Raw genomic sequence first — 40,792 nt, forward strand, 5'->3', positions numbered from 1 at the left:
ATCGTGCGCCGGGTCAAGCCCTCGCGGCGGGATGCGAAGAAGCTGACGGCCTTCGAGAAGCGCACCGGCTGGCGCTACCAGATCATCGCCACCAATATCCCCGCCCATCATGGGCTTTCCAGAGTGCCCGGCTCCGGGCAGGTGTGGTTCGTCGACGCCCTCTACCGTGATCACGCCGAGGTCGAGGACCGCGTGAAAGCGATCAAGCGGATCGGTCTCGGGCTGCTGCCGTCGAAGTCCTGGCAGCTGAATGCCGCCTGGGTGCTGGCCGCCACGATCGCCGCCGACCTCGACGCATGGACCCGGCTCCTCCTCCTGCACGACGAGCCGGAACTCGCCGCCGCGGAGCCGGAGACGATCCGGATGAAGCTGTACCACCTGCCCGCCCGGCTCACCGCCCACGCCCGCAAACGCACCCTGCACCTCGACCGCACCTGGCCCTGGGCGGCAGCGTTCACCACGGCCTGGCAGCGGGCCACCCAGCTTCCGACGCGCACCTGACAGTCGGCCACCACACCGACGACACCGGAGAGGAGAGCACCGCACCACCATCGGCCCGTGGAAGCCGACGCCCCCGCAGCGCATGCGATGACCTGTCCCCACACGGCGAGGGACATATCGGGCACCCAGCCGTTCACGGCGACGACGTCAGACCACAGACGAATCGAGGCCAACACCTCTTCGGCGCCACCGACAGCGGCCGCACGTACCCCATCGCCCGCAACGAACTGAACATCGGCACCGAGGACGAGCCGGAGTACAGCGAATTCACCGGCGTCACCTTCTCGCCCGACGGCAGGACCCTGTACGCCAACATCCAGGAGCCCGGCATCATGCTGGCCATCACGGGGCCCTGGAAGCGGCAGAAGCGCGACTGAACGCCGCACACTCCCGGCGGCAATTAATTCGTTCGCCCGGCCCGCGGTACGCCTCCTAGAGTGATGCACGTCCAGGTGCGAAGGCAGGACCTACTTCCACTGATAATGGGGCGGCCGCGGGTTCGAGTCCCGCCACCGGTACCGCGAGCCGGTGTAGCTCAGGGGTTAGAGCACCTTGTCGGTTCCGCCGACCTCGATCTCTGGACACCACAACTTCACGCACCTCCCGGTGCGCGGGCTGCGGCTACTTCTTCTCTGCAAAGAATCCGATGCCGCCGCCGACTTGATCTCGGGAGGCGCAGCACATGGTGGGTGCCCGGTGCGCAGGCAGCGGATACTTCAGGGACCTGGTCAAGGAATTGGTGCGGGTTCGAATCCCGTCATCGGCTCCGGGCCGATGTGGCGGAACTGGAAGACGCGCCAGGTGATAGTCCCGTCGCCGATCCCTGATCTCGGACACCCTCCTTTCGCTGCGCCTCCCTCCGAACGGAAAAGAATTCGGGGGAATTCACCATGGCGCGATTCAACACCAGAACCGCCCGCGCGCAGCCCACCTCGCGCGTCACCTCCACCGGCCGCGTGCTCCGCACGTACGAGGGCGGCCGTGGCCGAGAGCGCGACGTGCGCTCCGAACTCTTTCTGCTCGCGATCTCGAACTTCGCCTCGCAGCAGACCTTCTACGAGTCCGGCGCCGACCGCGACGACCGGTTCGCGAAGCTCGTGCGCGAACTCGCCGTCGCCGACTCGTCCTGGACGGCCGGCCTGCTCGGCTGGCTGCGCGGCGAGGGCAACCTGCGGACGGCCTCGATCGTGGGCGCCGCCGAGTACGTGAAGGCGCGGCTCGACGCGGGAGCCACCGACGGCCCGTCGAACCGCCAGGTCGTGAACTCCGTCCTCCAGCGCCCCGACGAGCCCGGCGAGCTGCTCGCCTACTGGACCGCCATGTACGGCCGCGCCGTCCCCAAGCCGGTCAAGCGCGGCATCGCCGACGCCGTGCGACGCCTCTACACGGGCAAGGCGCTGCTGAAGTACGACACCACCTCGAAGGGCTACCGCTTCGGCGACATCCTCAACCTGGTGCACGCCGCGCCGGACCCCGGCAAGCGGTGGCAGGGCGACCTGTTCCAGTACGCGCTGGACCGCCGGCACAACCCGGATGCCGCCGTGCCGCCCGTCTCGATCCCCGTGCTCGGCGCGCGCCGTGCGCTGATGGCGCTGCCGGTCGCCGAGCGCCGGGCGGTCGTCACGGCTCCCGGCGGCGTCGAGCGGCTCTCCGCCGCAGGCATCACCTGGGAGGCGCTGGCGGGCTGGCTGCAGGGCCCGATGGACAAGGCGGCCTGGGAGGCCGTGATCCCGTCGATGGGCCAGATGGCGCTGGTGAGGAACCTGAGGAACTTCGACGAGGCCGGTGTGTCCGACGAGGTGGCGGCCCAGGTCGCCGCGCGCCTCAGCGACCCGGCGGAGGTCAAGCGCTCGCGGCAGTTCCCCCTCCGATACCTCGCCGCCTACCAGCACGCGCCGTCGCTGCGCTGGTCGTACCCGCTGGAGCAGGCGCTCGGCCACTCGCTGGCCAACGTGCCCGCGCTGCCCGGCCGCACGCTGGTGCTCGTGGACCGATCGATTTCGATGTTCTACTCCCGGCTGTCGGACCGCTCCGAGCTGAACCGAGCCGACGCGGCGGCGATCTTCGGTACGGCGCTCGCGCTGCGGGCGGCGGAGGCGGACCTCGTCGAGTTCGGCACGACCAGCAAGCGGCTGACCTTCCGCGAGGGCGAGTCGGTGCTGAAGATCCTCGGCCGCTTCGGCGACCTGGGGGGTACCGACACCACGAGCGCGATCCGCGCGCATTACCGGGGGCAGGACCGGGTGCTGATCGTCACCGACGAGCAGTACGGCCACAACCGGCACGGCGACCCGACCCAGCAGGTCCCGGCGCACATCCCGGTCTACACCTGGAACCTGGCCGGATACCGGGTGGGTCACGGCCCGTCCGGGACGGGCGACAGGCACACCTTCGGCGGCCTGTCGGACGCGGCCTTCCGGATGGTGCCGCTGCTGGAAGCCGCCCGGAACGCCGACTGGCCGTGGGTAGCGGTCTGACCGCCGCTCGATGAGCATGGTCGCTCGATGAGCATGGCCCGCACCTTCACGAGGGTGCGGGCCACACCCTTGTTCCTCCCACCGTTGATATCTAACATTTCAATCCGTGGAGGCCCTTCGACCCGTGCCCCGCACGTTGCTGCGGGAGCGTGCCTATGAATCCATCCGGGACGCCATCGTGGCCGGGGACATCGAACCCGGTGCGGTGGTGCGCGACACCGAGCTCGCCGAGCGGCTCGGGCTGTCGCGGGCGCCCGTGCGGGAGGCTTTCTCGCGGCTCGTGGACGAGGGGCTGCTGGAGAGCAAGCCGCAGAGTTACACGCGGGTGACCCCGGTCGTCGCCGACGACGTACGGGACGCGGCGGCCGTCGTGGGCGCCATGCACGAGCTGGCCACGCGGGTCGCCGTGCCCCGGTTGCGGGCAGCGGACGTGGCGGAGATGCGCGCGGCCAACGAGCGGTTCGCGGGTGCCGTACACGCCCGAGACGTGGACGCCGCCCTGCGCGCCGACGACGAGCTGCACGACGTGCTGGTCCGGGTCTGCGGCAATCGAGCGGCCGCCGCCACCATCGCCCGCTACATGCCGCTCATCCGGCGCCTGGAGCGTCGGCGCTTCGGCGAGGGTGGCACCTGCCGCTCCGCCGGGCTGCACGAGCGGCTCATCGAGGTCTGTGCGGACGGTGACGTGGGCGGGGCGGTTCGCGTCACCGCGGAGATCTGGCGCACTCTCGCAGACCTGGCCGACGAACCCGACCGAACCGACGAAGAGGCCCGCTGAACCCGGGAGGTCCCATGTCCCTGTCCACGTACGAGCGTTGTCCCCTGCTCTTCGGGCCCTCCCCGATCCACCCGCTTCAGCGGCTCACCGCCCGCCTCGGCGGTGCCTCCCTGTGGGCCAAGCGGGAGGACTGCAACTCCGGCATCGCGTACGGCGGGAACAAGACCCGAAAGCTGGAGTACCTCGTCGCCGACGCGCTCGCACAGGGCTGCGACACGCTGGTCTCGATCGGCGGGGTGCAGTCCAACCACACCCGGCAGGTCGCCGCGGTCGCCGCCCGCGTCGGACTCAAGTGCGTGCTGGTCCAGGAGAGTTGGGTGGACTGGCCCGACTCCGTGTACGACAAGGTCGGCAACATCCTCGTCAGCCGGCTCGCCGGTGCCGACGTACGGCTGGTCAGGGCCGGGTTCGGGATCGGCTTCAAGGAGAGCTGGGAGCAGGCGCTGCGGGAGGTCGAGGAGGCGGGCGGCAAGCCGTACGCCATCCCGGCCGGTGCCTCCGACCACCCGCTCGGCGGCCTCGGCTTCGCGAACTGGGCGTACGAGGTCGCCGAGCAGGAGCGGGAGTCGGACCTCTTCTTCGACACCGTGATCGTGTGTTCCGTGACCGGCTCCACCCAGGCCGGCATGATCGCCGGGTTCCGCGCGCTGGAGGAAGCGGGTGGGCGTCCGCGCCGTGTGATCGGCATCGACGCGTCCGCGGAGCCCACCCGCACACGGGAGCAGATCACCCGGATCGCCCGCGCCACCGGACAGCTCATCGGTGTGGAGACGGAGTTGACGGAGGCGGACGTCGAGCTGGACGAGCGGTACCACGCGGGCACCTACGGCATCCCGGACGAAAGGACGCTGGAGGCGATGCGGCTCGCCGCACGCACGGAGGGGATGGTCACCGATCCCGTCTACGAGGGGAAGTCGATGGCCGGGCTCGTCGACCTCGTCTCGCGCCGGGAGATCGGCCGGGACTCCACCGTCCTCTATGCCCACCTGGGCGGACAACCCGCGCTGAACGCGTACAGCGCGCTCTTCTAGCCCGTCATCCAGCCTGATGGCCGCTGAGCATGGCGGCCACGGCAGGCAGTCGGCCCATCGCGTGGGCCACTGCGAGGCCGTCCATGTAGTCGCGCACGTGCACGATCAAGCCGTTCCGGACCCGCATCACCAGCAGGCCCGGGAAGGCGAACGGCTCACCGGTGGTGGCCACGGTCCCGGTCACGATCTGCTCGACGGTGATCACCTCGGGGTCGGTGGACTCGTGCACGGCCACCTCACGGATCTGCTGCGGCTGCGCCGGGCTTGCGCCCCAGGCGGCCCTGTACCCCGCGCGTACCTCTTCGCGTCCCTGATACCGCGCCGGCATGCCCGGGAAGAGGAACGGAAACTCGTGGACGGCATCGACCGAGTACAGGTCGGCCAGGTCGTCCGCCGACTTGTCGACCATGGCTCGTCGGTAGCGGGCGAGAACGTCTCGGGGGCCGAGGGCGGCCGGGGCAGCGGGGGGCATACGGTGGGACTCCGTTCACTGGGCCGAGGCTGAGGTAACCGGGGACTGTCTCCGGTTCAAATGCCGGATAAAATACGGAGAGAGCCCCCGGTTCGCAAGGAGTATCTGGATGGCGCAGGTCAGGCCCATGCGAGCGGACGCACGGCGCAACTACGAGCGGTTGCTGAAGGTGGCGGCCGAGGCTTTCGCCGAGCATGGCGAGAACGCGTCGCTCGACGACATCGCGAAGCGGGCGGGGGTCGGGTCGGGCACGCTGTACCGGCACTTCCCGAACCGTCAGGCGCTGCTGGAGGCCGCGTACGTCGACCGGATCGAGGCGATCGCGACCCGGGCCGACGAGATCGCGAAGGGGCTTCCGCCGGGCGAGGCGCTGGTGGAGTGGTTGCACGAGCTGTGCGTCGGGACGATCCAGGTGCGCGGGATGAAGGCCCTGCTGGGCTCGGCCGTCACGGACGGCAGCTCCGCCGCGGTCACGGCCTGCGGCACCTCGATGAAGGAGGCGGCGTCACGACTGGTGGAGGCGGCGCAGCGGGAGGGGACCCTACGGGCCGACATCGAGCCGATCGAGGTGCTTCGGCTGGCCCACGGCATCGCCATCGCCTCGGAACTGGCGAACGGTCATGGCGCCTACATCCGCCGCTACCTGTCGCTGCTGACGGAGGGGTTGCGGCCGTAGGCCCTCGGCTGCCGCACCCGCGGGCGCCCCGCCGTAGGGCACCCGCGAGTGTGGTGGCTGCCGTACGACCGGCTACAACGCCTCGGCCGCCGGCTTGACCATGTTCCGTACCGTGCGGGCCTTGACGAAGTCGCCCATCGCGGTCATGTCCCACTCGCCGGAGAACTGGCGGACGAGCTTGGCCATCATCACGCCCGTCTGCGGCTCCGCACTCGTGAGGTCGAAACGCACCAGCTCCTGGTCGGTGGCGGCGTCCACGAGGCGGCAGTACGCCTTGGCGACCTGCGTGAACTTCTGGCCGGAGAACGAGTTCACGGTGAAGACCAGGCCCGTGACCTCCTGGGGCAGGCGCCCGAGGTCGACGGCGATGACCTCGTCGTCGCCTCCGCCCTCGCCGGTGAGGTTGTCCCCGGAGTGCTTGATCGCGCCGTTGAGGATGGTCAGCTTGCCGAAGTAGCAGCTGTCGATGTGGTTGCGCTGCGGGCCGTACGCGATGACGGACGCGTCCAGGTCGATGTCCTTGCCGTGGAAGGCGGGCTCCCAGCCGAGGCCCATCCTGACCTGGGAGAGCAGCGGGCGGCCGCCCTTGACGAGAGACACCGTCTGGTTCTTCTGGAGGCTGACGCGGCCCTTGTCGAGGTTGATCTTTCCGGCGCCGGGGACCGGGGTGGGCGGTGCCGGCGGAGCGACGGGCGCCGGGGGAATGGTCTGCGGCGGGGCGACGGGCTGTGGGGGCGCGGCCGGTTCCTCCACCGTGACGCCGAAGTCGGTCGCGATGCCCGCGAGCCCGTTGGCGTAGCCCTGCCCTACGGCACGCGCCTTCCACACGCCGCCCCGCACATAGATCTCCACGACCACCAGCGCGGTCTCGGTGCCGAGCTGCGGCGGCGTGAAGGTCGCCAGGACGCTGTTGTCGTCCGCGTTGCGGAGGGTGGCCGTCGGCTCGATGCCCTGGAAGGTCTGGCCGGCGGCGTCCGGGCTCGCGGTGACGACGATCTTCTCGATGCCCGGGGGGAGGGAGGCGGTGTCGACCATGATCGAGTCGGGATTCGCGCCACCGCCGGAGCGGTAGGTGACACCCGGGCCCATCGGCTGGTTGTAGAAGATGAAGTCGTCGTCGGAGCGCACCTTGCCGTCGGCGGTGAGCAGCAGGGCGGACACGTCGAGCCGCACCGGGGCGGCGACGTCGACGGTCACGCGGGGGACGCCGAGGGCGAGGTTCGAGCCGGGGGTCATAGCTGTCATGCCAGGGGTAACGAGCGAGGTCGCTTTACCGTTCCCTTACCCGATGCACCTCCGCACGGTCCTCGCCCCCGCCGCCCCTACCCGTCCCACCTCCAGGGGCTCCGCCCCTTCAACCCCACCAGGGGCTCCGCCCCTGGGGCCCCGGCGGGGACTGCGTTCCCTGCACCTCGCTGGGGCTCCGCCCCTTCGACCCCGCGGGGACTGCGTCCCCTGCACCCCGCTGGGGCTCCGCCCCTGGGGCCCCGGCGGGGACTGCGTTCCCTGCACCTCGCTGGGGCTCCGCCCCTTCGACCCCGCGGGGATTGCGTCCCCTGCACCCCGCTGGGGCTCCGCCTCTTCAACCCCGCGGGGACTGCGTCCCCTGCACCCCGCGGGGGCTGCGCCCCTGCACCCCTCGCGGGGCTCCGCCCCTGCACACCGCCAGGGGCTTCGCCCCGGATCCCGTTCGGGGGCCGGACCGCGGGCCGCCGCTCCTCAAACGCCGGAGGGGCTGCTGTGTCAGCGCCGGTGAGGATGACTCAGCCCGTCTGGGGGTCCCCCCTGCTCGAAGAGCTTGGGGGAGTTCGAGGACGAGGCCGTAAGGCCGACAGCGGGGGGTCCGGGGGCGCAGCGCCCAGGGACGGGAAGGGTAGGGGCGGCGGGGGCGGGAACCATCCACGCGGCACCACCCCCTACGGCACCACCACGATCTTCCGCCCCACCCCCGCCGCGAACTGCTCCAGCGCCTGCGGATACCGCTCCAGAGGCAGGCGGTCGCTGATGAACACCTCGGGGTTCAGCACCCCGTTCGCGAACAGCTCCGCCGCCCGTTCGAAGCTGTGCAGCACCGCCATCGAACCCGTGATCGTGAGTTCCTGGTTGTAGATCCGGTACGGGTCGATCGTGACCCGCGTCGCATAGTCGGCCACCCCGAACTGCAGGAACGTCCCCGCCTTCGCCACCCGCTCCAGGCCGTCCTGGATCGCCGCCGCGTTGCCCGTGGCGTCCACCACCACGTCCCAGCCCTGCGGTCGGTCCAGTTCGTCCGCGTTCGCCGCCGAGCCCGAGACACCCAGCCGCCGTGCCGTCTCCAGTCGCACCGGGTTGACGTCCACCACGTCCACGCTCGCCGCGCCCGTCCGCTTGGCCAGCTCCAGCATCATCAGGCCCATCGTGCCCGAGCCGTAGATCAGGACGTGGGCGCCGAGACGGGACTGCAGGACGTCGTAGCCGCGCACCGCGCACGACAGCGGCTCCACCAACGCCGCGTCCTGGGTGCGGACATGATCCGGGAGCTTCACGCAGTTCGCCACCGGCGCCACCGCGTACTGCGCGGCCCCGCCTGCGGTGGTCACCCCGATCGCCGCCCACCGTTCGCACAGGTTGTTGTGGCCCGTACGGCAGTGCCGGCACTCGTAGCAGTACAGGGACGGGTCCACGGCGACCCTGTCGCCGACCGCCAGCTCCGTGACCTGCGTACCCACCCCCACGACCTCGCCCGCGAACTCGTGCCCGGGCACGATCGGCAGCTTGGGCGCGAACTCGCCCTGGAGGATGTGCAGGTCGGTGCCGCACAGTCCGCAGGCCGCGACCTCGACGACGACCTCGCGCGGTCCGGGCGTCGGGTCCGGGAGCTCGGAGACGACGGCGCGGCCCACGGACTCGATGACGGCGGCCTTCATTTCACGGCTCCCAACGACAGGCCCTGGACCAGTTTGTCCTGGGCGGCGAACCCCGCGGCGAGCACCGGCAGGGAGATGACGAGCGACGCGGCGCACACCTTCGCCAGGAACAGGCCCTGGCTGGTGATGAAGCCGGTCAGGAAGACGGGGGCCGTCTCGGCCACCACGCCGGTGAGCACCCGGGCGAAGAGCAGCTCGTTCCAGCTGAAGATGAAGCAGATCAGAGCGGTCGCGGCGATGCCGGGCAGCGCGATGGGGGCCACCACGCGCGCGAGGACCGTCGGCAGCCGGGCGCCGTCGATCTGCGCCGCCTCGATCACCGCCACCGGGACCTCGGCCAGGAACGACTGCATCATCCACACCGCGATCGGCAGGTTCATGGACGTGTAGAGGATGACGAGCAGCCAGATGTTGTCGAGCATCCCGGTGTTCTTCGCGAACAGGTAGATCGGCAGCAGGCCCGCCACCACCGGCAGCATCTTGGTGGACAGGAAGAAGAACAGGACGTCCGTCCACTTCTTCACCCGGCGGATCGACAGCGCGTACGCCGCCGGGAGCGCCAGCAGGAGCACGCACAGGGTCGAGACCACCGACGCCATGGTCGAGTTGATCAACGCCGGCCAGGGGCTCGCGCCGCCGCCCGCGCCGAAGAAGTCCCGGTAGCTGTCCAGGGTCAGGGCCGCCCCGAAGGACGGCGGGTTCGTCGCGGCGTCCGCCTCCGAGTGGAACGACGTCAGGGCCATCCAGGCGATGGGCAGGAAGAACAGCAGGCCGACCAGCCAGGCCAGCAGGCCGAGGCCCGCTCCGCGGCGGCGGCTGCCGCTGCGTACGGTCGCGGTGCGTACGGCGGCGGTGCTCATGCGCGGGACACCTCCTCGCGGAACAGGGACGACACGACGCGCAGGGCGAAGGTGGCGATGACGATGGATCCGATGACGACCAGGACGCCGGCGGCGGAGGCCAGGCCGTTCTCGTGGGCCTGGTAGAAACTCTGGTAGACGGTGTAGGGGAGGTTCGCGGTGCCGAGGCCGCCCGAGGTGAGCGTGAAGACCGCGTCGAAGTTCTGGACGATGTAGATCGAGCCCAGCAGGGCTCCCAACTCCAGATACCGACGCAGGTGCGGCAGCGTGAGGTGGCGGAATATCTGCCGGTCGCTCGCGCCGTCGACCCGCGCGGCCTCGATCTGCTCGTGGTCGCGGCTCTGCAGTCCCGCCAGCAGGATCAGCATCATGAACGGCGTCCACTGCCAGATCAGCGAGGCCTCGACCGCCAGCAGCGGGGTGTCGGAGATCCAGTCTGGCTGGGGTCCGCCCACATAGTGCAACAACCCATTGAGCAGGCCGTATTCAGGGTTGTAGAGAACGTGTTTCCAGAGCAGTGCGGCCGCCACCGGCACCACCAGGAACGGGGCGATCAGCATCGTGCGAACCACGCCGCGGCCCCGGAACTTCCGGTTGAGCAGCAACGCCATGCCAAGGCCCAGGACCAGGCTGACCAGAACCACCGTGACCGTCAGCAGGACCGTCGTCCACACCGAGTGGCGCAGGTCCGGGTCGGTGAGGACCTCGCGGTAGTTGTCGACGCCCGTGAAGTGGCGGTCCTTCGGATAGAGCGCGTTCCAGTCGAAGAACGAGATCACCAGCGTGGCCACGAACGGCAGCTGGGTCACCACGATCATGAAGACCAGGGCGGGCAGCAGAGGCGCTCGGGTGGCCCACGCTCGCATACGGTTCGGCGGCCGGGTCGCCGGCCGCGCAGCGGCGGCGGCGACCCGGGCGGAGGTGGTGATGGTCATGATCCCTCGTACCTCTTGGCGACAGCCTCGGCGAGCGCTTGCGACTTCTTCAGCGCGCTGTCCACGGACTCCCGGCCCGCTATGGCGGAGCTGATCTCCTGGGAGACCTTGGTGCCCAGATCGGTGAACTCGGGAATGTCGACGAACTGGATGCCGGGCGCGGGGCGGGGCTGCACACCCGGGTCGTTCGGCTTGGCACTGGCTATGGCGTCGCGGGTGACGTCCGCGAAGGCGGCCGCCTCCTTGCGGTACTCCGGGATGTCATAGGTCGACGAACGCTTGCCGGCCGGCACGTTGGCCCAACCCGCCTTCTCGCCCACGAGCTTCTCGTAGTCCTTGCCGGACGCCCACGAGATGAACTTCCAGGCGTCGCCGGCGTTCTTGGACGCCTTCTGGATGCCCCACGCCCAGGTGTAGAGCCAGCCGGAGCTGTCGGTCTTCTCGACCGGAGCCGGGACGTAGCCGATCTTGCCCTTGACCGGGGAACCGGCGGCCTCCAGCGAACCCGCGCCGGACGTGGCGTCGTACCACATCGCCGTTTTGCCCTGCGTCATGTCGTTCAGGCACTCGGCGAAGCCGGACTGTGCCGCGCCGGACTCGCCGTGCTTGCGGACCAGGTCCACGTAGAACTGCGTGGCCTGCTTGAACTCCGGGGAGTCCAGCTGTGCCTTCCAGTCCTTGTCGAACCAGGTGCCTCCGAAGGTGTTGACGACGGTGGTCAGCGGAGCCATCACCTCGCCCCAGCCGGGCAGCCCGCGCAGACAGATGCCCTTCATGCCGGGCTCGCCGCCGTCCGCCTTGGCGGCCAGGTCGGCGACCTGCTGCCAGGTGGGCTTGGCCGGCATGGTCAGGCCCTTCTTCTGAAAGACGTCCTTGCGGTACATCAGGAAGGAGGATTCGCCGTAGAAGGGCTCGCCGTAAAGCTTGCCGTCCGCGGCGGTGAGGGCCTGCCGCATCGGGGCGAGGATGTCCTGCTGGTCGAAGGTGCTGTCGCTCTTGACGTACGAGTCGAGCGCGTGGAGCCAGCCGTTCTTGGCGTAGATCGGGATCTCGTAGTTGCTGAGCGTGGCGACGTCGTACTGGCCCGCCTGGTTGGCGAAGTCCTGACTGATCTTGTCGCGGACGTCGTTCTCCGGCAGCACGGTGAAGTTCACCTTGATCCCGGTCTTCTTCGTGAAGTTGTCGGCGGTGAGCTTCTGCAACTCCACCATCTGCGGGTTGTTCACCATCAGGACGTTGATGGCGTGGGCGGATCCGCCACCCACGCCGCCTGCCCCGCCGGCGCCTGAGCAGCCGACGAGCAGGGGAGTGATCAGCGTTCCTACGGCGGCCACGGCAAACAGGGCGCGGGGTGTTCTGCGGCTCTGGGTTCGCATGGGGTACTCCTGAACGAATGGGGAGAAAGGGGCGCGCACGGGCGTGAGTGTGCCCTGGGGGACTGTGCTGGTTTTTCAGACGCGGATGACCTGCGGGCCCTGTAGTGAGTAGCGGTGGGCTTCGGAGGCGGGCAGCAGCGTGCTGGTGACGACGGTCTCCAGCTCGCCGATCTCCGCGAACCGGCAGAAGCTGACCGCCCCGAACTTGGTGTGCACCCCCGCGAACACCGTGCGCCGGGAGGCGCGGATCGCCTGTGCCTTGACCTCGCTGACCGCGGGGTCGGGGGTGGTCAGTCCGTGTTCGCGGGAGATGCCGTTGGCGCCGATGTACGCCAGGTCGATGACGAAACCGGCCAGCATCTTCGTCGTCCAGTGGTCGACGGTGGCGAGCGTGCCGTGCCGCACCCGGCCGCCCAGCAGCAGGACGGTGGTGTTCTCGGCCTCCGCGAGCGCGCCCGCGGTGGCCAGGGACGCGGTGACCACGGTCAGCGGCCGGTCCCGGGGCAGCGCCTCGGCGATGAGCTGGGGGGTGAACCCCTCGTCGACGAAGACCGTCTCGGCGTCCCCGAGCAGCTCGGCCGCGGCGGCTGCGATCCGGCGCTTCTCGGGTACGTGGCTGGTGGCGCGGAAGGCGAGGGTCGTCTCGAAACCGGCGCTCTCCACGGGGTAGGCCCCGCCGTGGGTGCGGCGGACCAGGCCGTGGTCCTCCAGGGCGCGCAGATCGCGTCGTACGGTCTCCTTCGCCACGCCCAGCTCCACGGCGAGCGTGGTGACGTCGACCGAGCCCGTGCGGCGGGCGGCTTTGACGATCTCGCGCTGGCGTTCCTCCGCGGTCCTGTCCGTCATCGCCGACACCTGTCTTTCGTGCTCTTGCGCTCGTTCGCCTCCGGGGCACCCGAACCGGTGGTGCCCGTTCGGGCCCGGCAGGGCTCATGGGGGAAGTTCTACAGCGGGTGCGCGGCGGTGACCAGGCCTGTTGCGTGCCCGTGTGTGCCCGACCCTGCCCGCTTGGCTGGATGTGTGCCCGCGTCGGACCTGGGGCGGAACGGGGTGTCGGGTGAGATCGGGCAGCTTCCGTGCCCGAAAAGCGGCGCGGGCGGGCCCGTTCGGTGCCCGCCCGCCCTTGGAGTCGGTCGTCTCAGTACGGCCAGATGGGCGGGTCCGTGACGAAGTGGCCGCCCAGGTGCGCGTGCGCCGGGTTGTCCGGGTCCAGCTCGCCCTGCTCGGCGATGAGCTTCTCGGCGTACGGCTCGGAGTCGTCCTGCGGCTCGTAGCCGAGGCCCCGCGCGGTGGCCAGGTCCCACCACAGGCGGGTGTTGGCCGAGGAGCCGTAGACGACGGTGTGTCCGACGTCCTCGGCGGTCAGGGCCGCGTGGAAGAGGCGGGCGCCGTCCTCGGGGCTCATCCAGACGGAGAGCATGCGGACGCTGGTGGGTTCGGGGAAGCAGGAGCCGATGCGCACCGACACGGTCTCCAGGCCGTGCTTGTCCCAGTAGAACTGGGCCAGGTCCTCGCCGAAGGACTTGGACAGTCCGTAGAAGGTGTCGGGGCGGCGCGGGGTGTCGATCGGGATCAGCACGCTTGATTCGAGAGGTGTGTCGCCCCGGGGGCGCGGGGTGAAGCCGACCGCGTGGTTGGAGGAGGCGAACACGATCCGGCGTACTCCCTCCTCGCGCGCCGCCTCGTACACGTTGTACGTGCCCTCGATGTTCGCCTTCAGGATCTTCTCGAACGTGGATTCCAGAGAGATGCCCGCCAGGTGGATGATCGCGTCGACGCCCCGCACGGCCTCTCGCACGGCGTCCTTGTCCGCGAGATCCGCGGCGATCGCGTCCGGTTCGCCCTCGATCGGCCGCAGGTCGAGGAGGCGCAGCTCGTAGCCGTACTGGGGCAGCAGTCCCCGCATCAGGGTGCCGAGTCCGCCGGCGGCGCCGGTGAGCAGAACGGTGCGGGGAGCGGGCATCCTCGGTCTCCTTGAGATCAACGGCCGCATTCGTGCACAGGATTCACATTCATGGACACGCTAGGGAGCGTCGGCCCGGCCCGTCAAGTGTGGCGCGGAATTGTGGAATCCACCCCTGACTTGCCTGATTGCGCGCTTGACCCGCCCTGAGGTGGCCCCATAGCGTGGATTCGTTCAGAAATATGGACGCGGATCAGAAACGTGCACCTGTCCGGGGTTGTGGTCCACTCGGGAACGCGCGTCGGTCCGCGTAGGAGCGCCTGTTCAAGGGAGAGCCCGTGACGTCAGCCCCTCTCGCCGCTCGACTCAGCATCCCGAGCGGGCCGCTGTTCTTCCCCGTCACCGCGTACGGGCCCGACGGCTCCCTCGCGCTCGACGTCTACAGCGCCCATGTGCGCAAGGGTGTGGAGGCGGGCGCCGCCGCCGTGTTCGCGTGCTGCGGCACGGGTGAGTTCCACGCGCTGACGCCCGAGGAGTTCGAGGCCTGCGTACGGGCGGCCGTCGAGGCCACGGACGGACGGGTTCCTGTCGTGGCCGGCGCCGGTTACGGGACCGCGCTCGCCGTGCGCTACGCGAAGCTCGCGGAGGGCGCCGGGGCGGACGGGCTGCTCGCCATGCCCCCCTACCTGGTGGTCGCGGGCCAGGAGGGGCTGCTGCGGCACTACCGGGACCTGGTCGCCGCGACCTCGCTGCCGACCGTCGTCTACCAGCGCGACAACGCCGTGTTCACGCCCGGGACGGTGGTGGAACTCGCCCGTACGGACGGTGTCATCGGCCTGAAGGACGGGCTCGGCGACCTGGACCTGATGCAGCGCATCGTCAGCGCCGTGCGCAGCGAGGTCACGGGCGACTTCCTCTACTTCAACGGGCTGCCGACCGCCGAGCAGACCCAGCTCGCCTACCGCGGCATCGGCGTCACGCTCTACTCGTCCGCCGTGTTCTGCTTCGCCCCGGAGATCGCCCTCGCCTTCCACCGCGCGCTGACCTCAGGCGACGACACCACCGTGAACCGGCTCCTCGACGGCTTCTACCGCCCGTTCGTCGAACTGCGCTCCCGCGGCCGCGGCTACGCCGTGTCCCTCGTCAAGGCCGGCGTACGGCTGCGCGGCCTCGACGTCGGTGAGGTGCGGCCGCCCCTGCACGAGCCGTCCGAGGACCACGTCAAACAGCTCGCCGCGCTGATCGACCACGGGTACGCGCTGCTCGAGGAGGGCATGTGAAGGCGTCGGCTTTCGTCTACCCCTGGGACGTCAACGGGGACCCCGAGGCCCCGCACCGCATCGCCGCGCTGGGCGTCCGGCAGGCGACCCTCGCCTCCGCGTACCACTCCACACGCGCCCTCACGCCCCGGCACCCGCGCCACCGCATCGTGACCGCCCGCCATGCGGCCGTGCTCTACCCGACGGACGCGCGCTGGGAGGGCCGCACCCCGCGCCCCCACCCGGCCGGCGACTGGGCCCCGGGGGACGCCTTCGGCGAGGCGGCCCGCGCGCTCACCGCGGCCGGGCTCGAGGTGCACAGCTGGGTGGTGCTGGCGCACAACTCCCGCCTGGGCGAGGAGCATCCCGGCACCTCCGTGGTCAACGCCTACGGCGACCGCTACCCCTGGGCGCCGTGCATCGCGCAGCCCGCCACGCGCGCGTACCTCGTCGACCTGGCGGCCGAGGCGGCCGTACGGCCCGGCGCGCGCGGCACCGAGCTCGAGTCGCTCGGCTGGTACGGGCTGGCGCACCTGCACGCCCACGACAAGATCGGCGGCGTGACGCTCGGGGACGCCGGGCAGTACCTCATGTCGCTGTGCTTCTGCCCGAGTTGCGGTGAGGGCTACGGACGGCACGGACTGGATGCGGAGGAACTGGCCGCGGCGGTACGGGCCGCACTGGAGCCGGTGTGGCGCGGCGCGCCCTCCGACGGGGGCTGGGCGGGCGTGGAGAAGCTCCTCGGTGAGGCGAAAGCGGCCGCCACGCGCGCGTGGCGCGACACCACCGCCCGCACACTCCAGGAGGAGGCCGTGGCAGCGGTCCGGGCGGCCGCGCCCGAAGGCTTCCAGGTGCTGCTGCACGCGGACCCGGTCTCGTACCACTGCGGCGCCAACGCGGGCGTCGACCCCGCGCACATCCTGTCCGTGGCGGACGGCGTGGTGGTGCCCTGCACGGGCGGCGCCGGCCTGCTGACCCCGTTCGCGGAACAGAACCGGACGGGTGCCGTCCTCGCAGCCAACCTCACCGTGGTCTCCGGCATGGGCGGCAGCCCGGGGACACTCGCGCGGGACGCCCGGGGCGCCGCAGAGCTGGGCGCGACGGAACTGCGGCTATATCACGCCGGGTTGGCGTCCGACGGCGACCTCGAAGCCGTACGGGACGCTCTCGCGGGGCTCTGAAGCAGCGGCGCCATCGCCACCGGCGCGACCAGACCCAGCACCACCAGCACCGGCCGGTGGCCGACCAGTTCGACGAGCCCCGCCCCGACGGCCAGCCCGACCGCGTTCGGGCCGAACAGCAGCGTGCTCGCCGTGGCGGCCGCACGGCCCAGCAGCGGGCCCGGCGTCTCCCGCTGCACCGCGGTGAACGCCGTGATCAGGACACACGGCAGTCCCGCACCGATGGCCGCGCTGCACACCAGCGCCACCGGGCCGGACGGGATCGCCCTGAGCCCCACACCGGCGGCGAACAGGGCGATGCCGCAGGCCGCGAACGGGCGCTCGCCCAGGCGGCGCAGGGCGGGGCCCGAGACCGTGCCGATCAGCACCGAACCGGTGCCCTGGACGGCGAAGAGCACCCCGGCGTACGCGGGGGAGCGGCCGAGGCCGTCCACGACCGCGTAGACCATCGCGCCGTTGAGCCCGGCGAACAGCATCGTGGTCCCGCCCGCCAGGACCAGCGGCCGCAGCCGCTCGTGCCGCCACAGATGGCGCGCGCCGTCGGCGGTCCGTGTACGCCAGTCCGCGGTGGGCGGGTCGGGGCTGTCCTCGCGGACCCGCAGCAGCGCGTACAGGCCCGTGGCGAGCACGAACGTGACCGCGTCCAGGAACGCCACGCAGGGGCCCCCGTACGCCGCGTAGATCCCCGCGCCGGCCAGCGGGGCGACGAGCTTCATGCCCTCCGTGGCCGTCATCCTCAGTCCGTTGAAGTCGCCGAGCAGCGAGCCGTCGACGGCGGCCGCGACCAGCGCCGACTCGGCCGCGTCGTGGACGATCCCGGCCGCCCCGTAGACGAACAGGACCGCGTACAGCAGCCACAGCCCGTCCCGGGAGTGGACGGTGAAGAGCGTCAGCAGGAGGGCCGCGAGGCCGAGGCTCGTGCCGATGAGCAGCGGTTTGCGGCGAACACGGTCGGCGAGCGTGCCCAGGGCCGGTCCGGTCAGGATCGGCGCCCACATGGCGAGCAGGCACAGTGCGGCCAGGCCGTCCGAGCCGGTGAGGTCCTTGACCCACACCCCGGACGCCAGCCACAGCGCCGACGTGCCGAAGCCGGACACCACCACCCCGGCCAGACAGAGCCCCGCATCGCGGTCGCGCAGCACGCGCGCCGCCGTCCATGTGGTCGTCATGCCCGGTCATCGTGGCTCTAAGGACACGGGGGCGGGATCGGGCAGGTGCCTTAGGAACGCGGGTCCGGGGCCGTCCCGGTCGGAAATCCGTTGGACGTTGTCCCTTGTGCCCCTGGGAGGGATACGCGGCGCGTGACAGCCCGTCACAAGCACGTTGCCGCAACTCCCTTTGTCAGAAGCATTGACGAGACACAGGGGCGCTCTTACCTTCGACGCGTCGTACTTCGTACGTCATATATGAGACGCGATACGCGAGATCAGATACGCGACATCGCATACGCGACATCGCATACGCGACATCCGAGAAGCGCGCATGACCTCTGTGCCCACGCCGATCCCCTCCCGCACGCAGTACGTGCTGGAAGGGATCAAACACCGCATCCTCACCGGGCAGCTGACGCCCGGCCAGGCCCTGGTGGAGACCGAACTCGCCGCACAATTCGGGGTGTCGAAGACACCCGTGCGCGAGGCGCTCAAGACCCTGGCCGGGACCGGGCTCGTCGTGATGAGCCAGTACAAGGGCGTCACGGTGCGCATGGTGGACGCGGACATGGCGCGCGAGGTCTACGACGTCCGGCTGCTCCTGGAGCCGGAGGCACTGCGGCGCTCGGTGCGGCGCGGGGCCTCCCTGGACGCCGCGCGCGACGCGCTGAAGCGGGCCGACGAGGCGAGCGACACCGCCGAACGCTCCCTGGCCAACCGAGAGTTCCACCGCGCCCTGTATCTGCCGTGCGGCAACCCGCTGCTCGGCCGGATGCTCGACGAGGTCCGCGACCAGGCCGCCCTCGTCTCCGCCGTCGCCTGGGCCGCAGACCCCTCCTGGGAGCGGGAGGCCACCGAGCACCAGGAGATCCTGCGGCTCGCCCTCGGAGGCGACGCCGACGGGGCGGCGAGCGCCCTTCACGCCCACATCGCGTCGTTCGTGCGACGGGCCTTCCCCACGACCGAAGCAGCGGAGCCGGGGGCCCGGGGAGAGGACGGTCAGGCATGACAACGACGTTCGAGACCCAGCGGGCGGCCCTGGCCGACGTGGTGGCGATCCCGGTGACCCCGTTCACCGAGGACGGCGGCGTGGACCAGGACGCCCACCGGGCCCTGCTGCGTCGCCTGCTCGACGGCGGGGTGAGGACCCTGACGCCCAATGGAAACACCGGCGAGTTCTACGCCCTCACCCCCGAGGAGCGGCGCCTCGTCAGCGAACTGACCGTCCAGGAGGCGGGGGAGCGGGCCGCGATCCTGGTACGCCCGGAGGTCGCCGCCATAGCCGCCGGGAACGGCGTGCTCTACAACTCCCAGATCACCCAGGCCGACACCGGCTGCGACTTCGAGTTCCTGGCCCGGCCCGGCCAGGTCCCGGACCCGTACGCCGGCTGACCCACCGCACGACCCCCGGGCCTGCTCACGCACCACCGCAGGTCCCGGGGTACCCACCCCGGTACCGCCTGTCGAAGCGCTTCAACCATGTGTACGTAGCAAGCGCTTCCCGTGCCCGCTGTAAACGCCCCATTGCGAACGGAGAACAGTCATGGCCCAAGCCGCGGCCGTGGCGAAACCGCCCGCGCCACCCCGGCGGCGCCGTGCCTCCGCCACGCCGCGCAGGCTCCCGTACCTGCTGATCGCCCCGGCGGCCCTGCTGATGCTGGGCTTCATCGCCTACCCGGTCCTCAGCGTCTTCTACCTGCAGAACTACAACCCCACCAAGCCGTGGCGGAACGGCTACGCGGGCTTCGACAACTTCGTCCAGGCCTTCACCGAGGACCCGCAGTTCTGGCACACGCTGACGTTCAGCGCCAAGTGGGTCTTCGTCGAGGTCGGGCTGCAGCTGCTGTTCGGTCTGGCCCTCGCCCTCATCGTCAACCAGACCTTCGTGGGCCGGGCGCTCGGCCGGGCGCTGGTGTTCTCCCCGTGGGCCGTCTCCGGGGTGCTGACCTCCGCGATCTGGGTGCTGCTCTACAACTCCCAGACCGGCATCACCCGTTACCTCGCCGACATGGGCATCGGCTCCTACGGCACGAGCTGGCTGTCGGACACCTCCACCGTCTTCCCGGCGGCGGTCGTCGCCGACCTGTGGCGCGGCGTCCCCTTCTTCGCGATCCTCATCCTCGCCGACCTCCAGTCCGTCTCGAAGGACCTGTACGAGGCCGCCGAGGTCGACGGGGCGAGCCGCTCCAAGCAGTTCCGGCACATCACGCTGCCGCATCTGAAGGACGCCATCGTGCTGTCCACGCTGCTGCGCGCGGTGTGGGAGTTCAACAACGTCGACCTGCTCTACACCCTCACCGGCGGCGGTCCGGCCGGTGAGACCACCACGCTCCCGCTCTACATCGCCAACACCAACGTGGACGCCCACAACTTCGGCTACGCCTCGGCACTGACCACGGTGGCGTTCGTGATCCTGCTCTTCTTCTCGATGGTCTATCTGCGGCTGAGCAAGTTCGGAGGTGAGGGCAAGTGATCACCGAGATCGCGGCCGCACCCGACAGCGTGGTGTCCGAGCCGGCCCGTCCGAAGGGCGGGCACCGCGCCTGGGACGAGGTCCCGCGCCGGCAGATCTACCTGCCCCTGTCCCTCTACCTGCTCTTCACCCTCGTCCCCTTGTACTGGATCCTGCTCTTCGCCCTGCGCCCGGCCGGCTCCACCTCGCTGCTTACCTGGCCGGTCACCTTCGACCACTTCGAGAAGGTGTGGCGTGCTCGTCGGCGTCGCGACCCTCGTGATGACGACGGTGGTGGCGCTGGCCGGCGGCTACGCGCTCGCCCGGTTCGACTTCCGCGCCAAGCGCGCCTTCATCCTCGCCCTCCTCTGCTCGCAGTTCGTGCCGGGCGCGCTGCTGCTGGTCCCGCTCTTCCAGATCTTCGCCGACCTGCGGATGATCAACTCGCTGGGCAGCGTCATCATCGCCGAGACCGTATTCCAGCTGCCGCTGTCGATGATTCTGATCAGCGGCTTCATCAGGAACGTGCCGCCCTCGCTGGAGGAGGCCGCCTGGGTGGACGGCTGCGACCGCTTCGCCGCCTTCCGGATCGTCGTCCTGCCGCTGCTGCGGCCCGGCCTCATCGCCGTCACCCGGACAGCACGCTGCCGTACTACTACGGCCGGATCTACGAGCAGCACGACGGCGAACTGGACATCGTCAAGGGCGCCGACTACGTGACCGCTCCTGGAACGTCTTCGCCGACCACGACAAGACGATCCTCATCGGCAACAGCGACAGCGCCTCCACCGCCGCCGTCGACCGGGGCCACCTGAAGGTCACCTTCCACCACAACCTGTTCTCGAACCTGGTCGAGCGCGCACCGCGCGTCCGCTTCGGGCAGGTCGACTCCTACAACAACCACTTCGTCGCGGGCGACGGCTACTCCTACAGCTACGGCATCGGCATGGAGTCCCAGCTCGTCGCCGAACACAACGCGTTCACGCTGCCGGACGGGGCCGGCGCCGGGAAGATCCTGAAGAAGTGGAAGGAGGCGCCGGTCACCGCCGCCGACAACTACATCAACGGCACGCTCACCGACCTGATCGCCGTGCACAACGCGGAGATGCCCGGCGAGACGCTGCAGTCGGGTGCCGGCTGGACGCCGACCCTGCGCACCAAGGTCGACCCGGCCCGGGCGGTTCCGGGGATCGTCGACCACCGCGCGGGTGCGGGAAAGGTCTGCTGACCGTGGCGGCCACCGTGGGACGCAGAGCCTTCCTCGCCGCGAGCGCCGGCGCCGCCGTGACGCTCGGCCGCGTGGGCCCCGCCCGGGCGGACTCCGCGTTCGGGCCCTACGGCTCGCCGTCCGCCCGCCTCACCGGGAAGACCCTGCACGTCCACCCGGGCGGCGCCGGGGACTTCACCAGCGTGCAGGCCGCCGTCACGGCGGCGAACGGCGCCGGGTTCACGCTGGCCATCGCGCCGGGGACGTACCGGGAGACGGCCGTCGTGGACGCCACCCGCACCGGCATGACCTGGATCGGCGCCTCCGGGAACGCCCGGGACGCGGTGGTCGTGTACGACAACGCCAACGGGACGCCCAAGCCCGGCGGCGGCACCTACGGCACCACCGGCTCGGCACCACCACCGTGCAGGCCGACGGGTTCACCGCCCGCCACCTCACCTTCGCCAACGACTTCCTGCGCGCCGAGCACCCCGAGATCACCGGCACGCAGGCCGTCGCCATCAAGGTGCAGGGCGACCGCAGCGCCTTCGAGCGGTGCCGGTTCCTCGGCCACCAGGACACGCTGTACGCCGACTCGACGGCGCTCGGCACCTTCGCCCGGCAGTACTACCGGGACTGCTACGTCGAGGGCGACGTCGACTTCGTCTTCGGCCGGGCCACCGCCGTCTTCGAGGCCTGTCACTTCCGCACCCTGAACCGGACGGACCTGGCCGCCGCCCCCTTCGGCTTCGTCTTCACCCCGTCGACCGCGCTCGCCAACCCGCGCGGCTACCTGGTCATGAGGAGCCGGATCAGCAGCGAGGCCCCGGACGCCTACTACAAACTCGCGCGTCCGTGGGTGCCCGGCTCCGACCCCACCGCCCGCCCGATGCTGACCGTACGGGACACCCACCTCGGCGCCGGCATCGACGCGGTAGCGCCGTACGCCAACATGTCCGACTCCTACCCATGGCAGAACCAGCGGTTCGCGGAGTACCGCAACACGGGACCCGGCGCCGCGATCAGCGTCCCCGTCAACCGGCCCCAGCTCACCGACACGGAGGCCCGGTCGGCCACCCGCGAGGCGTACCTCGGCGACTGGACCCCCTGGCGGACGCGTCGACCACGTACAACGCCCGCAAGTCCGACGGCTCCCTGCCCGACACCACGTTCCTGACCACGGCACCACCATCGGCGCGACCATGAACTGACCCGGGAGGGGCACCGTCTTGGGCCCGTTGGCCGGTCGGGAAGATATCGATCGGGCAACGGGCCTCGCGCTCAGGGTGGTGACGCGCGTAGAAAACTTGTCATGCATAAGCCACTTCGTATCGCGGCCCTCGTCGCCGCCTGTGCCGTCGCCGGCGGGGCCCTCTACGGCGCCGGCGCGGCCACCGCCGGTCAGTCGACGGCGAACTCCACCCACGAGCCCTACAACATCGGGCTCCTCGTGAAGGACATCGACACCTACTACGGCACCACGGCCGACGCCGACGGTGTCTACCAGGCGTCCCCGCAGAGCCCGTACGCCAAGGACCTGGCGCGCATCGACGCGGACGCCCGGCGGTACATCGACAAGGCCGCCCGCAAGGCGCACCACCGGGGCGAGAAGCCGGCCGTCGTCTTCGACATCGACGACACGCTGCTGCTCAGCCTCGACTACGAGAAGCGCTACAACTACACGTACAACTCGGCGACCTGGGCCGCGTACGTGAACAAGGCCGACCGTCCCGCGGTCTTCGGCAGCCCCGAACTCGTCCGGTACGCCGCGTCCAAGGGCGTCGAGGTCTTCTACAACTCGGGGCTGAGCGAGGCGCAGCGCTCGGCCGCCGTCGAGAACCTGAAGAAGGTCGGCGCCGATGTGAACCTCGACGCCGACCACATGTTCCTCAAGGACGCGGCCAACCCGCCGTCCTACCTGGGCGGCTGCGCCACCCCGGGTGCCTGGAAGTGCAGCACCGTCCAGTACAAGTCCGGCACCCGCAAGCACATCGAGGACCTGGGGTACGACATCGTCGCCAACTTCGGCGACCAGTACTCCGACCTCGACGGCGGCTACGCCGACCGGACGTACAAGCTGCCCAACCCGACGTACTTCGTCAGCTAGCCCGCACCGGCGGGACCGACCGCAGGGTCGGGACCACCGGAAGGATCGTGCCGTCGGCCGCGAACTCCATGCGGTCGACGGTCGTCTCCCGGTGCATGCCGTCCCCGCCCGGCTTCCCGGGGCCGTTCAGCGCGAACCGGTGGTAGACGATGTACCAGTCGTCGGTGCCGGGCACGTTCACCACGGAGTGGTGCCCGGTGCCGAGGATGCCGTACTCGGGGCGCTTGGACAGGATGGTGCCCCGCTTGGTCCACGGGCCGAGCGGGGACGGGCCGGTGGCGTAGGCGACGTGGTAGTTCTCGCTGCGGGTGTCGTCCTCGGACCACATGAAGTAATACGTGCCGTTGCGCTTGATCACGAAGGACCCCTCACGGAAGTCGTCCGTGGTGATGTCCTTCACCTTGGAGGCGTCGTACGACGTCATGTCCGCGTTTAGCGGGACGACGTACGCGTGGCCGTTGCCCCAGTACAGATACGACTGGCCGTCGTCGCCGGTGAAGACCGCCGGGTCGATCATCTGGCCCTTCAGGCTCCCGCCCTTGGCGACCAGCGGCTTGCCCAGCGCGTCCTTGAACGGGCCCGCGGGCCAGTCGGCCACCGCCACGCCGATCTGCTGCTCGGCGCAGAAGTAGAAGTAGTACTTGTCGTTCTTCTCGGCGATCGCCGGCGCCCAGGCGTACTCGTCCGCCCACGTCACGTCCGGGCCGAGGTCCAGGATGACGCCGTGGTCCTTCCAGTGGACCAGGTCCTTCGACGAGTACGCCTTGAAGCTGGTGCCGCTCCAGCCGTTGTAGCCGTCGGTCGTCGGGTAGATCCAGTACTGGCCGTCCAGGTAGGCGACGTCGGGGTCGGCGTTCAGGCCGGGCAGGACCGGGCTGCGGGTCGGCACCGCCTCCACCGTCCAGGTGCGCTTCGTGCCGTCGGCGGCCGTGACGCTGTACGTCTGCGGGGTGCGGAAGTCAGGCGGGTACCGGAGGGCGGGGTGATGGTCGCGCCCTCGCCGAGCCACAGCCCGGCAACCCTCTCGGGCCACGGCGGCGACCAGGGACAGCCCTCGCCGACCGGAACCGGCGGGGCGCTCTCGTGCGCCTCCTGGTCGCCGCTTCTTACGAGTCGCCGTCGGCGCCGTCGCCGTGCGCGGCGAAGTCGCCCTTCACCGCGAGGTGTTCACCACCCGCCGTCGCCGTCATCGTGTAGCTGTCGCCCCCGGCGTCCCGGCCGCCGCGGTCGTGGTCGTACTGCCCCGCGAACACCCACTGGCCCGCCGGGACCGTACGGCCCTGTTCGAGCACCCAGGTGTAGACGAGGAAGCCGTCCTTCTCGGCGACCGTGAAGGTGAAGTCCTGCTCCGGAAGCGACCGCCAGGAGCCCGTCGAGGACACCCCGCCGGTCTGCGCGACCTTCAACTCGACGGTGAGCGAGGTGAGCAGCTCGCTGGTCTTCAGGGTCAGGTTGCTCTGTGCCCAGAAGTCGTTGCTGTGCGGGTCCACCGAGCCGTCCGACCACAGCGGACCGTCCTGGACGCCGGAGGCGCCCGGCGGGGTGGTGGCGGTCGCGGGGGCGTTCGGGGACGCCGATGCCGAAGGGCTCTGCCTGCCCGGGGCGTGGGACGCGCCCTTGCCCGGGGTCGGCCCGGTGCGCGGCTCGTCGCGGCCGGGGACGGGGTCGGCGTGGGCGAGACGGCGACCGTCTGCTGGGCGGGGGTGTCGTCCTTGACCGCCGAGGCGACCGCGTAGCCGCCCAACGCGAGGACGCCCGCGACCCCGGCCGTGGCGCCCACGACCCGCACCCAGCCCCACAGCGGCGGACGCGTCGCCCGGCGGCTCGGACGGAACGGCGCGGCCATGCCGCGCTCGACGCGGGCCAGGATGCGCGCGCGGTCGGGCTCGTGCGTCTCGGCCGCCGCGTGCAGCCTGGCGCGCAGCTCGTCGTGCACGTCCCGCGGCGTAGTCATCGGTCCCTTCCTCCAGTGCGCACCACCGCGGCGTGAACGCGCCGAGGGGCCTCGACGGTGCCCAGGAGCCGCTGCAATTCGGCCATACCCTTCGACGTCTGGCTCTTCACCGTACCCACCGAGATGCCCAGCGCGAGCGCCGTGTCCTTCTCGGAGAGGTCGAAGGCGTGCCGCAGCACCACGCACGCCCGTTTGCGGAACGGCAGGCGGCGCAGGGCCTCCTGGACGTCGACGACCGCCGGGACGTCCGGGTTCTCGGCCTTCTCCTCGCGCTGGGACCAGAAGAGGGTGATCCGGCGGCGTTCGCGCACCGCGCTGCGGATCCGGGTGCGGGCCAGGTTGGCGACCACCCCGCGCGCGTACGCCACCGGGTGGCCGGCGGCGCGCACCCGGTCCCAGCGGTGCCACAGCGCGAGCAGCGCGTCGGCCGCCAGGTCGTCGGCGGCGTCCGCCTCACCGGTCAGCAGCTGGGCGAGCCGGGCGAGTTCGGCGTAGTGCCGCTCGAAGAAGGCGTGGAACTCCACGGAGGCGGCGTCGTCGACGACAGTGCCCACGGGCGACCTCTCCTCGCTGCGGCTCCGGCACCTCTGAGGGCACCTGTGTATGTGGTGCAAGTGCCATGTGGACGTCCGGAGTGCGGTACGGGACGAGATCCGGAAGCGTAGCAGCGTTCGTACGGAGCTTCGAACGTTGTATGGCAGGCCGAACTCTCCGATTCCGTAACACGGAGAAAACCTGAAACGGGTTCACCACGGGAACAATCCAGCCAGCATCCCGCACTGGTTCAACAGGCAACAAGGAGTCCTGCCATGCCCGACACACAGAAGGTGGCCGGCCGGTCAAGTGCCGCGCCCCCGGCGACCAACGGCCTCGACCGGTTCTTCCGGATCTCCGAACGGGGCTCCACCTTCGGTCGTGAGATACGCGGCGGCTTCGCCACGTTCTTCACGATGGCCTACATCCTTGTCCTGAATCCGATCATCCTGGGCAGCGCCAAGGACAAGTTCGGCCACCAACTGGACACCGGCCAACTGGTCACGGCCACCGCGCTGGTGGCCTGTGTGATGACGATCATCATGGGTGTCGGCGGCAACCTGCCGCTCGCCATCGCCGCCGGCCTCGGTCTCAACGCCGTCGTCGCCTTCCAACTCGCCCCCCTGATGAGCTGGGCCGACGCCATGGGCCTCGTCGTCATCGAGGGCGTCCTGATCTGCGTCCTGGTGCTCACCGGACTGCGGGAAGCGATCATGAACGCGATCCCGCAACAGATGAAGCAGGCCATCGGCGTCGGCATCGGTCTGTTCATCGCGTTCATCGGCTTCGTCGACGCCGGGTTCGTCAGCCGCATCCCGGACGCCGCGAACACCACCGTGCCGGTGCAACTGGGCGCCGTGGGACGCCTGACCGGCTGGCCCGTCCTGGTCTTCTGCCTCGGCGTGCTGCTCACCGTCGCGCTGCTCGCCCGCAGGGTGAAGGGCGCCATCCTGATCAGCATCGTGACCATGACGGTCGTCGCGATCGTCATCAACGCCGTCGCCGACATCAAGAGCTGGGGCCTGACCACCCCGAAGCTCCCCGACAAGGTCGTGGCGGCCCCCGACTTCGGGCTCGTCGGTCACTTCAGCCTGTTCGGCGCCTTCGGCGAAACGAGCGCCATCACCGTCGTCCTGCTGATCTTCACGCTGATTCTGTCGGACTTCTTCGACGCCATGGGCACCATCGTCGGCATCAGCGCGGAGGCCGGGCTGCTCGACGAGCAGGGCCAGGTGCCGGGCATCGGCCGGGTGCTGTTCATCGACGGCGCCGCCGCGATCACCGGCGGCGTGGGCTCCGCCTCCTCCAACACCGCGTACATCGAGTCCGCCGCCGGCGTCGGAGAGGGCGCGCGCACCGGGTTCGCCAACCTGATCACCGGCGGCCTGTTCGGCCTCGCGCTGTTCCTCACGCCGCTGCTGACCATCGTGCCGCTCCAGGCGGCGGCGCCCGCCCTGATCGCCGTCGGCTTCCTGATGATGACGCACGTCAAGCACATCGACTGGGACCGGTACGAGATCGCCATTCCGGCGTTCCTCACCATCGCCGCGATGCCGTTCACGTACTCGATCACCGACGGCATCGGCGCCGGCTTCCTGTCGTACGTCGTCATCAAGACGGTCCTCGGCAAGGCCAAGGAGGTCAACTGGCTGCTGTGGGGTGTCTCGGCGCTGTTCCTGGTGTACTTCGCGATCGACCCGGTGGAGCAGATCCTCGGCGTGCGGTGATTCCCGGGCGCGCCGCATTCGATTGCGGCTGCGCCGCGGGCCGGACCCCCGGCCGGGGCATCGCCGGTCGGGGGCTTCCAGCACTCAACTCTTGAGCGCCGCCTGCATCATGGCCTTGGCCACCGGCGCCGCCAGCCCGTTGCCGCTCACCTCGGAACGTGCCGCGTCCGACTGCTCGACCACCACCGCCACCGCGACCTCCCTGCCCGTCGCGCCGGACTTGCCGTACGCCGTGAACCAGGCGTACGGCACCTGGCTGTTGTTCTCGCCGTGCTGCGCGGTACCGGTCTTGCCGCCCACGGTGACGCCCGGTATCTGCGCGTTCGTACCCGTGCCCTTCTCGACGACCGTCTGCATGGCGGACTCCAGCTGGGCGGCGGTCGAGGAGCTGACGATCCGCTTCGTGGACGTGTCGTTGTCGTAGTTCTTCAGCACATCGCCGCCGCTGTCGGTGATCTGCGACACCGTGTGCGGGCTGACCAGCTCACCGCCGTTGGCCAGGGCGGCGGACACCATGGCCATCTGCAGCGGGGTCGCGGTCACGTCGAACTGGCCGATACCGGACAGGGCCGTCTGCGCCTGGTCCATCCTCGAGGGGTACACGCTCGTGTACGCCCGCACCGGCACGTCCAGCTGGTCGTCGTTGAAGCCGAACTTCTCGGCCATCGCCTTCACCTTGTCCTGGCCCAGGTCGACGGCCATCTTCGCGAAGACGTTGTTGCACGAGTACTCCAGGGCCACCCGGATCGAGGCGTTCCCGCAGGGGGCGGAGGGGTTCTCGTTGGACAGCTCGTCGGTCGACAGCGGCAGCCGGTAGGGGTTCGGGCTGACCGTCTTCTGGTCCACCGACGCATAGAGCCCGTCCTCCAGCGCGGCCGCCGCCACCACCAGCTTGAACGTCGATCCCGGGGGCAGGGGCTGGCGCAGCGCGCGGTTGGTGAGCGGCTTGTCCGGATCGGCGTTCAGCTGCTTCCAGGCGGCCCCGGCGGTGTTGGCGTCGGTCAGCGACGACGGGTCGTAGGACGGGGTCGAGACGACAGCGAGGATGCGGCCGGTCTTCGGGTCGATCGCGACGGCGGCGCCCTTCTTGCCGCCGAGTGCGTCGTACGCCGCCTTCTGCACGTCCGGGTCGATCGTCGTCACCACGTTCCCCGGTTCGGCCCGCTGGTTGGTGATCGTGTCCATGGCGGTCTTCAGCCGGGGATCCGTGCCGTCGAGCAAGTCCTGGTAGACGCCTTCGAGTGGGTCGGGGCATAGCTCTGCGAGGCGTAGCCCGTCACCGCGGCGTACAGCTTGCCGTCGGTGTAGGTGCGCTTGTACGCGAGGTCGCCGCCGGTCGTCCGCGCCGAGCCGGTGACCGACCTTCCGGCCACGATGATGTTCCCCAGCGGCTGCGAGTACGTCTCGATCGCGCCTCGCCGGTTGTCCTGGTCGTCCGCGAGCGCCTTGCCGTCGTACAACTGCACCCAGGTGGCCCTGACCAGCAGAGCGAACACCAGGGCCAGCACGAAGACGGAGGCGCGCCTGATCGTCTTGTTCATCGCGCCAGGAAGACGAACGGGACGGGCCGGACCGTTCCCGAACGCCCCTTTTCTCATCCGGCGCTCATGATCCCCGCCGGACCGCGCCAGCCCGGCTTCACCCCTCCAGCGTCAGCACCACCTCGTCGATCTCCTCGTCCCTGGCGTGCGCATACCCCCTGGCCCGTGCGGTCTCGCGGAAGCCGCACTTCTCCAGCACGCGCAGCGACCCCGCGTTGTCCGCCGCCGCCCGTGCGTACAGCGGGCGTTCCGGCACGTGAGCCAGCAGCCCCCGCAGCGCGGCCGTCGCCACGCCCCGCCCCCAGTACGCGCGGTCGATCCAGTACGTCACCTCGCGCTCGCCCGGTTCCCCGTACACCGCCGCGCTCCCCACCACGTCGCCGTCCGCCAGGACCGTGCGGGCGAGGACGTCGGACGAGGACCGTATCTTCTTCCAGTGGGCGTCGAAGACGTCCGGGTCGGCAGGATCCCCCGGGGTGAAGGCGGCCATCCGGACCGCCTCGGGATCGCTCATCTGCCGGTAGAAGACCGGCAGGTCGCTGTCGTGGACCTCGCGGAGCACGACCTCCATGGTTCACAGCCTCCGGGTGGCGAGCGTCAGACGGTCCCTCGCGTCGAACAGGGCGTCCTTGATCATCTGTTCGTGGGCCGGGGTCAGGCGGGCCACCGGGACCGAGCAGCTGATCGCGTCGCGGGCCGGGGTGCGGTAGGGGATCGCCACCCCGAAGCAGCGCAGCCCCAGCGTGTTCTCCTCCCGGTCCACGGCGAAGCCCTGCTCCCGGACCTGGTGCAGCTCCTCGATCAGCTTCTCACGGTCCGTGATGGTGTGTTCGGTCAGCGCCGGAAGCGTCTCCGGGAGCATCTTGCGGACCTGCTCGTCCGTGTGCGTGCTCAGCAGCGCCTTGCCCAGCGACGTCGAGTGCGCGGGCAGCCGGCGCCCCACCCGAGTGAAAGGCCGCAGGTAGTGCTGCGACTGGCGGGTCGCCAGGTACACCACGTTCGTGCCGTCCAGGCGCGCCAGGTGGATCGTCTCCGTCGTGTCGTCCGACAGCCGGTCCAGGGTCGGGCGGGCCGCCGCCACCACCTCGTCGCCGTCGATGTACGACGTGCCGACCAGCAGCGCCCGCACTCCGATGCCGTACCGCGTGCCCGTCGCGTCCGTCTCCACCCAGCCCAGCTCCACGAGCGTGCGCAGCAGCATGTACAGGCTGGACTTGGGGTATCCGACGGCCTCCTGCACGGAGGCCAGCGAGTGCATGCCGGGGCGGCCGGCGAAGTACTCGAGCAATTCGACCGTCCGCACCGCGGACTTGACCTGCGCCCCGCCGCCTGTCTCGCCTGCCGACATCGCCCTTGACCCCTTCGTTCGCCGGGAAATAGTCTCCGAGCCGCATATTCATCATCAGAGACAGCGTTCAGTATATCGAACGCCCCTGATGGATGACGTATGAACTGCGGCATGACATCTGGAGGGATCCGCGGTGGCAGCAGCACCAGTCTGGAGTGTCGACCCCCGAACCGGGAAGCAGCGTGAACAGGTTGCGGTGGAGGCCACAGCTGAGGAGGTGGACGCCGCCGTCCGGGCCGCCCACGACGCGCGTGGTTCCCTCGCCGACCGAAGGGTCCGCTCGGCGTTCCTGCGCGCCGCCGCCGACGAGCTGGAAGCGGCCAAGGACCACCTCGTCGAGGCGGCGGACGCGGAGACCGCCCTCGGTCCGGTCCGGCTGAGCGGCGAGCTCGCCCGCACCTGCTACCAGCTGCGCGCCTTCGCGGACATCGTCGACGAGGGCGCCTTCCTCGACGTCGTGATCAACCACCCCGACGACACGGCGACCCCGCCGATCCCCGATCTGCGCCGCTACAAGGTCCCGCTGGGCGTCGTCGCCGTGTACTCGGCCTCCAACTTCCCCTTCGCCTTCTCCGTGGCCGGCGGCGACACCGCGAGCGCGCTCGCCGCGGGCTGCCCGGTCGTCGTCAAGGCCCACCCCGACCACCCGGCCCTGTCCGAACTGGTCGCGGCGGCCCTGCGCCGCGCCGCCGAGCGGCACGACATCCCGAAGGGCGTGCTCGGTCTCGTCCACGGTTTCCAGGCGGGCATCGAGCTGATCAAGCACCCGCTGGTCGCCGCCGCCGGGTTCACCGGCTCCATCCGCGGCGGCCGCGCCCTCTTCGACGCGGCGGCGGCCCGCCCCGTCCCGATCCCGTTCCACGGTGAACTCGGCTCGCTCAACCCGGTGGTCGTCACCGAGGCCGCCGCCGCCGAGCGCGCCGAGACGATCGGCGCGGGTCTCGCGGGCTCCATGACGCTGGGCGTCGGCCAGTTCTGCGTCAAGCCCGGCCTCGTCCTTGCCCCCACGGGAGCGGCGGGCGACCGCCTGGTGAAGTCCCTGACCGAGGCGGTCAGCGACACCGACGCCGGCGTCCTGCTCGACCACCGCATGCGCGACAACTTCATCGCGGGGGTCGCCGAGCGCGCGGCGCTTCCCGATGTGGAGTCACCGGTCACCGCCGGCCCGGGCAGCGAGCACACCGTGAGCGCGGGCTTCCTCACCGTCCCGGCCGAGAAGCTCACCACGGAGGGCGAGTACGACCTGCTCCTCGAGGAGTGCTTCGGCCCGATCACGGTCGTCGCCCGCTACGAGGACGAGGACGAGGCCAAGCGCGTCCTGGGCCGGCTCCCCGGCAACCTCACAGCGACGGTGCACCTGTCGAGCGAGGAGGTGGCGGGAGAGGGCCGTGGCGCGGAGATCCTGCAGGAGCTGACCCCACTGGCCGGGCGCGTGCTCGTCAACGGCTGGCCCACCGGGGTGGCGGTGGCGCCCGCTCAGCACCACGGTGGTCCGTACCCGGCGACCACGTCCACGTCCACCTCGGTCGGTGGTACGGCGATCGAGCGGTGGCTGCGGCCCGTGGCGTACCAGAACGCTCCGGAGGCCCTGCTCCCGCCGGAGCTGCGGGACGACAACCCGCTGGGTCTGCCGCGGCGGTTCGACGGCCGACTGGAGCGGTGACCGTTTCATCGCGGTTTGTGCCGTAGGGGCGTTGCGGGGTGCGGCGCCTCCGCGGTCGGTCACGCCCGCGCGGCCGAGCCGCGCGAGGCGTCACATCCCCACGCCCCCGAAAAGCACTGCCCCCCATTTCGGTACCTGGGACACTCTGCCAATGGACCTCGAACTTCCCGAACTCCCTTTCCTCCTTCGCACGTACGGGCCCGAAGGCCACTGGTCGTACGAGGACGGGGTGCTCACCGGCTGGGCCGGGGCCCGGCAGGACCGTTTCGTGCCGCCCACCGGTGAGTCCCTGGACGCCGCCTCCGACGCGCCGCGACTGCTCGGGGCGCCGGAAGGGGACTTCCAGCTGATCGCCCGCGTCACCGTCGGCTTCGCCGCGGCCTTCGACGCCGGTGTGCTCTACGTCCACGTCGGCGAGCGGGCGTGGGCGAAGCTGTGCCTGGAGTACTCGCCGGACGTGCCCACCGTGTGCACTGTGGTGACACGCGGGCACTCCGACGACGCGAACTCCTTTGCCGTGGAGGGAAGTTCGGTGTGGCTCCGGGTCAGCCGTACCGGCCGGGCCTTCGCATTCCACGCCTCGCGGGACGGAAAGCGGTGGACGTTCGTCCGGCTGTTCACGCTGGGCGACGAGAAGGAGACGGACGCGGCGCTGGTCGGCTTCATGGCCCAGTCCCCGATGGGCGAGGGCTGCGTGGTGACGTACGACGGGATCGAGTACCGCCCGCACTGGCCGCAGGACCTGCGGGACGGTTCATGACGAGCCGGCCCCGCCGCGCGGCCGCCTCGTCCGTCGTACGGGCCTGACCCCCGAGCGCCCACCGCGCCCGGTTCGGCCGCCTCGGAACCGCCCCGGCCGCTGCCACGTCCTCCGTTGCATGATCGAAGAGCGTGTGACCGGAAGTCGGGTGATCCGCACCGTCCTGCCCGCCGAGGCGCCGGCCGTGGCCGATCTGCACGTGCGGGCCCGGGCGACGTACTACCCGCAGGGGCTGCCGCAGGACGGCACCGACTGGCTCACCGCCTGGCGGGACGCCATCGAACGGCCCGACGGGCACGTGCTGTGCGCAGTCGAACACGGGCGCCTCGTCGGCATCGCGTCCTTCCGTACCCCGCAGGGAGCCCCCGCCGACATGGTCAAGCTCTTCCAGTTCCACGTCGACCCCGGTCACTGGCGCCGCGGTATCGGCACCGAACTCCACGCGGCCTGCGTGGAGGAGTGGCAGGCCGATGGCAAGCGGACGGCCGTCCTCGATGTGCACGTGGACAACCGGCGCGCCCAGGTCTTCTACGCCCGCCATCGCTGGGTCCCCGACCCTGAGAACCCGCCCGCCGAGGACGACCACCACGTCCACCTCCGGTACGCCGTCCCCGGTGTCGCGGGGGAATGAAACGGAGCGTTTGAACGTTCACACAGCCTGCGGAGGGAGGCTCCGTACCCGTACGACCTGGAGAGAAGCCGAAGACATGCGCGTGGAGATCTGGTCCGACATCGCCTGCCCCTGGTGCTATGTCGGAAAAGCCCGCTTCGAGAAGGCGCTCCAGGCCTTCCCGCACCGGGACGAGGTCGAGGTGGTGCACCGCTCCTTCGAGCTGGACCCGCACCGCGCCAAGGACGACGTGCAGCCGGTCCTCACGGTGCTGGGCGAGAAGTACGGGATGAGCGAGGCGCAGGCCCAGGCCGGTGAGGACAACCTGGGCGCCCAGGCCGCCGCCGAGGGCCTGGAGTACCGCACCACGGGCCGCGACCACGGCAACACCTTCGACATGCACCGCCTGCTGCACTTCGCCAAGGAGCAGGGCAAGCAGGACGAGCTGACCCAGATCATGTACCGGGCGAACTTCGCCGAGGAGCGGTCCCTGTTCACCGAGGGCGACGAGCGGCTGGTGGAGCTGGCCGTTCAGGCGGGGCTCACCGCCGAGGACGCCCGCAAGGTCCTCGCCGACCCCACCGCATACGCCGACGCCGTGCGCGCCGACGAGCGCGAGGCCGCCGAGCTGGGTGCGAACGGCGTCCCCTTCTTCGTCCTCGACCGGAAGTACGGCGTCTCCGGCGCCCAGCCCGCGGAGGTCTTCGCGCAGGCGCTGACCCAGGCCTGGGGCGACCGCCCGCCGCTCCGGCTGATCGACGAGGGTGACGCGGACGCCTGCGGCCCGGATGGCTGCGCGGTGCCGCAGCACTGAGGACCCGCAGGTCAGGCGGATGTATAAGGGTTCCTTGATGGAACCACGCACAAATAGGCGATGGACTGGGGCTTCCACGGGCCGCACAGTGGTCCCATGGAGACCTTCGAGACCCTCGTCCGCGCCGAGTTCGCCCCGAAGAACACCTACCTGAACACCGCGAGCACCGGGCTGCTGCCGACCCGGACGGTGGAGGCCCTGCGGACCGCCGTGGAGTCGGCCGCCGTCGGGCAGCCCACCGACATGTTCGCCGACGTAGAGGCCGCACGCGCCTCCTTCGCCCGGCTGACCGGGGTTCCCGACCGCCGGGTGGCGGCAGGGGCCTCGGTCGCCGTCTACACCGGGCTGATCGCCGCCTCGCTGCCCGAGGGTGCCGAAGTCGTCACCGCCGAGGGCGACTTCAGCTCGGTGGTGAACCCCTTCCACATGCGCCGCGACCTGAGGGTCCGCACCGTGCCGCTGGAGCGGATCGCCGAGTCCGTACGGCCCGGCACCGCCCTCGTCGCGGTCAGCGCGGCGCAGTCCGCCGACGGCCGGATCGCCGACCTGTCCGCCATCGGCGCGGCGGCCCGGGAGCACGGCGCCCGTACGTACGTGGACGCGTCCCAGGCCGTCGGCTGGCTGGACCTCGACGCGGACGCCTACGACTATGTCGCCGCCGTCGCCTTCAAATGGCTCTTCTGCCCGCGCGGCGTGGCCTTCCTGGTGGTCCCGGAGGACCTCGGCTCCCTCCCCCCGCTCTTCGCCGGCTGGGTCGCGGGGGAGGAGCCCTGGGACAGCTGCTACGGACCGGTCGCCGAACTCGCCCGCTCCGCGCGGAGGTTCGACGAGAGCCCGGCACTGTTCTCGTACGCGGGCGCCCGCCGCTCCCTGGAGCTGCTGGAGGAGGTGAGCGTGGCGCGGGTACGGGCCCACGACCTTGGGCTCGCCGACCGGTTCCTCAAGGGCCTCGACGCACTCGGCCATGAACCGGTCCCCGCACCGGGCTCACCGATCGTGTCCGTGCCCGGACTCGGCCACCGGCAGGGCGAGTTGAGCCGCGCGGGCGTCGAGGTCTCGAACCGCGCGGGCAACCTGCGGGCGGCCTTCCACCTCTACAACACGCCCGCCGACGTCGATCGCCTGCTGGACGTGCTGTCCGGCTGACCCGGCGGGTGCCTGGAGCCCCCCGCACGACGGGCTCCAGGCACCCGGCGGTCACTTCACCGGCGTGAAGTCCCTCGCCCCGATGCGGTGATCTTCGGGGGGCGACCCCCGGACCCCCGGCCGGGGTCCGGCTCACTTCACCGGCGTGAAGTCCCTCGCCCCGATGCGGCGATCTCCGGGGGGCGACCCCCGGACCCCCGGCCGGGGTCCGGCTCACTTCACCGGCGTGAAGTCCCTCGCCCCGATGAACTCCGGCCGCCGGACCGGAGCCGCGAAGGGCTCCACCGCCGCGTTCTCCACGCTGTTGAACACGATGAACACGTTGCTGCGCGGGAACGGGGTGATGTTGTCGCCCGAGCCGTGCATGCAGTTGCAGTCGAACCAGGTCGCCGAACCGGCCTTGCCCGTGAACAGCTTGATGCCGTACTCGGAGGCCATCTTCGTCAGCGCCTCGTCGGACGGGGTGCCCGAGTCCTGCATCTGCAGCGACTTCTTGTAGTTGTCCTTCGGCGTGGCGCCGGCGCAGCCGAGGAACGTCTTGTGCGACCCCGGCATGATCATCAGGCCGCCGTTGGTGTCGTAGTTCTCGGTCAGCGCGATCGAGACGGACACCGTCCGCATGTTCGGCAGACCGTCCTCGGCGTGCCAGGTCTCGAAGTCGGAGTGCCAGTAGAAGCCGCTGGCCCCGAAGCCCGGCTTGACGTTGATCCGCGACTGGTGGACGTACACGTCCGAGCCGAGGATCTGCCGCGCCCGTCCGACGACCCGCTCGTCGCGCACGAGATTCGCGAACACCTCGCTGATCCTGTGCACCTCGAAGACGGACCGGATCTCCTTCGACTTCGGCTCCACGATCGACCGCTCGTCGGCGCGGATGTCCGGATCGGTGACGAGCCGCTCCAGCTCCTGCCGGTAGACGGCGACCTCGTCCTCGGTGATCAGCTCGTCGATGGCCAGGAAGCCGTCGCGCTCGTACGCCTGGAGGTCGGTCAGCGAGATCGGCCCCGGCGTACCCGGAGCGCCCCACACGACCGGGTCCTGGCGGGGGACCGCCACCTCGGTTGCGCCGCGGCTGGGATAGAGATCGGTGACGGCTGTGCTGGTGGTCAGGGTCATCGGTGATTCACACCTCCTCGGTGAGCAGGGGGTAGACGCCGTTCTCGTCGTGGTCCTCACGGCCGGTCACGGGCGGGTTGAAGACGCAGAGGCAGCGGAAGTCCTCCTTCACGCGCAGCGTGTGCCGCTCGTGCCCGTCCAGCAGGTACATGGTCCCGGGCGTGATCGTGTACGTCTTCCCGGTCTCGTGGTCGGTCAGCTCCGCCTCGCCCTCGACGCACACGACCGCCTCGATGTGGTTCGCGTACCACATCGACGTCTCGGTGCCCGCGTACAGGATCGTCTCGTGCAGGGAGAAGCCGACCTTCTCCCGGGCGAGGACGATGCGCTTGCTCTCCCAGGTGCCCGACGCGGCTTTCACATGCCGGTCGGTACCTTCTATGTCCTTGAACGAACGGACGATCACGGTACTGTGTGCCTCCTCTTCAGGGGTTTTCAGGCGGTTTCGCGGACGGCGCGGGCGAGGACGCCCAGACCCTCGTCCAGCTCGTCGGGGGTGATGGTGAGGGCGGGCAGCAGTTTGACGACCTCGCTCTCCGGGCCTGAGGTCTCCACGAGCAACCCGAGCTCGAAGGCGCGGCGCGCGATCCGCGAGGCCCGCTCCTTGTCGTGGAACTCCAGGCCCCACACGAGCCCGCGGCCGCGGTACTCCTTCACGTCGGCGCGGTTCTCGTCGGTGATCGAGGCCAACTCGCGCTCGACCAGCTCGCCGCGCGCCCGGGTCTGCTTCTCCATCGCGGACCCGTCGCTCCAGTAGGTCTCCAGAGCGGCGGTGGCCGTGACGAACGCCGGGTTGTTGCCGCGGAAGGTGCCGTTGTGCTCGCCCGGCTCCCAGACGTCCAGCTCGGGCTTGAACAGGCACAGCGACATCGGCAGTCCGTAGCCGCTGATCGACTTGGACACGGTGACGATGTCCGGCACGACCCCGGCCTCCTCGAAGGAGAAGAAGGCGCCGGTGCGTCCGCAGCCCATCTGGATGTCGTCGACGATCAGCAGCATGTCCTGCCGCTCGCACAGCTCGGCGAGGGCGCGCAGCCACTCGGGGCGCGCGACGTTGATGCCGCCCTCGCCCTGCACGGTCTCGACGATCACGGCGGCGGGTTTGTTGAGACCGGATCCCTGGTCCTCCAGGAGCCGCTCGAACCAGAGGAAGTCCTGGACCGTGCCGTCGAAGTAGTTGTCGAAGGGCATGGGCGTGCCGTGCACCAGCGGGATGCCGGCGCCGGCGCGCTTGAAGGCGTTGCCGGTGACGGCCAGCGACCCCAGGGACATCCCGTGGAAGGCGTTGGTGAAGGACACGATGGCCTCGCGTCCCTTCACCTTGCGCGCCAGCTTCAGGGCGGACTCGACGGCGTTGGTGCCGGTCGGCCCCGGGAACATGACCTTGTAGGGCAGGTCGCGCGGGCGCAGCACCACGTCCTGGAAGGTCTGCAGGAAGGAACGCTTGGCGACGGTGGACATGTCGAGCCCGTGGGTGACGCCGTCCCGCTCCAGATAGTCGATCAACGCCCGTTTCAGTACGGGGTTGTTGTGGCCGTAGTTGAGTGATCCGGCGCCGGCGAAGAAGTCGAGGTACTCGTGCCCGTCCTCGTCGTACATGCGGCTGCCCTGCGCGCGGTCGAAGACGGTGGGCCAGCCGCGGCAGTAGCTGCGCACCTCCGACTCGAGGGTCTCGAAGACGCTGAGGTCCGGCTGGGTGATGGTCACGACGAAAACGCTCCTCGGTGTGTGGGGGAGGGGGAGTCGGACTGTGGGTGGGGGTGAGGGGATCAGGCGGTGTGCTTGAAGGGCCCGATGCGGTACAGGACCTCCGGGTCGTGCGGTCCGTCCGGGAACTGGCGCGTCTCGAAGAGCACTTCACGCTCGACGGTCGCGCCGTGCCGGGCGGCGAACGAGGTGAACAGCCGCTCGGAGGCGCTGTTGCCCGGGGTGATGGTGGTCTCGATGCCGGTGACGCCGTGCTCGGCGGCGACCCGTGCCGCGACCGCGTCGAGCAGGCGGGCGGCGAGGCCGCGCCCGCGGTACGCGGCGTCCACGGCGACCTGCCACACGAGAAGGGTGTGGGGGCGCTCGGGCCGCAGGTACGCGGTGAGGAATCCGACGGGCCGCCCGCCGGGCTCGGCGCGCACCACCGCCGAGGTGCCGGCGAAGTCACGGCACCACAGCAGATAGCTGTAGGAGGAGTTCAGATCGAGGGCTTCGGAGTCCTTGGCGATACGCCAGAGAGCGGCGCCGTCCGCCACTTCCGGACGGTCGATCCGTAGTCCCTCCGACACTTCCAGGAATTCCGCTGACAGGTCTGCTTGTGCGGCGGTCATGCCGATTGAATTTACCCATGGAAATTCGAAATTGCATCGCTGGGTGGGGTTACGGATGGGCGGAGGATGTGTTATCGCGCGGGCGCGTACGTGCGCGCGGATCGACTGCGTTTGCTGGCTATATGTATCGACATTACCGGACGAAACGCCTGTCCTGTGGAGTCGATCACACCCCGGTGACTCACACGAAATCTGCTCGAATTACCTCGGACGGTGTTCGCAGAATCTTTGCGTTTAGGTCGGAGAAGAGCGGGCAGAAGAATACGGGGAGCTACCCTGGAATGGAATTCCAGAATTACCTGGAAGAAGCCCGAAGGGCAATGCCGATTTCAGGCCCCGGTCACTCCGCCGACACGTTCCCGGCAAGTCCGATCGGCGGCGACTACGGGAGTCGGAGCCCGGGGCGGCACATCAGCCTGTCCGGTCTTTTGCCCGTGGGCGGCTGGGGGCGGAGACGCGGGCGCGGCCGGGTTGCGGCGGCTCTCAGGGCTGGAGGTGGCAGTCCTGAGCAGGGGGCCGGGGCGGCAGCCCCGGCCGGGTGAGGGGACGCGGTCCCCGCTGGAGGCGCGGCGGAGCACCGGTCGGTTCCGGACGGCGGCTCGCGGGCTGGGGCGGCATCCCGGGCGGGGTCCAAGGTGGAGGCGCAGTCCCCGGCGGGGGGTCCCGGGCGGGTTCGGGCGGCGGCGGTTCGCCGGGCTGGGGTGGCAGGCCCGGGGAGTCCGCGGACGCAGTCTCCGGCGGGGGCCGGGGGTGGAGCCCCGGGCGGGTTCGGGCGGCGGCCGCTTGCCGGGGAACGGGTCGGCAGGCCGTGGCGGGGTCCAGGGGACGCAGTCCCCGGTGGGAGACCGGGGGCGGAGCCCCCGGGGACGGGAAGGGTGAGGGGGGCGGGGGCACGAACCCCTCGGCCCCCGGCCCGACGCACCGCTAGATGAATGAGTCCGATGTTTGTGCTGGTCGCGACCATGGCGAAGGGCGCCCGTTGGTCAGTGTGTGAAGACAAACCTGGACGCCCTTCTGGCGGCACTGTACGTGTTCATCGACGACCACGTGGCGCCTTGTCGCCGGATCGGGCGACCCCCGAAACTCACGGACGCCGAACTGCTGTGCCTGGCAGTCGCCCAGGTCCTGCTCGGTTTTCCCTCGGCCCGGCACTGGATCCGCTTCGCCCACGCCAGGCTGGGGCATCTGTTTCGCTACCTGCCGCAGCAGTCGGCCTACAACAAGCGCCTCAACGCAGCCGGCCCTCTGATCAGCCAGGTGATCGAGGCGCTGGCCCGGCAGGTGCCCACCTGGAACGACGACCTGCGGCTGATCGACTCCACCCCGCTGCCCTGCGCGGCCTCCCGCGAGACCGTCAAACGCTCCGACCTCGCAGGGCACTGCGGATACGGCTACTGCCGCAGCCACTCCCGCTTCTTCTGGGGCTTCCGGCTCTACCTGGTCACCACCGCCGAGGGCATGCCCGTCACCTGGTGCCTGGCCAACCCCAAGATCGGCGAGCGGGAGGTGATGGCCGCGCTGCTGGAACGCGACCATCACCTCGTCCGCGCAGGGCAGGTGATCCTCGCGGACAAGGGCTTCGCCGGGAAGGAGTTCGAAGCCTTCTGCACCGAGCGGCTGGGGGTTCATCTGGTGCGGCCGGACCGCAAGGACGAACCGGTCCGGCACGGGAAGATCGCCCGGGTCCGCCAGTGGATCGAGGCCGTCATCGACACTCTCAAAGGCCAGCTCAGCCTGGAAGGACACGGCGGCAGAACTCTGGCCGGAGTATTCGCCCGCACCGGCCAACGACTCCTCGCCCTCGCCGCCGGCATCTGGCACAACTGGACCATCGGCGCCGCAGTCAAACGATCCCTGATCGCCTATGACCACTGAAGACATCGGACTCATTCATCTAGAAGGCTGCTGAAAATCTCGCGTTTTGGCCCCGGCTGAGTGGAGCCGGGGCCAGTCTTGTAGGCATGCAGGGGGAATGGGCCGGGGAGATGG

The 40,792-nt window shown here is 70.3% G+C and carries 33 protein-coding genes and 8 pseudogenes; 22 read left to right on the top strand and 19 right to left on the bottom strand.

Annotated elements, in window-relative coordinates:
- From AB0N14_RS35130 to AB0N14_RS35150, 5 genes and pseudogenes are all read left to right on the top strand, one after another.
- Nucleotides 1-501 (top strand): transposase (locus tag AB0N14_RS35130; RefSeq protein ID WP_366029755.1); only part of this gene is annotated, 501 nt, incomplete at its 5' end.
- A gap of 170 nt (nucleotides 502-671) precedes the next feature.
- A pseudogene (locus tag AB0N14_RS35135) lies at nucleotides 672-878 on the top strand (alkaline phosphatase PhoX); the annotation flags it as partial.
- A 513-nt stretch (nucleotides 879-1,391) separates the two neighbouring features.
- Complete coding sequence (locus AB0N14_RS35140) at nucleotides 1,392-2,978, top strand: TROVE domain-containing protein (RefSeq protein ID WP_366029756.1); 1,587 nt, start codon at nucleotides 1,392-1,394, stop codon at nucleotides 2,976-2,978.
- A 106-nt stretch (nucleotides 2,979-3,084) separates the two neighbouring features.
- Nucleotides 3,085-3,756: a GntR family transcriptional regulator gene (locus tag AB0N14_RS35145; protein WP_366029757.1), complete on the top strand. Its 672-nt coding sequence runs from the start codon at nucleotides 3,085-3,087 to the stop codon at nucleotides 3,754-3,756.
- A 14-nt stretch (nucleotides 3,757-3,770) separates the two neighbouring features.
- The gene (locus tag AB0N14_RS35150; protein ID WP_366029758.1) at nucleotides 3,771-4,787 is read left to right on the top strand and encodes a 1-aminocyclopropane-1-carboxylate deaminase; all 1,017 of its coding nucleotides are present in this window, start codon (nucleotides 3,771-3,773) and stop codon (nucleotides 4,785-4,787) included.
- Between the two features lie 4 nt (nucleotides 4,788-4,791).
- Here the strand turns inward: AB0N14_RS35150 and AB0N14_RS35155 are convergent, their stop codons facing one another.
- The gene (locus AB0N14_RS35155) at nucleotides 4,792-5,259 is read right to left on the bottom strand and encodes a nuclear transport factor 2 family protein (RefSeq protein WP_366029760.1); all 468 of its coding nucleotides are present in this window, start codon (nucleotides 5,257-5,259) and stop codon (nucleotides 4,792-4,794) included.
- A gap of 109 nt (nucleotides 5,260-5,368) precedes the next feature.
- On the opposite strand from AB0N14_RS35155, the gene AB0N14_RS35160 reads away from it, so the two are divergent.
- The gene (locus AB0N14_RS35160) at nucleotides 5,369-5,935 is read left to right on the top strand and encodes a helix-turn-helix domain-containing protein (RefSeq protein ID WP_366029761.1); all 567 of its coding nucleotides are present in this window, start codon (nucleotides 5,369-5,371) and stop codon (nucleotides 5,933-5,935) included.
- A gap of 72 nt (nucleotides 5,936-6,007) precedes the next feature.
- On the opposite strand, the gene AB0N14_RS35165 is transcribed toward AB0N14_RS35160, so the two are convergent.
- From AB0N14_RS35165 to AB0N14_RS35195, 7 genes are all read right to left on the bottom strand, one after another.
- Nucleotides 6,008-7,171 carry a TerD family protein gene (locus AB0N14_RS35165; protein ID WP_366029762.1) on the bottom strand — a complete coding sequence of 388 codons (1,164 nt, stop codon included), beginning with the start codon at nucleotides 7,169-7,171 and terminating at the stop codon, nucleotides 6,008-6,010.
- A 680-nt stretch (nucleotides 7,172-7,851) separates the two neighbouring features.
- Complete coding sequence (locus AB0N14_RS35170) at nucleotides 7,852-8,841, bottom strand: zinc-dependent alcohol dehydrogenase family protein (RefSeq protein ID WP_366029763.1); 990 nt, start codon at nucleotides 8,839-8,841, stop codon at nucleotides 7,852-7,854.
- Nucleotides 8,838-9,701: a carbohydrate ABC transporter permease gene (locus AB0N14_RS35175; RefSeq protein WP_366029764.1), complete on the bottom strand. Its 864-nt coding sequence runs from the start codon at nucleotides 9,699-9,701 to the stop codon at nucleotides 8,838-8,840. The genes AB0N14_RS35170 and AB0N14_RS35175 overlap by 4 nt, the downstream gene beginning before the upstream one ends.
- Nucleotides 9,698-10,636 (bottom strand): sugar ABC transporter permease, encoded by a 939-nt coding sequence (locus AB0N14_RS35180; protein ID WP_366029765.1) that lies wholly within the window; start codon nucleotides 10,634-10,636, stop codon nucleotides 9,698-9,700. The genes AB0N14_RS35175 and AB0N14_RS35180 overlap by 4 nt, the downstream gene beginning before the upstream one ends.
- Nucleotides 10,633-12,012, bottom strand: coding sequence for a sugar ABC transporter substrate-binding protein (locus AB0N14_RS35185; protein WP_366029766.1), 1,380 nt, complete (start codon nucleotides 12,010-12,012; stop codon nucleotides 10,633-10,635). The genes AB0N14_RS35180 and AB0N14_RS35185 overlap by 4 nt, the downstream gene beginning before the upstream one ends.
- Before the next feature lie 75 nt (nucleotides 12,013-12,087).
- Nucleotides 12,088-12,858 carry a DeoR/GlpR family DNA-binding transcription regulator gene (locus AB0N14_RS35190; RefSeq protein ID WP_366029767.1) on the bottom strand — a complete coding sequence of 257 codons (771 nt, stop codon included), beginning with the start codon at nucleotides 12,856-12,858 and terminating at the stop codon, nucleotides 12,088-12,090.
- Between the two features lie 292 nt (nucleotides 12,859-13,150).
- A complete protein-coding gene (locus tag AB0N14_RS35195) occupies nucleotides 13,151-13,975 on the bottom strand; it encodes an NAD(P)-dependent oxidoreductase (RefSeq protein ID WP_366029768.1) in 825 nt (274 codons plus the stop codon).
- Between the two features lie 278 nt (nucleotides 13,976-14,253).
- Between AB0N14_RS35195 and AB0N14_RS35200 the strand changes: the two genes are divergently transcribed.
- Entirely contained in the window at nucleotides 14,254-15,195 is a 942-nt protein-coding gene (locus AB0N14_RS35200; RefSeq protein ID WP_366029769.1) for a 5-dehydro-4-deoxyglucarate dehydratase, read from the top strand.
- Complete coding sequence (locus AB0N14_RS35205) at nucleotides 15,192-16,355, top strand: hypothetical protein (RefSeq protein ID WP_366029770.1); 1,164 nt, start codon at nucleotides 15,192-15,194, stop codon at nucleotides 16,353-16,355. The genes AB0N14_RS35200 and AB0N14_RS35205 overlap by 4 nt, the downstream gene beginning before the upstream one ends.
- Here AB0N14_RS35205 and AB0N14_RS35210 read toward each other — a convergent pair.
- Nucleotides 16,292-17,524 (bottom strand): MFS transporter, encoded by a 1,233-nt coding sequence (locus AB0N14_RS35210; protein WP_366029771.1) that lies wholly within the window; start codon nucleotides 17,522-17,524, stop codon nucleotides 16,292-16,294. The genes AB0N14_RS35205 and AB0N14_RS35210 overlap by 64 nt on opposite strands.
- A 313-nt stretch (nucleotides 17,525-17,837) precedes the next feature.
- On the opposite strand from AB0N14_RS35210, the gene AB0N14_RS35215 reads away from it, so the two are divergent.
- The 7 genes and pseudogenes from AB0N14_RS35215 (at nucleotide 17,838) to AB0N14_RS35245 (ending at nucleotide 23,272) form a co-directional block, all read left to right on the top strand.
- Entirely contained in the window at nucleotides 17,838-18,515 is a 678-nt protein-coding gene (locus AB0N14_RS35215; protein ID WP_366029772.1) for a GntR family transcriptional regulator, read from the top strand.
- A pseudogene (locus AB0N14_RS35220) lies at nucleotides 18,512-18,766 on the top strand (dihydrodipicolinate synthase family protein); the annotation flags it as partial. The gene AB0N14_RS35215 and the pseudogene AB0N14_RS35220, both read left to right, overlap by 4 nt.
- Before the next feature lie 283 nt (nucleotides 18,767-19,049).
- The gene (locus AB0N14_RS35225; protein ID WP_366029773.1) at nucleotides 19,050-19,979 is read left to right on the top strand and encodes a sugar ABC transporter permease; all 930 of its coding nucleotides are present in this window, start codon (nucleotides 19,050-19,052) and stop codon (nucleotides 19,977-19,979) included.
- Nucleotides 19,980-19,987: 8 nt separating this feature from the next.
- Nucleotides 19,988-20,588: pseudogene (locus AB0N14_RS35230) on the top strand (carbohydrate ABC transporter permease); the annotation flags it as partial.
- A pseudogene (locus tag AB0N14_RS35235) lies at nucleotides 20,588-21,186 on the top strand (pectate lyase); the annotation flags it as partial. The pseudogenes AB0N14_RS35230 and AB0N14_RS35235, both read left to right, overlap by 1 nt.
- Nucleotides 21,187-21,188: 2 nt before the next feature.
- A pseudogene (locus AB0N14_RS35240) lies at nucleotides 21,189-22,342 on the top strand (pectinesterase family protein).
- 135 nt (nucleotides 22,343-22,477) lie between these two features.
- Nucleotides 22,478-23,272, top strand: a complete 795-nt coding sequence (locus AB0N14_RS35245) for an HAD family acid phosphatase (protein ID WP_366029774.1) — start codon at nucleotides 22,478-22,480, stop codon at nucleotides 23,270-23,272.
- Here the strand turns inward: AB0N14_RS35245 and AB0N14_RS35250 are convergent.
- From AB0N14_RS35250 to AB0N14_RS35260, 3 genes and pseudogenes are all read right to left on the bottom strand, one after another.
- Nucleotides 23,265-24,283, bottom strand: a pseudogene (locus AB0N14_RS35250) (family 43 glycosylhydrolase); the annotation flags it as partial. The gene AB0N14_RS35245 and the pseudogene AB0N14_RS35250 sit on opposite strands and share 8 nt — an antisense overlap.
- A 95-nt stretch (nucleotides 24,284-24,378) precedes the next feature.
- Nucleotides 24,379-25,226 (bottom strand): annotated as a pseudogene (locus AB0N14_RS35255) (hypothetical protein).
- A complete protein-coding gene (locus tag AB0N14_RS35260; protein ID WP_366029775.1) occupies nucleotides 25,223-25,780 on the bottom strand; it encodes a SigE family RNA polymerase sigma factor in 558 nt (185 codons plus the stop codon). The pseudogene AB0N14_RS35255 and the gene AB0N14_RS35260 overlap by 4 nt, the downstream one beginning before the upstream one ends.
- Before the next feature lie 255 nt (nucleotides 25,781-26,035).
- Here AB0N14_RS35260 and AB0N14_RS35265 point away from each other — a divergent pair, with 255 nt between their 5' ends.
- Complete coding sequence (locus AB0N14_RS35265) at nucleotides 26,036-27,487, top strand: NCS2 family permease (RefSeq protein ID WP_366029776.1); 1,452 nt, start codon at nucleotides 26,036-26,038, stop codon at nucleotides 27,485-27,487.
- Between the two features lie 84 nt (nucleotides 27,488-27,571).
- On the opposite strand, the pseudogene AB0N14_RS35270 reads toward AB0N14_RS35265, so the two are convergent.
- From AB0N14_RS35270 to AB0N14_RS35280, 3 genes and pseudogenes are all read right to left on the bottom strand, one after another.
- Nucleotides 27,572-29,028: pseudogene (locus AB0N14_RS35270) on the bottom strand (penicillin-binding transpeptidase domain-containing protein).
- A gap of 97 nt (nucleotides 29,029-29,125) precedes the next feature.
- The gene (locus tag AB0N14_RS35275) at nucleotides 29,126-29,599 is read right to left on the bottom strand and encodes a GNAT family N-acetyltransferase (protein WP_366029777.1); all 474 of its coding nucleotides are present in this window, start codon (nucleotides 29,597-29,599) and stop codon (nucleotides 29,126-29,128) included.
- Between the two features lie 3 nt (nucleotides 29,600-29,602).
- Entirely contained in the window at nucleotides 29,603-30,376 is a 774-nt protein-coding gene (locus tag AB0N14_RS35280; RefSeq protein WP_366029778.1) for an IclR family transcriptional regulator, read from the bottom strand.
- A 133-nt stretch (nucleotides 30,377-30,509) separates the two neighbouring features.
- Between AB0N14_RS35280 and AB0N14_RS35285 the strand changes: the two genes are divergently transcribed.
- The 5 genes from AB0N14_RS35285 to AB0N14_RS35305 all read left to right on the top strand — a co-directional run bounded on the left by AB0N14_RS35285 (nucleotide 30,510) and on the right by AB0N14_RS35305 (nucleotide 35,369).
- Nucleotides 30,510-32,039: an aldehyde dehydrogenase (NADP(+)) gene (locus tag AB0N14_RS35285; protein ID WP_366029779.1), complete on the top strand. Its 1,530-nt coding sequence runs from the start codon at nucleotides 30,510-30,512 to the stop codon at nucleotides 32,037-32,039.
- A 151-nt stretch (nucleotides 32,040-32,190) separates the two neighbouring features.
- Nucleotides 32,191-32,799, top strand: coding sequence for a DUF1349 domain-containing protein (locus tag AB0N14_RS35290; RefSeq protein ID WP_366029780.1), 609 nt, complete (start codon nucleotides 32,191-32,193; stop codon nucleotides 32,797-32,799).
- A gap of 118 nt (nucleotides 32,800-32,917) precedes the next feature.
- Nucleotides 32,918-33,430 (top strand): GNAT family N-acetyltransferase, encoded by a 513-nt coding sequence (locus AB0N14_RS35295; RefSeq protein ID WP_366029781.1) that lies wholly within the window; start codon nucleotides 32,918-32,920, stop codon nucleotides 33,428-33,430.
- Nucleotides 33,431-33,506: 76 nt separating this feature from the next.
- Nucleotides 33,507-34,223 (top strand): DsbA family oxidoreductase, encoded by a 717-nt coding sequence (locus AB0N14_RS35300; protein ID WP_366029782.1) that lies wholly within the window; start codon nucleotides 33,507-33,509, stop codon nucleotides 34,221-34,223.
- 60 nt (nucleotides 34,224-34,283) lie between these two features.
- Nucleotides 34,284-35,369, top strand: a complete 1,086-nt coding sequence (locus AB0N14_RS35305; RefSeq protein ID WP_366029783.1) for an aminotransferase class V-fold PLP-dependent enzyme — start codon at nucleotides 34,284-34,286, stop codon at nucleotides 35,367-35,369.
- 213 nt (nucleotides 35,370-35,582) lie between these two features.
- Here the strand turns inward: AB0N14_RS35305 and thpD are convergent, their stop codons facing one another.
- The 4 genes from thpD to ectA form a co-directional block, all read right to left on the bottom strand.
- Nucleotides 35,583-36,485 (bottom strand): ectoine hydroxylase, encoded by a 903-nt coding sequence (thpD, locus tag AB0N14_RS35310; RefSeq protein ID WP_366029784.1) that lies wholly within the window; start codon nucleotides 36,483-36,485, stop codon nucleotides 35,583-35,585.
- A gap of 7 nt (nucleotides 36,486-36,492) precedes the next feature.
- On the bottom strand, nucleotides 36,493-36,891 hold the full coding sequence (locus AB0N14_RS35315) for an ectoine synthase (protein ID WP_103844648.1): 399 nt from the start codon (nucleotides 36,889-36,891) through the stop codon (nucleotides 36,493-36,495).
- A 29-nt stretch (nucleotides 36,892-36,920) separates the two neighbouring features.
- A complete protein-coding gene (gene ectB / locus AB0N14_RS35320; protein ID WP_366029785.1) occupies nucleotides 36,921-38,192 on the bottom strand; it encodes a diaminobutyrate--2-oxoglutarate transaminase in 1,272 nt (423 codons plus the stop codon).
- 62 nt (nucleotides 38,193-38,254) lie between these two features.
- Nucleotides 38,255-38,803 (bottom strand): diaminobutyrate acetyltransferase, encoded by a 549-nt coding sequence (gene ectA, locus AB0N14_RS35325; protein WP_366029786.1) that lies wholly within the window; start codon nucleotides 38,801-38,803, stop codon nucleotides 38,255-38,257.
- Nucleotides 38,804-39,793: 990 nt separating this feature from the next.
- Between ectA and AB0N14_RS35330 the strand changes: the two genes are divergently transcribed.
- Nucleotides 39,794-40,678: an IS982 family transposase gene (locus AB0N14_RS35330; RefSeq protein ID WP_366029787.1), complete on the top strand. Its 885-nt coding sequence runs from the start codon at nucleotides 39,794-39,796 to the stop codon at nucleotides 40,676-40,678.
- The last annotated feature ends 114 nt before the right edge of the window (nucleotides 40,679-40,792 follow it).

It is taken from the genome of Streptomyces sp. NPDC051104 (assembly GCF_040682835.1).
Classification (GTDB): Bacteria; Actinomycetota; Actinomycetes; order Streptomycetales; family Streptomycetaceae; genus Streptomyces; species Streptomyces cynarae.

Bases quoted from the DNA above. Each gene is read 5' to 3' on its own strand.
- AB0N14_RS35140 (WP_366029756.1), top strand. From the start codon at position 1,392: ATGGCGCGATTCAACACCAGAACCGCCCGCGCGCAGCCCACCTCGCGC.
- AB0N14_RS35150 (WP_366029758.1), top strand. From the start codon at position 3,771: ATGTCCCTGTCCACGTACGAGCGTTGTCCCCTGCTCTTCGGGCCCTCC.
- AB0N14_RS35155 (WP_366029760.1), bottom strand. From the start codon at position 5,259: ATGCCCCCCGCTGCCCCGGCCGCCCTCGGCCCCCGAGACGTTCTCGCC.
- AB0N14_RS35160 (WP_366029761.1), top strand. From the start codon at position 5,369: ATGGCGCAGGTCAGGCCCATGCGAGCGGACGCACGGCGCAACTACGAG.
- AB0N14_RS35165 (WP_366029762.1), bottom strand. From the start codon at position 7,171: ATGACCCCCGGCTCGAACCTCGCCCTCGGCGTCCCCCGCGTGACCGTC.
- AB0N14_RS35170 (WP_366029763.1), bottom strand. From the start codon at position 8,841: ATGAAGGCCGCCGTCATCGAGTCCGTGGGCCGCGCCGTCGTCTCCGAG.
- AB0N14_RS35175 (WP_366029764.1), bottom strand. From the start codon at position 9,701: ATGAGCACCGCCGCCGTACGCACCGCGACCGTACGCAGCGGCAGCCGC.
- AB0N14_RS35180 (WP_366029765.1), bottom strand. From the start codon at position 10,636: ATGACCATCACCACCTCCGCCCGGGTCGCCGCCGCCGCTGCGCGGCCG.
- AB0N14_RS35185 (WP_366029766.1), bottom strand. From the start codon at position 12,012: ATGCGAACCCAGAGCCGCAGAACACCCCGCGCCCTGTTTGCCGTGGCC.
- AB0N14_RS35190 (WP_366029767.1), bottom strand. From the start codon at position 12,858: ATGACGGACAGGACCGCGGAGGAACGCCAGCGCGAGATCGTCAAAGCC.
- AB0N14_RS35195 (WP_366029768.1), bottom strand. From the start codon at position 13,975: ATGCCCGCTCCCCGCACCGTTCTGCTCACCGGCGCCGCCGGCGGACTC.
- AB0N14_RS35210 (WP_366029771.1), bottom strand. From the start codon at position 17,524: ATGACGACCACATGGACGGCGGCGCGCGTGCTGCGCGACCGCGATGCG.
- AB0N14_RS35215 (WP_366029772.1), top strand. From the start codon at position 17,838: ATGACCTCTGTGCCCACGCCGATCCCCTCCCGCACGCAGTACGTGCTG.
- AB0N14_RS35225 (WP_366029773.1), top strand. From the start codon at position 19,050: ATGGCCCAAGCCGCGGCCGTGGCGAAACCGCCCGCGCCACCCCGGCGG.
- AB0N14_RS35245 (WP_366029774.1), top strand. From the start codon at position 22,478: ATGCATAAGCCACTTCGTATCGCGGCCCTCGTCGCCGCCTGTGCCGTC.
- AB0N14_RS35265 (WP_366029776.1), top strand. From the start codon at position 26,036: ATGCCCGACACACAGAAGGTGGCCGGCCGGTCAAGTGCCGCGCCCCCG.
- AB0N14_RS35275 (WP_366029777.1), bottom strand. From the start codon at position 29,599: ATGGAGGTCGTGCTCCGCGAGGTCCACGACAGCGACCTGCCGGTCTTC.
- AB0N14_RS35280 (WP_366029778.1), bottom strand. From the start codon at position 30,376: ATGTCGGCAGGCGAGACAGGCGGCGGGGCGCAGGTCAAGTCCGCGGTG.
- AB0N14_RS35290 (WP_366029780.1), top strand. From the start codon at position 32,191: ATGGACCTCGAACTTCCCGAACTCCCTTTCCTCCTTCGCACGTACGGG.
- AB0N14_RS35295 (WP_366029781.1), top strand. From the start codon at position 32,918: ATGATCGAAGAGCGTGTGACCGGAAGTCGGGTGATCCGCACCGTCCTG.
- AB0N14_RS35300 (WP_366029782.1), top strand. From the start codon at position 33,507: ATGCGCGTGGAGATCTGGTCCGACATCGCCTGCCCCTGGTGCTATGTC.
- AB0N14_RS35305 (WP_366029783.1), top strand. From the start codon at position 34,284: ATGGACTGGGGCTTCCACGGGCCGCACAGTGGTCCCATGGAGACCTTC.
- thpD (WP_366029784.1), bottom strand. From the start codon at position 36,485: ATGACCCTGACCACCAGCACAGCCGTCACCGATCTCTATCCCAGCCGC.
- ectA (WP_366029786.1), bottom strand. From the start codon at position 38,803: ATGACCGCCGCACAAGCAGACCTGTCAGCGGAATTCCTGGAAGTGTCG.